Origin of the sequence: Enterococcus sp. AZ126, from assembly GCF_051714545.1 — a bacterium.
Taxonomy (GTDB): Bacteria; Bacillota; Bacilli; order Lactobacillales; family Enterococcaceae; genus Enterococcus_L.
Genome location: NZ_JBIOSB010000001.1, coordinates 57,672 through 115,342 on the forward strand (window position 1 = coordinate 57,672; position 57,671 = coordinate 115,342).

Annotated in this window: 53 protein-coding genes and 1 other annotated feature (2 of these 54 cut by a window edge); of the genes, 48 read left to right on the forward strand and 5 right to left on the reverse strand. The window is 36.2% G+C overall.

Translation table 11 applies throughout. From position 1 onward, the window contains the following. The 5 genes from guaD to IGI43_RS00300 all read left to right on the forward strand — a co-directional run. Positions 1-1,318, forward strand: partial view of a guanine deaminase gene (guaD, locus tag IGI43_RS00280; RefSeq protein WP_438755800.1) — the 3' portion only. It extends 53 nt beyond the left edge of the window; 1,318 of the gene's 1,371 nt are visible here — the last part of the coding sequence; the start codon falls outside the window, past its left edge; it ends in the stop codon at positions 1,316-1,318. A gap of 7 nt (positions 1,319-1,325) precedes the next feature. Continuing rightward, a complete protein-coding gene (locus IGI43_RS00285; RefSeq protein WP_438755801.1) occupies positions 1,326-2,696 on the forward strand; it encodes a uracil-xanthine permease family protein in 1,371 nt (456 codons plus the stop codon). A 192-nt stretch (positions 2,697-2,888) separates the two neighbouring features. Then, positions 2,889-3,866: a GMP reductase gene (gene guaC, locus IGI43_RS00290; protein ID WP_438755802.1), complete on the forward strand. Its 978-nt coding sequence runs from the start codon at positions 2,889-2,891 to the stop codon at positions 3,864-3,866. Positions 3,867-4,077: 211 nt separating this feature from the next. Beyond that, positions 4,078-4,407, forward strand: coding sequence for a PadR family transcriptional regulator (locus IGI43_RS00295; RefSeq protein ID WP_438755803.1), 330 nt, complete (start codon positions 4,078-4,080; stop codon positions 4,405-4,407). Further along, the gene (locus IGI43_RS00300) at positions 4,407-5,390 is read left to right on the forward strand and encodes a permease prefix domain 1-containing protein (protein ID WP_438755804.1); all 984 of its coding nucleotides are present in this window, start codon (positions 4,407-4,409) and stop codon (positions 5,388-5,390) included. Before IGI43_RS00295 ends, IGI43_RS00300 begins: the two co-directional genes overlap by 1 nt. Before the next feature lie 59 nt (positions 5,391-5,449). Here the strand turns inward: IGI43_RS00300 and IGI43_RS00305 are convergent, their stop codons facing one another. Together IGI43_RS00305 and thiD are read right to left on the reverse strand one after the other, a co-directional pair. After that, the gene (locus tag IGI43_RS00305) at positions 5,450-5,998 is read right to left on the reverse strand and encodes an ECF transporter S component (protein WP_438755805.1); all 549 of its coding nucleotides are present in this window, start codon (positions 5,996-5,998) and stop codon (positions 5,450-5,452) included. A gap of 11 nt (positions 5,999-6,009) precedes the next feature. Beyond that, complete coding sequence (thiD, locus tag IGI43_RS00310) at positions 6,010-6,834, reverse strand: bifunctional hydroxymethylpyrimidine kinase/phosphomethylpyrimidine kinase (RefSeq protein WP_438755806.1); 825 nt, start codon at positions 6,832-6,834, stop codon at positions 6,010-6,012. 399 nt (positions 6,835-7,233) lie between these two features. Here thiD and IGI43_RS00315 point away from each other — a divergent pair, with 399 nt between their 5' ends. The 8 genes from IGI43_RS00315 (at position 7,234) to thrB (ending at position 15,894) form a co-directional block, all read left to right on the forward strand. Further along, positions 7,234-8,676 carry a PLP-dependent aminotransferase family protein gene (locus IGI43_RS00315; protein ID WP_438755807.1) on the forward strand — a complete coding sequence of 481 codons (1,443 nt, stop codon included), beginning with the start codon at positions 7,234-7,236 and terminating at the stop codon, positions 8,674-8,676. A 29-nt stretch (positions 8,677-8,705) separates the two neighbouring features. Further along, positions 8,706-9,431: a nitroreductase family protein gene (locus tag IGI43_RS00320; protein WP_438755808.1), complete on the forward strand. Its 726-nt coding sequence runs from the start codon at positions 8,706-8,708 to the stop codon at positions 9,429-9,431. A gap of 116 nt (positions 9,432-9,547) precedes the next feature. After that, a complete protein-coding gene (locus tag IGI43_RS00325) occupies positions 9,548-11,272 on the forward strand; it encodes a phospho-sugar mutase (RefSeq protein WP_438755809.1) in 1,725 nt (574 codons plus the stop codon). Positions 11,273-11,348: 76 nt separating this feature from the next. Further along, entirely contained in the window at positions 11,349-12,125 is a 777-nt protein-coding gene (gene proC / locus IGI43_RS00330; RefSeq protein ID WP_438755810.1) for a pyrroline-5-carboxylate reductase, read from the forward strand. Between the two features lie 136 nt (positions 12,126-12,261). Next, positions 12,262-12,549 carry an ArsR/SmtB family transcription factor gene (locus IGI43_RS00335; RefSeq protein WP_438755811.1) on the forward strand — a complete coding sequence of 96 codons (288 nt, stop codon included), beginning with the start codon at positions 12,262-12,264 and terminating at the stop codon, positions 12,547-12,549. A gap of 133 nt (positions 12,550-12,682) precedes the next feature. Continuing rightward, the gene (locus tag IGI43_RS00340) at positions 12,683-13,972 is read left to right on the forward strand and encodes a homoserine dehydrogenase (RefSeq protein WP_438755813.1); all 1,290 of its coding nucleotides are present in this window, start codon (positions 12,683-12,685) and stop codon (positions 13,970-13,972) included. A gap of 3 nt (positions 13,973-13,975) precedes the next feature. Further along, on the forward strand, positions 13,976-15,034 hold the full coding sequence (thrC, locus tag IGI43_RS00345; protein WP_438755814.1) for a threonine synthase: 1,059 nt from the start codon (positions 13,976-13,978) through the stop codon (positions 15,032-15,034). After that, positions 15,031-15,894 (forward strand): homoserine kinase, encoded by an 864-nt coding sequence (thrB, locus tag IGI43_RS00350; protein ID WP_438755815.1) that lies wholly within the window; start codon positions 15,031-15,033, stop codon positions 15,892-15,894. The genes thrC and thrB overlap by 4 nt, the downstream gene beginning before the upstream one ends. Positions 15,895-15,956: 62 nt before the next feature. Here the strand turns inward: thrB and IGI43_RS00355 are convergent, their stop codons facing one another. Continuing rightward, positions 15,957-16,814 carry a pyruvate, water dikinase regulatory protein gene (locus IGI43_RS00355; protein WP_438755816.1) on the reverse strand — a complete coding sequence of 286 codons (858 nt, stop codon included), beginning with the start codon at positions 16,812-16,814 and terminating at the stop codon, positions 15,957-15,959. 99 nt (positions 16,815-16,913) lie between these two features. On the opposite strand from IGI43_RS00355, the gene IGI43_RS00360 reads away from it, so the two are divergent. The 17 genes from IGI43_RS00360 to IGI43_RS00440 all read left to right on the forward strand — a co-directional run bounded on the left by IGI43_RS00360 (position 16,914) and on the right by IGI43_RS00440 (position 32,799). Then, positions 16,914-17,342, forward strand: coding sequence for a Fur family transcriptional regulator (locus IGI43_RS00360; protein WP_438755817.1), 429 nt, complete (start codon positions 16,914-16,916; stop codon positions 17,340-17,342). A 208-nt stretch (positions 17,343-17,550) separates the two neighbouring features. Next, positions 17,551-17,727, forward strand: coding sequence for a 30S ribosomal protein S21 (rpsU, locus tag IGI43_RS00365; protein ID WP_002356740.1), 177 nt, complete (start codon positions 17,551-17,553; stop codon positions 17,725-17,727). Between the two features lie 25 nt (positions 17,728-17,752). After that, entirely contained in the window at positions 17,753-18,202 is a 450-nt protein-coding gene (locus IGI43_RS00370; RefSeq protein ID WP_438755818.1) for a GatB/YqeY domain-containing protein, read from the forward strand. Positions 18,203-18,384: 182 nt separating this feature from the next. Then, complete coding sequence (locus IGI43_RS00375; RefSeq protein ID WP_438755819.1) at positions 18,385-19,353, forward strand: PhoH family protein; 969 nt, start codon at positions 18,385-18,387, stop codon at positions 19,351-19,353. A gap of 32 nt (positions 19,354-19,385) precedes the next feature. Next, the gene (locus IGI43_RS00380) at positions 19,386-21,584 is read left to right on the forward strand and encodes an HD family phosphohydrolase (protein WP_438755820.1); all 2,199 of its coding nucleotides are present in this window, start codon (positions 19,386-19,388) and stop codon (positions 21,582-21,584) included. Further along, complete coding sequence (gene ybeY / locus IGI43_RS00385; RefSeq protein ID WP_438755821.1) at positions 21,584-22,060, forward strand: rRNA maturation RNase YbeY; 477 nt, start codon at positions 21,584-21,586, stop codon at positions 22,058-22,060. Before IGI43_RS00380 ends, ybeY begins: the two co-directional genes overlap by 1 nt. Further along, positions 22,038-22,445 carry a diacylglycerol kinase family protein gene (locus tag IGI43_RS00390; RefSeq protein ID WP_438755822.1) on the forward strand — a complete coding sequence of 136 codons (408 nt, stop codon included), beginning with the start codon at positions 22,038-22,040 and terminating at the stop codon, positions 22,443-22,445. Before ybeY ends, IGI43_RS00390 begins: the two co-directional genes overlap by 23 nt. 12 nt (positions 22,446-22,457) lie before the next feature. Continuing rightward, complete coding sequence (era, locus tag IGI43_RS00395) at positions 22,458-23,360, forward strand: GTPase Era (protein WP_438755823.1); 903 nt, start codon at positions 22,458-22,460, stop codon at positions 23,358-23,360. 94 nt (positions 23,361-23,454) lie between these two features. Next, on the forward strand, positions 23,455-24,264 hold the full coding sequence (gene recO, locus IGI43_RS00400; protein ID WP_438755825.1) for a DNA repair protein RecO: 810 nt from the start codon (positions 23,455-23,457) through the stop codon (positions 24,262-24,264). A 265-nt stretch (positions 24,265-24,529) separates the two neighbouring features. Further along, positions 24,530-24,697 (forward strand) — a binding site (T-box leader). Between the two features lie 133 nt (positions 24,698-24,830). Continuing rightward, positions 24,831-25,073 (forward strand): hypothetical protein, encoded by a 243-nt coding sequence (locus IGI43_RS00405; protein ID WP_438755826.1) that lies wholly within the window; start codon positions 24,831-24,833, stop codon positions 25,071-25,073. 126 nt (positions 25,074-25,199) lie between these two features. Next, positions 25,200-26,108 carry a glycine--tRNA ligase subunit alpha gene (glyQ, locus tag IGI43_RS00410; protein WP_438755827.1) on the forward strand — a complete coding sequence of 303 codons (909 nt, stop codon included), beginning with the start codon at positions 25,200-25,202 and terminating at the stop codon, positions 26,106-26,108. Between the two features lies 1 nt (position 26,109). Next, positions 26,110-28,191, forward strand: a complete 2,082-nt coding sequence (gene glyS / locus IGI43_RS00415; RefSeq protein WP_438755828.1) for a glycine--tRNA ligase subunit beta — start codon at positions 26,110-26,112, stop codon at positions 28,189-28,191. 156 nt (positions 28,192-28,347) lie between these two features. Further along, complete coding sequence (locus tag IGI43_RS00420; RefSeq protein WP_438755830.1) at positions 28,348-28,752, forward strand: DUF2177 family protein; 405 nt, start codon at positions 28,348-28,350, stop codon at positions 28,750-28,752. Positions 28,753-28,760: 8 nt separating this feature from the next. Continuing rightward, positions 28,761-30,569, forward strand: coding sequence for a DegV family protein (locus tag IGI43_RS00425; protein WP_438755831.1), 1,809 nt, complete (start codon positions 28,761-28,763; stop codon positions 30,567-30,569). 1 nt (position 30,570) lies between these two features. After that, positions 30,571-31,344, forward strand: a complete 774-nt coding sequence (locus tag IGI43_RS00430; RefSeq protein ID WP_438755832.1) for a DUF1295 domain-containing protein — start codon at positions 30,571-30,573, stop codon at positions 31,342-31,344. Positions 31,345-31,357: 13 nt separating this feature from the next. Continuing rightward, positions 31,358-32,164 carry a tryptophan-rich sensory protein gene (locus IGI43_RS00435; RefSeq protein ID WP_438755834.1) on the forward strand — a complete coding sequence of 269 codons (807 nt, stop codon included), beginning with the start codon at positions 31,358-31,360 and terminating at the stop codon, positions 32,162-32,164. A gap of 62 nt (positions 32,165-32,226) precedes the next feature. Continuing rightward, positions 32,227-32,799 (forward strand): TetR/AcrR family transcriptional regulator, encoded by a 573-nt coding sequence (locus IGI43_RS00440; protein ID WP_438755835.1) that lies wholly within the window; start codon positions 32,227-32,229, stop codon positions 32,797-32,799. A 45-nt stretch (positions 32,800-32,844) separates the two neighbouring features. On the opposite strand, the gene yidC is transcribed toward IGI43_RS00440, so the two are convergent. Continuing rightward, positions 32,845-33,774, reverse strand: coding sequence for a membrane protein insertase YidC (yidC, locus tag IGI43_RS00445; RefSeq protein ID WP_438755836.1), 930 nt, complete (start codon positions 33,772-33,774; stop codon positions 32,845-32,847). Between the two features lie 122 nt (positions 33,775-33,896). Beyond that, the gene (locus IGI43_RS00450; protein WP_438755837.1) at positions 33,897-34,172 is read right to left on the reverse strand and encodes an acylphosphatase; all 276 of its coding nucleotides are present in this window, start codon (positions 34,170-34,172) and stop codon (positions 33,897-33,899) included. 119 nt (positions 34,173-34,291) lie between these two features. Here IGI43_RS00450 and IGI43_RS00455 point away from each other — a divergent pair, with 119 nt between their 5' ends. The 18 genes from IGI43_RS00455 to trxA all read left to right on the forward strand — a co-directional run. Next, on the forward strand, positions 34,292-35,065 hold the full coding sequence (locus IGI43_RS00455) for a TrmH family RNA methyltransferase (protein ID WP_438755838.1): 774 nt from the start codon (positions 34,292-34,294) through the stop codon (positions 35,063-35,065). Between the two features lie 338 nt (positions 35,066-35,403). Continuing rightward, entirely contained in the window at positions 35,404-36,192 is a 789-nt protein-coding gene (gene rpsB, locus IGI43_RS00460) for a 30S ribosomal protein S2 (protein WP_438755839.1), read from the forward strand. Positions 36,193-36,543: 351 nt separating this feature from the next. Continuing rightward, a complete protein-coding gene (gene tsf / locus IGI43_RS00465) occupies positions 36,544-37,425 on the forward strand; it encodes a translation elongation factor Ts (protein WP_438755840.1) in 882 nt (293 codons plus the stop codon). A gap of 135 nt (positions 37,426-37,560) precedes the next feature. Continuing rightward, complete coding sequence (gene pyrH, locus IGI43_RS00470) at positions 37,561-38,283, forward strand: UMP kinase (protein ID WP_438755841.1); 723 nt, start codon at positions 37,561-37,563, stop codon at positions 38,281-38,283. 3 nt (positions 38,284-38,286) lie between these two features. Beyond that, positions 38,287-38,844, forward strand: a complete 558-nt coding sequence (gene frr / locus IGI43_RS00475; protein ID WP_438755842.1) for a ribosome recycling factor — start codon at positions 38,287-38,289, stop codon at positions 38,842-38,844. A 223-nt stretch (positions 38,845-39,067) separates the two neighbouring features. Further along, positions 39,068-40,534, forward strand: coding sequence for an FtsX-like permease family protein (locus tag IGI43_RS00480; RefSeq protein ID WP_438755843.1), 1,467 nt, complete (start codon positions 39,068-39,070; stop codon positions 40,532-40,534). 12 nt (positions 40,535-40,546) lie between these two features. After that, positions 40,547-41,221 (forward strand): ABC transporter ATP-binding protein, encoded by a 675-nt coding sequence (locus IGI43_RS00485; RefSeq protein WP_438755844.1) that lies wholly within the window; start codon positions 40,547-40,549, stop codon positions 41,219-41,221. Then, a complete protein-coding gene (locus tag IGI43_RS00490; protein WP_438755845.1) occupies positions 41,214-42,749 on the forward strand; it encodes a PASTA domain-containing protein in 1,536 nt (511 codons plus the stop codon). Before IGI43_RS00485 ends, IGI43_RS00490 begins: the two co-directional genes overlap by 8 nt. A gap of 281 nt (positions 42,750-43,030) precedes the next feature. Beyond that, positions 43,031-43,834, forward strand: coding sequence for an isoprenyl transferase (locus tag IGI43_RS00495; protein ID WP_438755846.1), 804 nt, complete (start codon positions 43,031-43,033; stop codon positions 43,832-43,834). Then, complete coding sequence (locus tag IGI43_RS00500) at positions 43,831-44,631, forward strand: phosphatidate cytidylyltransferase (protein WP_438755847.1); 801 nt, start codon at positions 43,831-43,833, stop codon at positions 44,629-44,631. The genes IGI43_RS00495 and IGI43_RS00500 overlap by 4 nt, the downstream gene beginning before the upstream one ends. Positions 44,632-44,689: 58 nt before the next feature. Next, positions 44,690-45,850, forward strand: coding sequence for a 1-deoxy-D-xylulose-5-phosphate reductoisomerase (locus IGI43_RS00505; RefSeq protein ID WP_438755848.1), 1,161 nt, complete (start codon positions 44,690-44,692; stop codon positions 45,848-45,850). Continuing rightward, a complete protein-coding gene (gene rseP, locus IGI43_RS00510; protein WP_438755849.1) occupies positions 45,847-47,115 on the forward strand; it encodes an RIP metalloprotease RseP in 1,269 nt (422 codons plus the stop codon). Before IGI43_RS00505 ends, rseP begins: the two co-directional genes overlap by 4 nt. A gap of 71 nt (positions 47,116-47,186) precedes the next feature. Next, positions 47,187-48,899, forward strand: coding sequence for a proline--tRNA ligase (locus tag IGI43_RS00515; protein ID WP_438755850.1), 1,713 nt, complete (start codon positions 47,187-47,189; stop codon positions 48,897-48,899). Positions 48,900-49,372: 473 nt separating this feature from the next. Further along, positions 49,373-53,725, forward strand: a complete 4,353-nt coding sequence (locus IGI43_RS00520; protein WP_438755851.1) for a PolC-type DNA polymerase III — start codon at positions 49,373-49,375, stop codon at positions 53,723-53,725. 315 nt (positions 53,726-54,040) lie between these two features. After that, a complete protein-coding gene (gene zapA / locus IGI43_RS00525; protein WP_438755852.1) occupies positions 54,041-54,484 on the forward strand; it encodes a cell division protein ZapA in 444 nt (147 codons plus the stop codon). Between the two features lie 17 nt (positions 54,485-54,501). Further along, positions 54,502-55,050, forward strand: coding sequence for a CvpA family protein (locus IGI43_RS00530; protein WP_438755853.1), 549 nt, complete (start codon positions 54,502-54,504; stop codon positions 55,048-55,050). A gap of 31 nt (positions 55,051-55,081) precedes the next feature. Then, positions 55,082-57,448: an endonuclease MutS2 gene (locus IGI43_RS00535; RefSeq protein WP_438755854.1), complete on the forward strand. Its 2,367-nt coding sequence runs from the start codon at positions 55,082-55,084 to the stop codon at positions 57,446-57,448. A gap of 209 nt (positions 57,449-57,657) precedes the next feature. Beyond that, positions 57,658-57,671, forward strand: the start of a protein-coding gene (gene trxA, locus IGI43_RS00540) for a thioredoxin (RefSeq protein WP_438755855.1). 301 nt of this gene lie beyond the right edge of the window; the window shows 14 of its 315 coding nt (coding positions 1-14); its start codon is at positions 57,658-57,660; its stop codon lies beyond the right edge, outside the window.

The following is a 57,671-nucleotide window of genomic DNA, read 5'->3' on the forward strand; positions in this document are numbered from 1 at the left end:
TGTGACAGTTCTAGAGGATTCTCTGTTTTGTATCTCAGAATCAGGTAGGATCAGTGCTATTATTTCGCCAAAAGAAAAAGAATATGAATTCATTATTCAAGAGTATTCCCAAAAAAATAAACTTCAAGAATTAGCTCAGGGTCAATATATTCTTCCAGGTTTTATTGATCTTCACATCCACGCACCTCAATGGGCGCAAGCTGGAACAGCACTTGATCTGCCTTTATATGAATGGCTCAATACGTATACTTTTCCACTGGAAGCAAAATTTTGTGACCTACAATTTGCGGAAAAAGTTTATTCAGACTTAGTTTCACAATTAATAAAAAATGGAACAACAACAGCTTTGTATTTTGCAACAGTTCATCGGAAGTCTAGTCTACGATTAGCAGAAATATGCAGCGAAAAAGGGCAGAGAGGTTTAGTTGGTAAAGTTGTAATGGACGATCACGAACAAAACCCTAACTATTATCGAGATGCTACAACTGATATAGCGCTGAATGAAACTGAATTATTTATTCAGGAAGTATTAGAATTGAATCAAAAAACACCTCAAGGGGTCTATCCAGTTGTAACACCTCGTTTTATTCCAAGTTGTACGGACGATTCTTTAAAAGGCTTAGGCACTTTAGCAGCTAAGTATGATATTCATATCCAATCTCATTGCAGTGAAAGCGATTGGGCTCACTCTTTTGTTCAAAATAGGTTTGGTAAAAACGATGCCTTTGCTTTAAATGATTTTGGACTACTTACAGAAAAATCAATAATGGCGCATTGCGGATTTTTATCAGATGAAGATATGACGTTATTTGCCGAAAAAGGAACGGCAGTTGCACATTGTCCGATTTCTAACACATATTTTGGTAACGCTGTAACGCCGATTGCAAAACTATTAAACGAATATCAAGTAGAAATAGGGCTAGGGAGTGATATTTCTGGTGGTTTCTCTCCTAGTTTGTTCGATAATATCAGGCAAGCTGTTATATCATCTCGGATGTTGGAAGATGGTGTTGACAAAGATTGCTGTAGTGGAAAAAGAGGTGTTTCGGGGTCGAGTATCACTTTAAACGAAGCGTTTTATCTAGCAACTGCAGGTGGTGGAGAGTCTTTGAGTTTACCGATTGGGAAATTAGCTGTTGACTACGCATGGGATATTCAAATTATTGATAGTAAAGAGTTGCCGATTTTTTCTGAGAACGAACCATTGATGGAAATTTTTCAAAAATTACTTTATTTATCACGTCCTGAAATGATCACTGAGGTATGGATCCAAGGAAGAAAAGTTCACGATAAAACTATGAATTTGCAGGGAGTGTAAGTATAAAATGACAGATACACAAATGAAAAATTCAAAATTGACGGTAGGACCAAATGATGATCTATCAATTGGTCAATCTGCTCTTTTAGGAATTCAACACGTTTTAGCGATGGATGTGTATGTAGTACCATTTATTATTGCATCAATTATTGGATTGACAACGAAAGAATCTTCAGCGCTGATCCAGTCGACTTTTATTGCAGCAGGTATCGCTACAATCATTCAGTCTCATTTTTGTATGAAATTGCCTGTTGCCCAAGGCCCATCCTTTATTCCTATTGGGGCTGTTGCAGGTATTTATTTTGCAAATAATCACAATGGTAACGGCTGGGGAGCTGTTTTAGGCGCCAGTTTGGTTGGCGCAATTTTAGTTATTGTTTTAGGCTTAACGGGTATTTTCAATCGATTGATCAAAGCTTTTGTCCCACCAATTGTAGGTGGTACGATCATTTTTATTGTGGGCTTATCATTGATGCCGGTTGCACTCAATGACAATGTTTTTAATGCTTCAGGAGATTTAGGACAAAATATTCTGCTAGCAGTGATTTCAGCTGTAACACTGATCTTATTTGCGATGATCGGTTCACGATTTCCTAGAAAAGGCCGTATTTTTAGAATATCTTCTGTTATTTTAGCCTTAGTCATTGGAAGCTTAGCGGCAAAATTTATGGGGATTCTTGATTTATCTCAGGTCAAAAATGCATCATTGATCAGCGTACCAAAATTACCATTTGTTGATCTTTCCTTTTCATTCGATTTGTCTTCAATTTTAACAATGATCATTATTTATGTTGTACTAATGGCTGAAACGACCGGTACTTGGTTTGCAGTTAGTAATGTCTGTGAGAAACCTTTAACAGATGAAAATATCAATAGAGGAGTTGTAGGTGAGGGAATTGGCTGCCTAATTTCGTCTTTGTTGGGGACAACACCTGTTACGGGGTATTCAACGAATGCAGGGATCATTTCTATTACAGGAGTTGCAAGTAAAAAGGTATTTGTGGCAGCTGGTGCTTGGTTTGTCGTTTTTGGTTTGTCAGGAAAACTATCAACGTTGATCTCTTCAATTCCTTCTCCTGTAATCGGCGGTATTTTTGTGATTGTTTGCGGAATTATTTCAATTAGCGGAATCAAAGTGATTAAAGAAGTTGAAATAAATGAAAAGGAAATGTATGTGATCGCAATTCCAATGATTCTAACGGTTGCATTGACATTGATTCCAGAAGCGTTTATTCAATCATTGCCGCAATTTTTACAGTATTTATTCGGTTCCTCTGTGGCAACGGCTTCGATCGCCGCGATTGTATTGAATTATGTATTACCTGTTGAAAAAATAGAAGAGCAAATAGTTGAACACAAGAAAATAAAAACTGTATAAACACGCAAGATAACAATTGTTCTTTCAAAACACGAACTATTGTTTCTGGAATTGTAATTTTTCGTTATTTACCTTTGACTTTTGTATATGAATAGTGTAAATTAGCATAGGTGTTTGAAAATGCGAACTATTAGATGGAAAACGTTCGTGTTTTTGCGTGTTTTAATAGAACTTACTAGGAGGCAGTACAGTATGAAAGTTTTTGATTACGAAGATGTCCAGTTGATTCCAAATAAATGTATCGTGAGCAGTCGTTCACAATGTGATACAGTGGTGAAATTAGGGAAGCATACCTTTAAAATGCCTGTCGTACCTGCGAATATGCAAACGATTATTGATGAAGAAATTGCAGAATTTTTAGCTAAAAATGATTATTTTTATATCATGCATCGCTTTGATGAAAATGCTCGAATTCCATTTATTGAGAAAATGAATGCTAAAGGCTTGATCACGTCCATCAGTGTAGGGGTAAAAGAAGCTGAATATGGATTTGTAGAAGAATTAGCAGAACGTAATTTGATTCCCGATTATGTAACGATCGATATTGCACATGGTCATTCAAATGCAGTGATCAATATGATTCAACATCTAAAAAAACATTTACCAGATACCTTTGTTATTGCTGGAAATGTTGGAACGCCTGAAGCGGTCCGTGAATTAGAAAATGCTGGAGCGGATGCGACAAAAGTCGGAATCGGTCCTGGTAAAGTGTGTATCACAAAAATCAAAACTGGATTTGGAACTGGCGGCTGGCAACTAGCAGCATTACGCTGGTGTGCTAAAGCTGCAAGAAAACCAATAATTGCAGATGGTGGCATCCGGACACCGGGTGATGTTGCAAAATCAGTCCGTTTTGGTGCAACAATGGTCATGATTGGTTCACTATTTGCAGGTCATGAAGAATCCCCTGGTGAAACAAAAGTAGAAAACGGCGTAGTTTATAAAGAATATTTTGGTAGTGCATCAGAGTTTCAAAAAGGTGAAAAGAAAAATGTTGAAGGAAAGAAAATTTGGATTCAACATAAAGGAAGTTTAGCAGATACATTAGTAGAAATGCAGCAGGATCTACAATCTTCGATTTCTTATGCTGGCGGTCGAGATCTTGAAGCGATTCGTAAGGTAGATTATGTGATCGTAAAAAATTCTATTTTTAATGGGGATACAATTTAATTTAAGACGAAAGGTTCTTTTTCCCTTCAGTCCCCCAATAGTATATATCTTCAGTTTGACCATCAGTCGCTGTGAATTAAAATAAAAAAGGAGCGTATTTTACGTTTCTTTTTTATTTTGATTATTTTTACTTTACCTGTCGTAGTAATCGTGTTATGATTATTACAACGACAGACGTAGTACGTCAGGTGAAGTAATAGGAGGTGATTCAATGATCGGCAGTGATGCAATAAGAGGATATAATGACACATTCATTCTATCAGTACTACAAGAAGGTGATTCTTATGGTTACGCGATTTCCAAAAGAATCACAGAAATCTCCGAAAGCAATTATTCAATCAAAGAAACGACGTTATATTCAGCTTTTAACCGCTTGGAAAAAAATGGATTTATCGACTCTTTTCCTGGTCAGATAACGCATGGGAAAAAGAGGACATACTATAAAATCACTTCGGCAGGACACGCGTATTTAGAAGAAAAAATACAAGAATGGAATCTTACAAAAAAAGTCGTTGAACGCTTTATAAAGGAGGAAAAATAATGAAAACGATCCAGGAATATATCGACAGTTTATTTTTAGGAATAGCTGAAACAAGTCAAACAAAACAATTAAAAGAAGATCTGTTAGCAGGTGCTGAGGATCGCTATGAGGATTTAAAAAAACAAGGAAAATCCGAAAATGAAGCAATTGGTGGTGTCATTTCAGAATTTGGATCAATTGATGAGTTAGTAGAAGAAATGAACATAAAACAAGAATTTATTGATGAAAAGGGATTTGAAATGGATGAAATCACTTTAGCTGATTCAATTGATTTTCTAGCTGTTCGACGTAAAGGAGCAACACTGATTGGATTTGGTGTTATGACGATTATGATAGGTGCGGCAACTTTATTCACGTCTATGGGATTAGCTAGTGGAAATTATGGGATAGGTTTTGGGCTACTATTTTTGTTTGTCGGTACCGCTATTGGAGTTCCATTATTTATCATCGCAGGAATAAGTATAGTCAATTCGAATAAAAAATTGGATGATCGTTTTATTCCTATGCAAGTAAAACATGAAATGAAAAAAAGAAAAGAAAACTTTCAGCGTTCGTTTGTTTTTTGCATGGTGGCCGGAGTAGTGTTGAGTATTCTCTCATTGATTCCTGTATCCTTATACGCTTTAATAGATTCATCACAAGAAAATGTAATGTTTGGTGCTGGGTGTATGTTTTTAGTCGCATCTTTTGGTGTTTTCTTCTTTATATTCGGAGGAGTGATCATGGGAAGTTTTACTAAAATGCTAGAGCAAACGTATTTCATTTCTGATGAAGGAGAATTAGGACCACGCGCTAAAGCAGAACGAGATAGCCAAAAGCCATCCTGGCTGCAAACCCTTGAAAAAATTTATTGGCCAATCGTTGTTGCAATCTTTTTAGGACAAGGATTTTTATTAGGAAATTGGGGATCAAACTGGATCATTTTTCCTGTAGCTGGAATTGCTTTTGGTGTATTAGAAAATATTTTTAGCAAAAATGATTAAAGAAAACTCCGCTTATTGTTGGAATACCCAAGATAAGCGGAGTTTCTTTATATAAAAAATCAAAAGGATTGCCTTGAAAAAATGATACTCATTGCCTTTTTCAATGGAAAATAAACAAGTGTCACAATAACAATAGTTGTAGCCACATTAATAAATGTTGCTGGTAGTTTGGATAAGGCACTTGCAAAAGATACACTAAAATCTGCACCTGCAATAAGTCCCATCACAGTGTTTTTTATTTGCGTCATGATTATCTTAACAATTCCTGTTACGACAGCAACTACAATGACTTTCCAAATGACATCAATATTTTGATGGAAAAATAAGATGACCAACGCCGCCGCACCACCGACAATAAAACTTTCCAAAATAAAGTATGGCGCTTCGGCAGCAAAGCCATTTAAAACATCAAAAATAGCAAAACCTAACCCTCCAGCCAAAGCCCCTTTTTTATAACCAATCAAAAGTACAGCTAATAATAAAACTGAGTTACCTAAATGAGCAAAGGCACCAGTTGGCATAGGAATTTTGATCATTGTTCCAAGAACGGTCAATGCAGCAAACAATCCAACCAATACAATGGATGTCGTTGAGCTTTTTTTATTCATTCAAACACTCCTTATTTTTCTATCATTCGATCTTGGGCATGATTATATGCTCCATGCCACACATGGCCAAGAAAAGGATTGATTTTTTGACCGTTTTCAATCGCCGCGGCTACAAATTTCTTTGCTAAGGAGACAGCATCAACGACGGAGTAACCTTTTGCAAGACCCGCAGTGAGAGCTGCAGCAAAGGTACAGCCAGCTCCGTGGTTATAATCGGTTGGAAATAGTTCACTTTCAAAGAGAGTGAAATTCGTTCCATCATAGAATAGATCGATCGCTTTATCAGATTTTAAACGGTGACCCCCTTTAATCACAACATTTTTAGGGCCTAAATCAATAATATTTTTTGCTGCTTCTTTCATCTGTTCAATAGAAGTTAAATCTCCCATTCCAGACAAAATTCCTGCTTCTACTAAGTTTGGTGTTGTTACAGTTGCTTTAGGCAAAAGCAAACGAGTCATTGCAGCAACATTTTCTGGTTGGAGTAATTCACTTGTACCTTTACATGCCATGACGGGATCGATCACGATATTTTTCATATTAAACGTATCGATATAAAGTCTAGTTATTTCGATAGCTTCAATAGATCCAAGCATTCCTGTTTTCATAGCGTCAAGTGCTCCGCCTGCAAATATAGTTTTTAATTGTTTTTCCACTAAATCAGGTTCGATCGGAGTAACTGCGTGACTCCAACCTTCATCTGGATCCATCGTCACAATACTAGTTAAAGCTGAAAATCCAAATGTTCCATATTCTTCAAACGTCTTTAAATCCGCTTGAATACCTGCCCCGCCACTAGAATCAGAACCAGCGACTGTTAAAACTTTTTTGATCATAGTCTAACCCCTATTCAGATAAATTTTGATATATATAGTGTAAAACAAACATAAGTTGACAAAAACAGCCAATTGGGTTATTTTCAGGTCATCCAATTGCTGCGAATCACGGAGAACGTAGTGATCCGATGATGAGCAGTACAAGCCGACTGAAAGGAGAGTTGATCCTTGATTTTGAATCACGGAGAACGAAGTGATCCGATGATGAGCAGTACAAGCCGACTGGAAGGAGAGTTGATCCTTGATTTTGAATCACGGAGAACGAAGTGATCCGATGATGAGCAGTACAAGCCGACTGAAAGGCGAGTTGATCCTTCAAAATAATAATCAAACTTAGTCAATTATAAAATATCCAACTAAAAATAACAAAAAAATCAATCCAATAACGGAGGCTAAAAAATGTGGTCACTAAAAAAAGAAAAAGGGGTTCCAGTATATGTCAGTATCATCGAACTAATTTTGTCTTACATTAAAAATGGCGATCTTCTACCAGGTGAACGTTTACCCTCAGAAAGAAAGTTAGCAAATTATTTTCAAGTGAATCGTTCTACTGTCGTTCATGCATTAGACGAGCTTGTATCTTTAGGCTGGATTATCAGAAAACAAGGTAGTGGAACCATTGTTAATGAAGGGAAATGGGGAATCAGCACTACACCAAGAACAGATTGGCGGCGCTATTTGGAACAAAATGCTTTTGCTAAGGTTGATCCTTTTACTGAAGAGATCGAACGATTGATCAAGCAATCGAATGAGCATATTTTAGATTTGTATACAGGAGAATTGCCAATGGATTTGATTCCCAGTTTCTCATTTCCACCATTGACATGGAAACATTTTTTAGAGCAGGAACAACAAGACGACTTAGGTTATTTACCATTAAGGCAATCAATCAGTCTTGAAACTAAAAAAGAGTATGGTTTTTCGCTTCCACCAGAAAGTCTTCTTATTACATCAGGTGCGCAGCAAGCGTTATTTTTGATTTTACAAGTATTGCTTCAATCAGGAGATAGTGTAGCAATTGAAGATCCGTCTTTTCTGTATGCATTACCGATATTTCAAGCTGCTGGTATTCGTCTTTATGGCGTAAAAATGGATCAAGAAGGTATCCATCTAGAATCGCTAGAAAAAATGATGCGCCAACATCGAGTAAAAATGGTCATGGTCAATCCTTCATTTCAAAATCCTACTGGAAAAACGATGTCGATGAAACGCAGAAAAGCACTAGTCGAGTTATGTCAAAAGTATCAAATTCCCATATTAGAAGATGATGTGTTTGCCAAACTAAATTTTGTTCCGTCAGATCAAATTCAGCCGTTAAAAAAATTAGACCCGGAAAATGTCCTCTACATCGGTTCTCTTTCAAAAATTCTTGGCTCAACAACCAAAATTGGTTGGCTAAGTGCACCGACATCAGTCAATCAGCAGTTAGCGGAAGCAAGAAAAATGATGGATTTTTCTATCAGTATTTTCCCACAACTATTGGCGAATTTGGCCTTAACAGATAGAGGTTTTACAGATAAAATTTCTGATCTAAAAGAAACGGTAGAACAAAGAGCCACAGCGGTATTTGAGGTGCTAGCTAAAATGGACGAATGGGAAGTAAGTATGCCTAAGGGAGGCTTTTATATTTGGGCAAAATGGAAACAAGGAAAGCTTAGGGGAAAGGATTGGTCTGTATTTTTACAGGAAGGGTTGTTAATTGCGCCAAGTTTCTCTTTTAGTGAAAATCAAGATAGTATTCGGATTAATTTTACCAGAATAGACATGGAAACCTTACCGATTTTTAAAGAAAAATTGCTAAAAATCACAAAAATAATTACGCTTGATTCTAAAATAGTATGATAAAATAAACATAAATGGAGGAAAATGATATGAATAAAACGCTTGATATTTTGAAAAATAGACGTAGCTATCGTGATTTTGACGAGAAACATGATCTAACTAAAGACGAACTGCAAGAGATTTTAGATGCAGCTCGCCAAGCACCAAGCTGGATGAATGGACAGTTTTACAGCATTATCGTAATTCAGGACAAAAAGCTTCGTGAACAATTAGTCAATTGGAATCCAGGCAATCCCCATATTTTGAAAAGTTCTATCTTTTTACTATTTGTCGGTGATTTGTATCGTACAAAAATGGTCAGCGAAGCGCATGAAAGTGTGTATTCTATTGATGAAAGTATTGAACCAATTATTCTAGCAACGACTGATGCAGCTTTGGCGCTTGAAAATGCAGTCATTGCAGTTGAGAGTTTAGGCTTAGGTTCGGTAGTTGTTGGAAGCATACGTAAGCATGGAAAAGAAATTAGTAAATTATTAGAGCTGCCAGAGTACACTTTTCCATTATTTGGTTTAAGCATCGGAAAGCCCATCGTTGAAATGGAGGTCAAACCACGATTGCCAGAGGCTGCGGTAGTTCATTATGATCGATATAAACCATATACTTACACATTGATCGAACAATATAATCAGATAATGGAAGAATTCGGTGAAGCTCGAGAAACGAAACATTGGAGTCGAAAATTTTCAGATTTTTTTGCATCGGAGCCAACAATGCTTACCGATCGATTATTAAAACTTCAACATCTATTAAAGTAAATATGTAGAGCCGATTTGAGGAGGGTGTTTTTTTTTATAGTCATCACTTTATTCTAAAGCTCTGCAATGATATACTTACTAGTGAGAAAAAACAAATGAAAAAAAGAGGTGCTAACATGTCTTGGGAACAAGTATATGAACAGTGGATAAATGAAGAAAACGTACCAGAATATTTAAAAAAAGAATTAAACGATTTAAAAGAAGACCCTGAAAAATGCGAAGATGCGTTTTATGCACCTTTAGAATTTGGAACAGCGGGTATGCGGGGTATTTTAGGTGCTGGTATCAATCGGATGAATATTTTTACGATTCGTCAAGCAACGGAAGGATTGGCCCGTTTTATGGATGCTGAAGGAGCTGAGGTAAAACAACGCGGTGTTGCAATCGCTTATGATTCTCGCCACATGTCTCCAGAATTCGCGATGGAAGCAGCAAAAACATTAGCGCAACATGACATTCCTGCTTTTGTATTTAAAAGTTTAAGACCAACCCCTGAGCTATCTTTTGCGGTTCGTTATTTGAATGCATTTTCAGGGATCATGATCACGGCATCCCACAATCCGGCAGCCTACAATGGCTACAAAGTTTATGGTGCAGATGGTGGACAAATGCCGCCAGCGGATGCGGATGCATTAACGAAATACGTTCGTGAAGTTGAAAATCCATTAAAAGTTGACGTTCTAGCAGATGATCAAGCAAAAGAGAGCGAATTGATCACGATCATTGGTGAAGAAGTTGATGCCGCTTATCTAAAAGAAGTGAAGGCTGTTACAATCAATCAAGAATTGATCAATGAAATGGGTAAAGAGTTGAAACTTGTTTATACACCATTACATGGCACAGGAAAGATGCTAGGTGAAAAAGCGTTGCAACAAGCTGGATTCGAAAAATTTGTTCTTGTTCCAGAACAGGCAATTGCTGATCCTGATTTCACAACAGTTAAATCGCCAAATCCAGAAGAACATTCTGCCTTTGAATATGCTATTCGTCTAGGTGAAAAAGAAGGTGCGGATTTATTGATCGCAACAGATCCTGATGCCGATCGTTTAGGTGCAGCAGTTCGCTTACCAGATGGAAATTATCAAGTTCTAACAGGTAACCAATTAGGCTCAATCATGATTCAATATATTTTAGAAGCGCATAAACAAGCTGGGACTTTACCAGAAAACGCAGTTGTTTTGAAATCAATCGTGTCTAGCGAGTTAGCGACTGCGATCACAGCGAAATACAATACAAAAATGGTAGATGTCTTGACAGGTTTTAAATTTATTGCAGAAAAAATCGAGCAATATGAAGAAGATCATTCACAAACATTTATGTTTGGTTTTGAAGAAAGTTATGGCTATTTAGTAAAATCTTTTGTACGTGATAAAGATGCCATTCAAGCATTAGTTTTATTGGCGGAAGTTGCAGCTTTCTACAAAAAGCAAGGAAAAACTCTGTACGATGGCTTACAAGATATTTTCAATGAATATGGATATTTTGAAGAAAAAACAATTTCAGTCACGTTAAGTGGAATTGAAGGTAGCGAAAAAATTAAAGCCTTGATGAAAAAATTCCGTGAACAAGCGCCTAAGTCTTTTGCTGATATCAACGTAACGCAAACAGAAGATTTCAAACAATTAACAAGAACTTTCTCTTCGGGAACAGTTGAAGCATTGACAACTCCACCATCCGATGTACTAAAATACTTCTTGGAAGATGGTAGTTGGATTGCTATTCGTCCATCTGGAACTGAGCCTAAGATCAAGTTTTATTTGGCAACTAAAGCATCTTCACAAACAGAAGCTGACCAAAAAATAAAGAATTTCGAACAAGCGGTTAATGCATTAACAAATTAAAATGAAAGGACTGAAAAAACTGGACAATAGGTTTATTTCAGTCTTTTTATTTGTAAAATTATAAGGAGTGGTAAAAATGAAGATTGGATTTATTGGAGCAGGACATATGGGCAGTGCGATGATCGAAGGGTTGCTAAAAGCAAAAATAATAGCACCTGAAAATTTATTTGTAAAAGGTGGTTCAAGTGGTACTGCTGAAGCACTGCAAAAGAAACTTGGATTTAAATTGATCAAAGAGTATGACGCTTTGAAAGAGTGCCAAGTGATTTTCATTGCTACAGGTGCTAAAATTGTCTTAGAGATATTGACACAAGCAGCCCCGAACATAAGTAAAAATACTATTCTTATTTCGGTGGCGACAGGACATACAGTAAAAGAAGCTCAAGCTGTGTTAGGGGAAGAGATTCATGTTGTACATGCTATTCCAAACACTCCTGTAAGTGTGAATGCTGGAATGATCGGCACTGTTTTTGCAGATCAGATGCCTAGTGAATCAAAAGCAGAAGCAACTCGCATCTTGGAATCATTAGGAAAGGTAGAAGAGGTCAGCGAGGATCTTTTGGGAACGTTTGGTACAGTTGCAGGATGCAGCCCAGCATTTGTAGATATTTTTATGGAAGCATTAGCAGATGGTGCGGTGTTAGAAGGTATGCCTCGTGCGCTTTCATATGAGATAGTTGCCCAAATGATGTTAGGATCTGCTAAACTCGCAATCGAAACAAAAAAACATCCAGGAGAATTAAAGGATGGTGTCACTTCACCTGGAGGCAGTACCATAAAAGGTGTTACTGCTCTAGAAAAAAATGGATTTAGATATGCTGTGATCGATGCAGTCAAGCAAGCAAATAGCTAAGAACGATACTTTACAAGAGGCAAATGGGAGAGCTATTTAAATCCTAGTTGCCTTTTTAGCATCCAAGAAGAATTTTATCGTCTTTTGAGAAAAGTTTGCTATAATATATAATAGAATAATGAAAGGAAGCTCAGCGATGAAAGAAATAGAAGAAATCCAAAAAGTAAGCCAGTTATATAAAGTGTTGAGCGATCCAACAAGATTGCGAATTTTACTTTTGTTAAAAAAAGGAGAATTGAATGTAACGGCGATCGGAGAACAGCTTTCAATGGAACAATCGGCCGTTTCTCATCAATTAAAACTATTACGAGATAATCATGTAGTAAGATCCAGACGTGAAGGAAAAACGATCTATTATACATTGGACGATCATCATGTCATCGACATTCTTAACCAAACATTTGAACATATCAAACACCAATAACTCACCTTTTCTAGGATTCCCATGGGAAAATCAAAGAAAAGGGTAGTTTTTTTTACGTCAGTTGGGTATACTAGAAACATGTTTTATTAGAAGAAAATGAAATGTTTCTAATTTTATAGTTGGAGGAAGAAGAATGAAGGAAAAATTGAAAGTTGGGTTACTTGGACTAGGTACAGTTGGCTCTGGTGTACCAACAATTTTACAAGAACATCAAGAGAAAATTTCGCAAGTGACAGGAATGGAGATCTCGATTTCAAAAGCGTTAGTACGGGATGAAGAAGAAAAAAAACGTCTAGCTGAGAAATTTGATATCCAACTCACAACAAGTATTGAGGATATTATCAATGATGATGAAATCAAAATAATTGTAGAATTGATCGGAAAAGTAGAGCCCGCAAAAACCTTCATTACTAAAGCACTAGAAAATGGCAAACATATCGTGACAGCAAATAAAGATCTTTTGGCCCAACATGGGAGTGAATTGGTATCATTAGCGCAAAAAAATAATTGTGATCTCTATTATGAAGCAAGCGTCGCAGGTGGTATTCCTATTTTGCGGACGATTGCCAATAGTTTAGCTGCGGACAATATCCAGAAGGTATTAGGAATAGTTAATGGAACGACAAACTACATGCTGACTCAAATGGTTTCAGAGAAAAAAACGTATAGTCAGGCGTTAAAAGAAGCCCAAGAATTAGGTTTTGCTGAATCTGATCCGACGAATGATGTGGACGGTATTGATGCAGCTTATAAAATGGTGATCTTAAGTCAGTTTGCTTTCGGAATGAATATTCGCTTGGATCAAGTTGATGCACGTGGTATTAGGGGACTATCTTTAGATGATGTTGAAATGGCTGCTCAATTGGGGTATGAAGTGAAATTGATTGGTTCCTCAGAGAATCAAGAAGGCAGTATTGCAGTTGAAGTCGGACCGATGCTTGTCGCAAAATCACACCCGATCGCTTCCGTTCGTAATGAATTTAATGCTGTATTTATCGAAAGTTCAGGTGTTGGGGAATCTATGTATTACGGACCTGGCGCTGGTGCAAAACCAACTGCTACAAGTGTGGTCAGCGATATCATTACGATTGCCAAAAATATTCGCTTAGGAACGACAGGGCATATGTTTAATGCCTATCAACATGATACAAAATTGGCAGCAGATGATACGATTTCTGGAAAATATTATTTCTCAATCGAAGTGCCAGATCGACAAGGTCAAATATTAAAATTAACACAGATAATGACTGAAGCAAATGTTAGTTTTGATCAACTCGTTCAACAAAAGTCTGATGGTACTAGAGCTCGAATCGTAGCAATTACACATACAATTACAAAAGAACAGATGAAACAAGTCGCCAAAAAAATCGAATTGACAGAAGAATTCGAACTATTAAATACATTTAAAGTATTGGAGGATTAATCGATGTACGAAGGGTTATTAACACAATATAAGGAATATTTACCGATCACAGATAAAACGCCAATGATTTCATTAGCAGAAGGAAATACACCATTGATTCCATTGCATAGTTTATCAAAGGAATTGGGAATTAATCTATATGGAAAATATGAAGGATTAAACCCGACCGGTTCATTTAAAGACCGCGGAATGGTCATGGCCGTTGCTAAAGCAGTTGAAGAAGGCGCAAAAGCAATTGTTTGTGCTTCAACCGGTAATACGAGCGCAGCAGCTGCTGCATATGCTACAAGAGCAGGGGTTAAAGCGTATGTTGTTATTCCAGATGGCAAAATCGCAATGGGCAAGCTAGCTCAAGCAATCATATATGGTGCAGATATCATTTCAATTCCAGGAAACTTTGATGAAGCACTAAAAGCAGTCCGTGATATTGCCAAAACAGAAGCAGTGGCATTAGTAAATTCAGTGAATCCATATCGATTAGAAGGCCAAAAAACAGCCGCCTTTGAAGTCTGCGAACAACTTGGGCAAGCGCCAGATGTACTTGCAATCCCTGTTGGAAATGCTGGTAATATTTCGGCATACTGGAAAGGATTCAAAGAATGGCATGATAAAAAAGGAACACTATTACCAAGAATGCATGGTTTTGAAGCAGAGGGAGCCGCAGCTATCGTAAAAGGTGAAGTAATCGAACAACCTGAAACAATCGCGACAGCGATCCGCATTGGGAATCCTGCTAGCTGGACATTGGCAGAAGCTGCTCGTGATGAATCAAAGGGATACATTGATTCTGTTACAGATGAAGAGATTCTAAATGCCTACCGCAAAGTAGCTGCGCAAGATGGCGTGTTCGTTGAACCAGGATCTGCAGCATCGTTAGCAGGAATCATTCAACATGTGAAAAGTGGAAAAATAAAACAAGGTGAAACAGTAGTCGCTGTTTTCACAGGAAATGGATTGAAAGATCCTGATACAGCAATTAATGCAACTGAAGTCAAAATTTCTAAAATGAGTGATTTAGAAGAGATGAGACTGCATTTGCGTAACGGAGTGTCAGAACTATGAAAATAAGAATTCCCGCAACCAGTGCAAATCTAGGTCCGGGGTTTGACTCATGTGGTATCGCCGTGTCACAATACCTTAATATCGAAGTATTGGAAAACGCGAAAGAATGGCAAATTATCCATTCTTTAGGAAGTGATATCCCCTCAGATGCAACAAATTTATTGATTCAAACAGCACTAAAATTAGCACCAGACCTTGCTCCTAAAGTGTTGAAAATGACATCGGATATTCCGTTAGCAAGAGGTTTAGGTAGTAGTTCTAGTGTAATAGTTGGCGGAATTGAACTTGCTAATCGTTTAGGAAATTTGCAGTTATCTCAAAAAGATAAAGTACAGATTGCGACTGAGATCGAAGGACATCCAGACAACGTTGCCCCAGCCATATGTGGAGATTTTGTTGTGGCGAGTTACGTTGACGGACAAGTCCATTCTGTGAAACATCATTTTCCAATGTGTGATGTGATTGCTTATATCCCTGATGTTCATCTATTGACATCTGAAAGCCGCAGTGTACTTCCAACTTCTATTCCGTATAAAGAAGCTGTCCAGGCAAGCTCGATCGCAAATGTAATGATTGCGGCAATTTTAAATGGAAACTTGCCATTGGCTGGTGTAATGATGGAAAAAGATCGTTGGCATGAAGCGTACCGCAAGAAATTGGTGCCTCATTTAGAAGAAATCCGAGCGTTAGGTCATAAAATAGGTGTCTATGGCGCATTTTTAAGTGGAGCTGGACCAACTGTTTTGGTTTTATCACCTGAAGAAAAAACAGATCAAATGGTTCAAGAATTGGAGAAATTACCTGATTCAGCAGCTATCAATGTGCTATCAATAGACCAAGAAGGAATTCAAGTATTTTAAGAAAAAAAACTAAGAGCAGTGAGTTTTTAATCAACTCATTCTTATGCTCTTAGTTTTTTTTATTACGCTTCAGGTGATTCAGTTGCATAATAGCTATGATCTTCCAGATTTAACGCATTTAAAATCATCGAAGCTGTTTCTTCGATTGAAAGTGAGGCAACATTAATAACGACACATCCCAGTTTTTCATATAAATCATTGGCAAAAGTCAATTCTTTTCTGATTTTTTCAATATCTGAGTAAGAAGTATTAGCAGGTAATCCATAAGTTCTCATTCTTTCTTTTCGGATGCCATTCAAAATATCTGGATCATTTGTCAAGCCCACAATTTTTTTAGGGTTTGTTTCCCACAATTGTTTTGGTAAATGAGCCTCTGGAATCAAAGGCAAATTTGCTACTTTTAAATTTTTATTCGCTAAAAATAAACTAAGTGGCGTTTTCGAAGTTCTAGAAACACCTAATAAAAGCACATCGGCCTCCAAGAAACCGCGAGGATCTTTTCCGTCATCATATTTAACAGCAAATTCCATAGCTTCGATCCGTTTAAAATAATTTTCATTCAAATGATGCAGTGCTCCAGGTTCTCTTGTAGGTGCAATCCCAGTCAATCGCTCGATTTCAGCTACTGGAGGTGTGAGTATATCAAAGTGATATAGATTATGTTCTTCGAAGAAATCATTCGCAATTTTGACTAAACGATCACTTACAATCGTATGTAAAACCATAGCATTTTCACGTTTGGCATCTTCAAGTGCTTTTCTAAGTTTACCTTCTTCTTTTGCAAATGTTCGTCTAAATAAAGAAAAATCGATCGTTGGATATTGTGCCATAGAAGCTGCTGCCAATTTTGAAGCTGTTTCGCCAGCTGAATCGGAAATAACGAAAATCGTTACGCATTTTTTAGGTTCATTTGTTGTCATGATAGGATTCCTCTCTTGCTTTTTTTTTAGATTTATTATACCATACCTTCATGAATCTTATCCGTAATGATTCTGATTTGAAAAACTGGAGGTTGTCAAATGGCACAGTCAAATTCAAAAGTAGAGCAGTCATTAGCAGTGATGAAAAAGCATGGCTTAAAGTATACAAAAAAAAGAGAAGCCATGATTACTTATCTAATTCGAAGAAATCGTTATATTTCTGCAAGAGAAGTCTATGAATTTATGAATCAAGAATATAAAGGTGTAAGTTATGACACTATTTATCGCAACTTACACGATTTTGAAACATTTGACCTGTTAGAAACAACAGATTTGAACGGAGAAAAAAAATTCCGGTTCCATTGTTGCCAAGAAGTAGGCCATCATCATCATTTCATTTGCACGGTTTGTGGAAAAACAAAAGAAATTCACATGTGTCCAATGGATTTTTTTGAAGAGCAATTAAGTGGATGTGAAATTGAAGGACATCGATTTGAAATTTTTGGACGATGTGAGGAGTGTAAATGATTGTTTTTTTAGAGGAAAAATGATGAATAATACATGTGTGTGTAAAAATTTACTCATTTTGGGACTTTTTTATGCATTTTTTCAATACAAAGGTTGACGTTAAAATAACCATTCGATATAATGTAACAAGAACGGTATTTTATTTATGTCTAATAATTCATAAATATAAAAAACGGTTACTTTTTAAGCTCGGAGGGAGGGAATTAACATGTCAAAAACTGTCGTTCGTAAAAACGAATCTCTTGACGATGCTCTTCGTCGCTTCAAACGTTCCGTTTCAAAAGCGGGTACTTTACAAGAATCTCGTAAACGTGAATTCTACGAAAAACCAAGTGTAAAGCGTAAGAAAAAATCTGAAGCAGCTAGAAAACGTAAAAAATTCTAGTTTTCGATGAATTGGAGTCGGTTGTATGTCATTACTAACAACATTGAATGACGACATCAAAACTGCAATGAAGTCAAAAGATAAAGATACTTTATCGGTACTTCGCATGTTGAAAGCAGCCATTCAAAATGAGCAGATTAAAGCTGGCCGTGATTTGGACGGAGAAGAAGAGTTGACAGTGTTATCTCGTGAGATGAAACAACGCAGAGACTCTTTATCAGAGTTTGAAAAAGCGGGACGTGACGATCTTGCTGACAAAGTAAAAATCGAAATCACAATTGTTGAAACATATATGCCAAAACAACTTTCAGAAGAAGAAATTCGTCAGATCGTTCAAAAGGCAATTGATCAGACTGGAGCCGCTTCGCCAAAAGAATTTGGTAAAGTAATGAGCGCTGTAATGCCTGAAGTCAAAGGCAAAGCAGATGGCAATAAGGTCAATGCAATTGTAAAAGAATTACTACAAGAGAATTAGTCAAAATGAAATGGCCAACGGAAACCCGTTGGTCTTTTTGTTCTAAAAAAATGAAGACAGAAAATGGGAAAACAAAGAGGAATCACTAAAAACAAGTATCTAGTTTAGCCCACTCTCTTTTTAATAAATAAATAATATGGTATGATTATAAAGAATGAAAAAATAAAGGAGATGGGCGTTTTTTGACAGAAAATCAGTCAATATCGTTGGAATTAAAATTAAATGATTCTGATGATGTGAGTATGCTTTTAGGAACCCATGATAAACATATAAAATATTTAGAAGAAAATACAGAAGTAACCATCAACACAAGGGGAGAAATGATCCAATTACTTGGTGAAGAATCCGAAGTTCAATTAATTGCTTCAGTTTTGCGAACTTTGCAGGTGTTGATTCAGCGCGGTATTAAAGTTAGTACACCAGATGTTGTTTCTGCTTTAAAAATGGCAAAAAGTAATGATTTAGATTCTTTTGTAGCAATGTATGAAGAAGAGATTTTAAAAGATCATCACGGCAGAGCCATTCGAATAAAAAATATTGGTCAAAAAAGATATGTGGATGCGGTAAGAAAACGTGATATTACTTTTGGAATTGGACCGGCAGGAACAGGGAAAACCTTTTTAGCAGTCGTTATGGCTGTTTCGGCATTAAAAAAAGGTGAAGTCCAAAAAATTATTTTGACTCGTCCAGCTGTTGAGGCAGGAGAAAGTCTGGGTTTTTTACCTGGTGATCTAAAAGAAAAAGTTGATCCTTATCTACGACCTGTATATGATGCGTTGTATCAAATTTTTGGTATGGATCATACAAATCGTTTGATGGAACGTGGTGTGATTGAGATTGCACCATTAGCCTATATGAGAGGTCGAACTTTAGATGATGCTTTCGTTATACTAGATGAAGCTCAAAATACGACAATCGCTCAATTGAAAATGTTTTTGACAAGATTAGGATTTAACTCCAAAATGATCGTCAATGGTGATACAAGTCAGATTGATTTGCCTAAAGGCGTAGGCAGCGGTTTGATCCACGCAGAAAAAACATTACAATCGATAGATAAAATTGCGTTTGTTCATTTTGATGCTGGAGATGTTGTAAGACACCCAGTAGTTGCTCAAATTATACGAGCATATGAAAAAGAAGATCAAAAATAGGCTTAAGTCTGCGGAAAGGAGTGAAAATTCCGTTGAAATACTCATTACTAAAATTACGAGATAAATTAGGGAAAGCGTATATCCCGATACTTCTATTAGTTTTTTCATGTTTTTTATTTATCATTATGTTTGGTAGTGTCCACCAAAAAAGAGTAGAAATCAAAGAAGGTCAATTGGCTGAAAATACCATTCGAGCGAATAAAAACGTTGAGAACACGTACGAGACTGCCCAAAAGAAGAAGCTGGCTGCTGAAGCTGTTACACCAGAGTACATTTATCAGGAAGACACAGCGGATGTTCAGCATAAACGAATAGAAAAACTATTTAAGTTGATTATTACCGCAAATGAAAAGACGGATAAAGACTATGAAGAAAAAAAAGCGAAGGCAAAAAAAGACGAAACGATTCCGAAACCGACTACAGAAGAGAGAATCGCGAATCTAAAAGCTCAATTTGAATCGTTGGATCAAGATGAAGTTGCCTTTTACCAAAAGTTTCCAAACGTGTTTTATGAGAATATATTTTCATTAGACGAAAATCAAATTCAGCAAGTTAAAACGGAAAGTTTAAAAATTGTAGATGAAAAGATGAAAGATCATGTTCGTGAGGCTGATTTGGATAATATTCGTCAAAGTGCAATTGAAAAAATCCAATTTCTTGATGTCACGAATACCATGCAACAAGAAATTCGCTATATTGTAAATCAAGGTATTGTAGCAAATGATTTTGCTAACGATAAAAAGACTAAAGAGATGCGTCAAAATGCAATGGATGCTGTTCCACTTGCAATGATCTATCAAGGTGAGATCATCGTTCGTGAAGGAACTCAGATCGATAGTAAAGCGATGGAAAAACTTGAATTATTAGGTATGACAAATCAAAATACCTCACTATTTCCAATGGCAGCATTGGCTTTAGCAATAGTATTGCAAGTGTTCGTTTTATTATTTTTTACAAAGCAAGTAGCTGAAGAAGGCAAGCGTAGACATTTTATTTTGTTTTATGTAGGTGCAATGTCACTAAGCGTTGTATTGATGAAGTTTTTCCAAATTTTCCAATCTGAACAAATGATGTATATTTCTTTGTTTTTCCCAGCAGCATTTACACCACTTGTATTAAATTATTTTGTAAGCCGGCGAGCAGGTGTTTTAGCAGCTGTTTTCCAAGTGATATTTTCGCTATTCGTATTTTATAATTCTATAGGAACAAACTCATTGACCATTATTTTGGTGAGCTACATGTTTTCTGGATTATTAGCTACAGTCGTTAAACGAACTAGAATTGCTGAACAAGGATTAGTGGCAGTTTTTTGGGTGATTATTTTCCCTGTCAGTTTAGAGTTTATTTTGATGGTATATCAAGGTATGAGCTTTTTTGACGGTAAATCATGGACGATGATGATTTGTGCTTTGGCAGGAACCGTCTTGTCTTTTCTTGCGACGATGGGACTTCACCCGTATATCGAATTGCTTGTAACAGATGACAGTGTAATCGTCTTAAATGAACTCAGCAACCCAAATCATCCGTTGTTGAAACAATTACTTGAAGAAGCACCTGGAACGTATCACCATAGTATGATGGTGGCAAGCTTGAGTGCAAATGCAGTAGCTGAAATCGGTGGACGTTCATTATTGACACGAGTTGCTTGTTATTATCATGATATTGGTAAAATCAAGCATGCAAATTTCTTCGTTGAAAACTTGCCGGCAGGAGCTGAAAATCCACATAATTTCTTATTACCTGAAGATAGCAAACAAATTATTTTCGGACATGTCATTGATGGGGCTAAAATATTAGAAGACTATCATATGCCTGAAATGGTGATTGATATTTGCCGTCAACATCATGGAACGACTTTAATGAAGTTTTTCTATGTAAAAGCAAAAGAACGAAATTCTGAGATTTCTGAATCAGATTTTAGATATCCTGGTCCTAAACCTCAAACAAGAGAAGCTGGAATCGTTAGTATTGCAGATACGTGTGAGGCTGCTGTTCGTGCGATGGATCATCCAACAAACGAGAAGATACAGGCATTTGTTCATAATGTTATTCAAGATCGGATTTCAGATGGACAACTAGATGATTGTGGCTTAACAATGAAAGAAATTCGTATTATAGAGAAGTCTTTAGTTAATGGTTTATGTAGCACTTTCCATTCTAGAATCAAGTATCCAAAAATGAAATCAGAAGCGGAAGAAATGAAAGTCGAACAAGAAAAGAGAGATGACTAATGGATATTTCATTCATTGATGAAACAAAGAATTTATCAAAAGAAAATCTAGAAGAAGTAGAAAATCTGTTGCAGTTTGCAGCGGATTTTCTGAAAATAGCTGAAGATACTGAAATGTCTGTATCATTTATGGATAATGCAGGTATTCAGGTGATAAACAGAGAGTATCGAGGAAAAGATGTCCCCACAGATGTTATAAGTTTTGCTTTGGAAGAAGAAGGACAAGACGAAATGCCAATTATATTTGAAGATGCAACGGAAGCTTTTCCAAGAAATCTTGGCGATATTATGATATCGACTGAACGTGCTGCAGAACAAGCGGTGGAGTATGGTCATTCTTTTGAACGCGAATTAGGCTTTTTGGCTGTCCACGGTTTTTTACATTTAAATGGTTACGATCATATGGAACCTGAGGATGAGAAGGAAATGTTTGGTTTACAGAAAGAGATCTTAGATGCCTATGGACTCAAAAGATAAGCGGACAGCAAAGAATAAACATTTTATAGCCTCATTAGAGTTTGCTCTTCAAGGAATCAAAACAGTATTCAAGGAAGAGCGCAATATGCGGACACATTTTATTATGGGTGTTCTAGCGATTATTATCGGTTTTGTGTTTCGACTGGCCATTTCAGAATGGTTATGGCTATTACTTGCGATTTTTCTTGTATTAGTAATGGAAATCATTAATACGGTATTTGAAAATGTAGTGGATATGGTGACCGATTTTCATTTTCATCCAATTGGTAAAAAAATCAAAGATATGGCTGCGGGCGCAGTTCTTTTGACGACGGGATTTGCTGTTGTTGTTGGAGTGCTGTTGTTTGTCCCAAAATTTTGGCAGATACTACAAGGTTTTTTATAAAGGAGAGAAACAATGACAGAAGCACATAAATCCGGATTTGTAGCGATTGTAGGAAGACCAAATGTTGGTAAATCTACTTTGCTGAACCGAATTGTCGGACAAAAAATTGCGATCATGAGTGACAAAGCTCAAACGACTAGAAATAAGATACAAGGAATTTATACTGTTCCAGAAGCACAGATCGTTTTTATTGATACACCAGGTATTCACAAACCAAAACATCGTTTAGGTGATTTTATGGTTGAAACAGCTTATAGTGCGTTACGTGAAGTGGATGCAACGCTATTCATGATCAGTGCAGATCAAAAAAGAGGTAAAGGGGATGACTTCATTATTGAGCGTCTTAAAACAATGACCAGTCCTGTTTATCTTGTCATCAATAAAATAGATACGGTTCATCCAGATCAACTTTTGGGTATCATTGAAGACTATTCAAGCCAAATGGAATTTGCAGAAGTTGTGCCGATTTCAGCTACAGAAGGGAATAATGTGGATCGGTTGATGGCTGTTTTGGTTGATCAAATGCCGGAAGGTCCTCAGTATTTTCCAGATGATCAAATCACGGACCATCCAGAATATTTTATTGTTTCTGAATTAGTTCGTGAGAAAGTGCTATTGCTTACAAGAGATGAAATTCCTCATTCAGTTGCTGTTGTAGTTGACTCTATGAAACGTGATGAGAATGATAAAGTACGTATTCAAGCAACGATTATCGTTGAACGTGACAGTCAAAAAGGGATCATTATCGGCAAAGGCGGTAAGATGCTTAAACAAATTGGAACCAAAGCCAGACAAGATATTGAATATTTACTTGATGATAAAGTTTACTTGGAACTTTGGGTAAAAGTACAAAAGGACTGGCGTGACAAAAAAGTTCATTTACAAGACTTTGGTTATCGTAAAGATGACTATTAATGAGAACAAAAGGAACAATTCTGTATTATTACGGAATTGTTCTTTTACTTGTATCTCTGCTAAAATAGGGAAGAGTGGATAGGAGGCGAAAAAAATGACTTTAGGGGAAACAAAAGGAATTATTTTATTTACCAAAGACTACAAAGAAAAAGACAAACTAGTCAAAATTTTTACGGAATCTTTTGGTAAATTGATGTTTTTTGTCAAAGGAGCACATCGCAAAAATAATCCGATCGGTCCTGCAATTTTGCCTTTTACTGAAGCTGTATACATCGGTAATTTTAGAGAAGATGGGTTGTCATTTTTAAATGGTAGTAAAGACGTCCAACCATTTCGAATGATTCAGAGTGATATTTTTATAAATGCCTATGCAACCTATATTTTGAATTTGGTCGATGCGGCAATCGATGATCGGACTTACGATCCGAACTTGTATCATTTTGTTCAGCAAGCGTTGGGTCTATTGAATGAAGGTAAAGATGCCGAGATTATCACAAATATCTTTGAAATCCAATTATTAAGTCGTTTCGGTATTACACCCGAATGGACGCATTGTACGGTCTGCCAAGAGACACGTGGAAAGTTTGATTATTCGTCAAAATATAGTGGGGTTCTTTGTGAACGTCATTGGCATCTTGACAATCACCGTTACCATGCTGATCCTAGAGCAATCCATTTCATTCGCCTTTTTTCTGGGATCTCTTATGACAAGGTTCAAGATATCAATGTGAAATTGGAGACGAAAAATGCGATTAGACAAACGATTGATGAATTATACGATGAGTATGTTGGAATTCAACTGAAGAGTAAGAAATTTATTGATCAAATGAAAAGTTGGGAAGATACTTTGAAAATGCCGAAACGAAAAAATAAAGATGAAGAGGACGACAAAACGATATCTTAAAATCAATTTCGATTTAATTTGTCCATTTTAACCGATTTAGATCAACTTATTTTGAGATGCTCGTTCTTTTTTTGACTGGTGAGAGTAGTTTTGGAAAATCAACGATTATAGAAACGATAGCTGGGCCAATGGATTTAAATCATGAAGGTGGATCAAAAAATATTTTTTTTGTTTCATATGAAGAACATTTTTACCAAAGATTGTTTGAATCTTGAAAAATAATTTGACATCTCATCAAGCAACGATTATCATAAAGAAGAAATAAATAAATACGTTGAAAAAGAAGAGTAGAAAGAACTGCTGTCATAGCGAATCTGGGAAGGTGCAAGCCAGATACAAGCAACTTTTGAAGGGCGCTTTTGAGTATGTTTAAACGAAGCTGCCGATAGTCGATATCGGAAGTAGGGTGGAACCGCGATTATTCGTCCCTATGTCTCTTTGAGGCATAGGGACTTTTTGTTGTAGTACGATGCCTGCAATACTATTGTAAAAAGCTTGTCTCTTATGTATCCAAAGAGAACAACACTTTAGTGCTATTTTTAAAATCATCGAAAAGGAGGTACAGCATGCAATTTAATGCAACATTTTTTCCTGCTGATTTTACAGAGAACAAGTTAAACGTTTTATCTCTTGTGAGACTATTGGTTCAGGTAAAGGAGAATGATGGTACAGAAATCGAAGAATTTGAAACGGACCCTAGCGAAAAGTTATATAAAATCGATACAGAATTGACAGAAACAATGAAAGTTGAAGTGTCTGTTGTTCAAGGTGAAGTAATTGAGTTTTACCCAGTTGTTACTGCGTTATGAAAAATAGCTTGGTTTTGAATGAAGAAGATAAGAAGGGAATGCGACAAAAAGTGTCACACGCATTTTTTTCTATTTTCCAGTCGAGGCTGACTAAGCTCTTTTAGCTTTTAAATTAGGAGGATCACAATGGAAAAGAAACTTACTGTGCAAGATATGATTTTAACGTTACAAAAATTTTGGTCATCAAATGGTTGTATGCTGATGCAAGCATATGATACTGAAAAAGGTGCGGGGACAATGAGTCCATATACTTTTTTACGAGCAATCGGACCTGAGCCTTGGAATGCTGCGTATGTAGAGCCATCAAGAAGACCAGCAGATGGACGTTACGGAGAAAATCCTAACCGTTTATATCAACATCATCAATTTCAAGTTGTGATGAAACCTTCGCCTGAAAATATTCAAGAGTTATATTTAGAAAGTTTAGAATTATTAGGGATCGATCCATTAGCTCATGATATTCGATTTGTTGAAGATAATTGGGAAAATCCTTCTATGGGATGCGCAGGTCTAGGCTGGGAAGTTTGGCTTGACGGTATGGAGATCACTCAGTTTACCTATTTCCAACAAGTAGGAGGACTAGCTTGTCATCCAGTCACCTCAGAAATTACTTATGGAATCGAACGACTTGCGTCTTATATTCAAGAAGTAGAAAGTGTTTACGATCTAGAATGGACTGATGGCGTGAAATACGGAGAAATTTTCAATCAGCCAGAGTATGAACATTCGAAATATTCGTTTGAAATCAGCGATCAAGAAATGCTATTGGAAAACTTTGATAAATTTGAAAAAGAAGCGAAACGTTGTATTGATGAAAGTTTAGTGCATCCAGCGTATGATTATATTTTGAAATGTAGCCATACATTTAATTTATTGGACGCTCGTGGTGCTGTATCTGTAACGGAGCGCGCTGGTTATCTAGCACGCATTAGAAACTTGGCGAAAGCTGTGGCGAAAATTTTTGTCGCAGAGCGTGAAAAATTAGGATTTCCACTTTTAAACAAAGAAAATAAAACGACTAAGGAGGCAAAATAACATGGCCAAAGACCTATTACTTGAAATCGGATTAGAAGAAATACCAGCTCATATTGTCAGCCCAAGTCGTTTACAATTGGAAAATAAAATTGTGAAATTCTTAGACGAAAATAATCTAACGTATGAAACCGTTCAAAGCTTCTCGACCCCTCGTCGTCTAGCTGTTCGTGTGACACAATTGCCAGAGCAACAAGAAGATACACAAGAAGAAGTTAAAGGTCCTGCTAAAAAAATAGCTCAAGATGCTGAAGGGAATTGGAGTAAGGCCGCTGAAGGTTTTGTTCGAGGGCAAGGGCTGACGACTGATGCAATCACCTATAAAGAACTGAATGGTGTGGAATATGTCTATGTGACAAAGCATAATCAAGGACAAAAAACGGTCGATGTCTTAACTGGATTGAAAGACGTTATTACAAGTTTGACTTTTCCAGTCACGATGCATTGGGCTGATTATGACTTTGAATATATACGTCCGATTCATTGGATCGTTGCTCTGTTAGATGATGAAGTGATTCCACTTACTGTTCTTGATGTAGCGACAGGAAGAAATTCTCGTGGACACCGTTTCTTAGGAGATGACGTGACGCTCAATCACTCAAATGAGTATGAAGAAAAGATGAAACAACAATTTGTTATCGTTGATCCTAATGAAAGAAAAACGATGATTATCGAACAAGCAAATCACTTAGCCAAGAAAAACAATTGGAAGTTAGATCTAGATGAGAAACTATTGGAAGAAGTCAATAATTTAGTTGAATACCCAACAGCTTTTGTGGGTGCTTTTGATGAAAAATATCTTTCTGTTCCAGATGAAGTATTAGTAACGTCAATGAAAGAACACCAACGTTATTTTGATGTACGTAATGATCAAGGATTATTACTGCCGCATTTTATTTCCGTAAGAAACGGAGACAGTGTGCATATTGAAAATGTGATCAAAGGAAATGAAAAAGTTTTGATCGCTCGTTTAGAGGATGCTGAATTTTTCTATAGCGAAGACAAAAAACTATCAATCGAAGAATGCGTTGAAAAGCTAAAAAATGTCACTTTCCATGAAAAAATCGGCACGATTTATGAAAAAATGCAGCGAGTGGGCATTATTGGACAAATCATTGGAAAAGAAGTAGGTTTGTCGGAAGATGAACTGACTGATTTGAAACGTGCTTCTGAAATTTATAAATTTGATTTAGTCACAAATATGGTTGGTGAATTCCCAGAATTACAAGGAATCATGGGCGAAAAATATGCATTGCTTCAAGGTGAAAAACCCGCTGTAGCTCAAGCGATTCGTGAGCATTATTTGCCGACATCAAGTGAAGGAGAACTGCCTATTTCTGCTATTGGAGCGGTACTAGCGATCGCTGATAAATTAGATAGCGTATTATCATTCTTTGCAGTGGGTATGATTCCTAGCGGTTCTAATGATCCTTACGCGCTGCGTCGCCAAACGTACGGTGTAATCCGAATTGTTGAAAATAAAGACTGGCAGTTCCCGTTAGTTCAATTGCAGAAGGATATCGATGCAGCTGTCAATTCAGACAGCCAAAAATATGGCATTCAATTAACTAGCGGACAAGAAGAAGTTATTGACTTTGTAAAAGCGCGTCTGCGTCAGTTATTAACAACGAAAGATATGCGCCATGATGTAATCGATGCAGTCATTTCATCTGAGCAAAAAGACTTAACAAAACTATTTTCATCTGCGACGATTTTAAAAAATCATCTGCTGGATAAAGACTTTAAACCTTCAGTTGAGGCTTTGACACGAGTGATCAACTTAGCTAAAAAAGGGCACGAAATATTAAGCCATGAAGGAAAAGTTGACGCAGCTTTATTTGAAAATGATGCGGAAAAAGCTTTACATCAAGCAGTAAATAAAATTGAAGAGAAATTCAATCAAAATACAATGTCTGAAAATTATCAAGCATTGGTAGACTTACGACCGTTGATCGAACAGTATTTTGATGAAACGATGGTCATGGTAGATGATGAGAAGGTGAAAGCAAATCGTTTGAAAGAACTCAATCGAATTGCTAAAATGTCATTATCATTAGCTAGTCTTGATTTACTTGTCGTTAAATAAGAATAAAGTGAAAAAGGTGAGGAGACTAATTAAGTTTTACTCACCTTTTTTATAGAAGCAAAATTTTTTCATAAATGAATTTAACGTGGTACGATAACCTTATCATTTGATAAGGCTATCGTACCTATTTTTTTATTAACCTGAGGAGGATCTAAAATGAATCATTTTGTAAAATTATTTAGTATTGCAGCAGTGGGGTTTTTAGTACTAGATTTTATATGGTTACTTTTCATTGCGAAAAAAATCTATCAAGAATATTTAGGTTATCTATTAGGGCCCACTAAAATACTTCCAGCAGCTATTTTTTATGTATTGTATCTTATTGGAATCTTATTTTTCGTCATTTATCCTGCAATTGAAAAGGATAGTTTGATCTATGCTATTTCTGCTGGAGCATTACTTGGAGTGCTCTGTTATGGGACGTATGATTTAACCAATTTATCTACAATCAAGGACTGGCCAGTTTTTGTAACCGTTATTGATTTGATATGGGGAGGATTTGTCACTGCAGCTACTTGTGGTATAACCGTCTTTATAGCGCAGCATTTTAATTGGAGGTAAGAAGAATCATGAAAAGTCAGTCTATTGATTCCAAAGAGTTGTTATTTGCATTTCAACAAGGTGCGATTCAACTGATCAATGAGAAACAAGAGTTGAACCACATTAACGTTTTTCCTGTTTCAGATGGTGATACAGGTAGTAATTTGGCCTCATTAATGCAAACGATCCTTGAGGAAACAAAAGATGAAACAAGTTCCGTCATTGATGTTTTTGAAAAGATTGCAGAAGCTTCTTTAGTAGGAGCTAGAGGGAACTCAGGTATTATCTTTGCCCAATATTTTAATGGTATCTATAATAATTTATTGCTTCAGGACGAAAAAAATTCTGTCACTAGTTTTGTAAAAAGTGTAAAATCTGCAATCAGTGAAGCCTATCAAGCTATTGCAAATCCTGTTGAAGGTACGATTATTACAGTCATTCGCTCGTGGGCAGAAGCTTTGGATGAAAATGACCAACTAACTAGTTTAGAAGAGCTGTTACCAAATGCTCTTGTTAGAGCTGGAGAAGCACTTGAGAACACAACGAGACAACTAAAAGTCTTGCAGAGAAATCAAGTTGTTGATGCAGGTGCAAAAGGTTTTTATGTCTTTATAGAAGGGTTTACTCAAGCTTTTATCAACAAAGAGAACGTGGTTAAAACAAATATCAATGTAGACGATTCGATAAAGATGGCTCTCTCTGAATCCTTGCATCAAAATACATCTGAACCGCGATACAGATACTGCACTGAAGTTTTGTTAGATCAAGTGACACAATCAAAAAATAATATGCAAGAAAAGTTAAGTCCTTTTGGTGATTCCTTAATCGTTGCCATGAATCGAAAAAAAGCAAGAATTCATATCCATTCTAATCAACCTGATCAAGTATTGCGCTATTTAAGCACTGTTGGACAGCCAATTCAGCAAAAAGCTGATGATATATTATTACAGTATCAAGTAAACACAAAACCAAAGGCATCCATTGCACTAGTAACGGATTCGATCGCTGATTTACCCGCTGATTATGTACTGAATAACCAAATTCATGTATTACCAATGAATATTTTGATAGGAAATACTAGTTATATCGACAAAATAACGATTCAAAGTAATCAATTTTTTGAAATAAATAAAAATCAAGCGGAACGAGCTACTAGCTCACAACCAACGTTGAAAGCAGTAGAAAATCTTTTTTCATTTTTAGAGACTAAATATGAAGCAATTTTAGTTATTACAGTGGCTAAGAAATTAAGTGGCACGTTTCATACCGTAAAAGAAGCTGCTAAGCATCTGGCATCAACAACCACTAAAATTGATGTAATCGACTCTAAACAAAATTCTGCAGCTCAAGGGTTACTTGTAATGAGCGCAAATGAGTGGATTCAAGAAGGGTTATCTTTTGAGGAAATTGTTGAACGAACAAAAAATAAACGGAGCCAGCTTAAAATACTCGTTAGTGTCGATGATCTAGATCCTATGGTAGAATCCGGGAGAATTCCTCAATTCGCTGGAAAAATAGCAAAGAAAATCAATTTGAAGCCTATTGTCAGTTTAAATAATGAAGGGGAAGGAACATTGAGTGAATTTGCCTTTAGTTTGGAAGGGAACGAAAGAAAAATTATTAAACAACTCAAAAAATGGCACGAGAAAAACAAAATACAACGCTATGCCATCATCCATGCCAATTCGCCAGAGCGAGCATTGCGATGGGAAAAAAACTTAATTGAACAACTTGGTTTTCAGCCGAGCTATAAAATGGATATCTCGACGGTGGTTGCTATGAGTGCGGGACAAGGAAGCGTTGCGGTTGCTGTTGAATTAGAAGAAGGAGGAAGTTAGTATGACGATTTGGATTATTAGTTTGGTACTGTTTATTTATTTTACTGCATTATTCTTTTGGGCACAATATCTTCATAATAATTCTATTGTTGACTTAGCTTGGGGAATTGGTTTTGTTATTGTCGCCGTTACTGGTTATTTAGTCATGCCAGATAAAACGAAAATCAGTACGATCATTTTACTATTGGTAAGCATTTGGGGACTGCGTTTGTTTTTCCACTTAGCAAAGAGAAATATCGGGAAACCTGAAGATTATCGTTATGTGAACATGCGGAAACGATGGGGGAAACATTGGGCAAAATTAAAAGCTTATGTAAATGTATTTGTTTTACAAGGCGTCCTTTTGTTGATCGTTTCAATGCCGATTCTATTCGCTATGACAAGCTCAGTCAATTCATTTTATTGGTGGAACGGATTAGGTATCTTGATTTGGCTTATAGGATTTGGCTATGAAACGATTGGTGATTATGAGTTGACAAAATTTAAAAGAGAAAGTCACAATCATGGAAAACTCTTAACAACTGGATTATGGTCAACGACAAGGCATCCCAATTATTTTGGAGAAGCACTTAGTTGGTGGGGAATTTTTCTTATAAGTTTGAACGAAACACGAAATATTTGGGGCATTATTGGTCCCTTAACGATCACGTTGTTACTTTTATTTGTTTCAGGAGTGCCTTTACTTGAAAAGAAATACAAAGATCGTCCAGACTTTATTACATATGCACAGGAAACGCCAAAATTTTTACCATTTATTGGAAAAAAAGGATTGTAAAGGAGGAATTAGAATGAACAAAAATAAATTTATAGGAGCGAAGATAGTTGTAACAATCATTTATATTGTAATGATAGCAACGAATGCTGCTGCGGTGTTATTGCCTTTAAACGGGATGACAACTCAAGAAGTTTCAGATTCATACCCTAATTTATTTGCTCCGGCAGGACTAACGTTTGCAATTTGGTCAGTTATTTACTTATTATTAGCTGGTTTCGTTGTTTATCAATGGTTTAAACCAACAAATCAATCTATATTGGCTAAAGAGCAGCTAAGCAAAAAGTTAAGAGCTCTATTTATTGTCTCTTCTATACTAAATAGTGTTTGGTTATTTGCTTGGCAATATCTTTTAATCAATTTATCTGTTGTAATCATGTTAGCCTTGCTAGCCGTGTTGGTCTATATCAATCAGCTATTAGCAAACGCAACCTTGACTAAAAAAGATTATATTTTTGTAAGACTGCCATTTAGCATTTATTTTGGTTGGATCACAATAGCTACGATCGCTAATATCACAGCTTTCTTGGTAGATAAAAACAGTGCGTTTCTGCAAAATAATCAAGTGTTATGGACAGTTGTTATATTGATCGTCGGTTTGCTAATCATAAGCGCAACTATTATTCGTAATCGTGATATTCCTTATGGATTAGCAGCATTATGGGCTTATTATGGTATTTTGAATAAACATCAAGCAGTAGATGGTTGGAATGGCGCTTATCCAGCCGTTATCGTTACGGTTATCATCAGTTTAGTTATATTAGCAATCGTCTGTATTTATGAATTAGTTGTAGGAATTAAAAGAAAAAAGAATGTCATTTAGCATAGGTTTCTTTGTTTGTTTCTGTTAAAATAGTAAGGAAATCAACTATAGGTGGCTAAGTAATGGATAAAGAAACGAGAAATACACGAGCTAAAATTATTCAAGTAGCAACGCGTCTATTTATGGATAACGGATATCAAAGTACATCTACAAGGCAAATCGCGCAGTTGGCTGAGGTGACCCAGCCTAATTTATACCATCATTTTAGAAATAAAGAAGAAGTTTATGTCGGTGTGATCGAAAATCTATTAAGTGATGTAAACGAAGAATTAGTGGAAATCGTTGAAGATCGAACTCTTGAAACCATTAGCAAATTACAAAAATTTGCTGAATGTTTGAAAACAAAACATCCCTTTGATTTTGATTTGATGATGCTTGACTTTAGGACGAAATTGACAGATGAGACTCAGATGAAATTATTTACTCTATGGAATCAGTCCTATAAAGAACCTTTATTGAATCTTTTTAAAGAAAGTGATTTTACCATACGAACTGGATTGTCGCCAGAAATCGCAACAACACATTTTCTTAATACATTGTCTCCATATATAAAAACAGACCAAAATAGCTCATCGCTAAGTATTGCTCAGGTTGTTGATCTTTTCGTTTTTGGCGTTTCAGCAGACAAAAAATAAAACAAGAACCAACTGCAATCATTATATCGCGTTGGTTCTTGTTTTTTAATTTCTATTTTGTTTTCCGGCATTTCTACCAGTTTTAGAAGCATTCTTTGGCGTTATAGCTTTTTGCATCGTTTTTTCTTCTGTTGGTGTGACATCTTTACGAGGCACAATAACTTGTTTTGGTGGATTTTGTTTTAATTCCTCAGCTACTTGTGCTTTGATTCTTGGTTTTAAGAATTGATTTGTGATCAATGTTTGGATACTACTGAATATCCCTCCGACGACCCAATATAAAGTTACACCGGCAGGAGAGCTGATGGACATGAATACGATCATTAAAGGTGACACGATCAACATAGATTTCATTGTTTTCTTTTGCTCTTCAGGAATACCGACTGTTGAAAGATATCCTTGAAGTAAATAGGCAATACCAGCTAAAACAACAAATATGATGCTTGGTTGTCCGAGATTAACACCGAAAAATGATGCATCGGCAATTCCCTGTGTATAGCGAGCGGCAAAGAATAGCGCAGAAAAAATTGGCATTTGAATCAATAAAGGTAGGCAGCCGATACCGCCCATCATGCTCATATTGTTTTCTTTGTAGACTTGCTGCATTTCAGCTTGAGCCTGCATTTGTTCCTCGCGTGTCGTTGCTTCTTTTACTTTTGCTTGTGCAGCATCGATTTGAGGTTTGATAGCTTGCATTTTTTCTGTTTGGATCATGCTTTTTTTCGATTGGTTTAACCCTAAGGGCATAATCACAAGGCGAACAATGATCGTGATAAAAATGATTGCCCAACCGTAATTCCAATCGAAATTGTCCACAAGGTATGTAATGGCACTACTCATTGGTTTTACTAGTAAATTATAGATAATGCCTTCGCCAGTAGGCTGTCCGTCAGATCCTGTTTTTACACATCCAGATAAAAATAATACTAACGTGAATAGACCGGAACCAAGGAGCCACTTATTTAATTTTCGCATTTTATTCTTTCCTTTTCTTAAAAAAATTTGCACAAGATTAACTATACTTGAAAAAGCGTTTTTTTTCAATAAAAATTAGAAGAATCCGTCTCAAGACTGAGTATGATTCTTCCAAAATTAAATTAGTTTGTAACTTTGAAGCTAGTGTATTCTTCCATTAGAGGGTTTGTTTGAATATCTACATACGTCACGCGTCCAGCAGGACTAGGGGAATCTTTGATTTTTTGGATAAACTGATTCATTAGTTCATCATTGCCTAAGGCTTCGATTGTGACCGAGCCATCATCTTCATTACGAACAGTGCCGTAAATACCTAATTCATCAGCAACCATTTTCGTCATATAACGAAAGCCAACGCCTTGGACTCTGCCTTGCACATTCATGCGTACTTTTCTCATCGTTGTACACCTCGCTTTTTCTTAAATCAATGATAGCGATTTTTTGATCATCTGGCAAGTAAAGTCTTGACTGTTTGATTAAAAAAAATCATGTTATAATACTTCAGTGAGGTGGGGAAATGAAAGAAATTTTATCAACGAAAAATACAATGATCAAAGACTTTAAAAAATTACATAAAAAAAAGTATCGGGAAGAGAAGCAGCAATATATAATTGAAGGATTTCATCTAATTGAAGAAGCGGCTAATGCAAAGGCTCAGATCGATTGGATTATTTTTAATCAGCGAGGGCAGACAGAATGGTCAGATTGGTTGAAAGAACAGTTGGACGAACGATTGATTCTAGTTTCGGATGAGGTATTAGAATCTCTCTCGGAACTACCAACACCACAAGGAATGCTTGCGATTGTGAGGATGCCTGAATTAGAGGGAAATATACAATTTTCAGGTGGTTGGCTGCTTTTAGATAATATTCAAGATCCAGGTAATGTTGGAACGATGATCCGAACAGCTGATGCAGCAGGGCTTTCTGGTGTAGTTTTGGGAGAAGGTAGTGCGGATATATACAATACAAAAGTGCTAAGAGCGATGCAAGGAAGTAATTACCATTTACCTGTAATACGTACTCCTTTAGCTGGAATTATTGAAGGCTTCAAAAAAGCAAAGATTCCTGTCTATGGAACGGAATTAAATCCTGAGGCCGTTTCTTATCAAAAAATATTGAGAAGTAAAAATTATGCTTTAATTATGGGAAATGAAGGACAAGGTGTTTCAACTGAATTTTTAGCCCAAACGGATCAAAATATTTATATCCCAATTAAAGGGGCAGCTGAATCACTAAACGTAGCAATTGCAGCTGGTATTTTGATGTATCATTTGGAAAATGATAACTAAATAGACGATTTCTTAATATTGATGGAAAACAGGACTGCTATGTGTTGGTTTGCGGCAGATGATCTGATCTGTTTAATAAGGAAAGAAAATGAATGATCAAGCAAATAGAATTGTATTTATATGATTTCAAACAGAACTATTAATAGGTGGAAAATCTGTTGAAATTGTTTTAGTTATGTTGTATAATAACAAAGGTGTTATTTTCAGTAGGACTGAAAACTACATCAAATCCACATTTTCAATATATTTCTTGTGAGGTGCTGTAGGAATACAGTCCACAAGGGAGCTTAAAATTGAAAAGAGGGAACAAATAAAAACCAAATTGGAGGAAACAAAAAATGGCAGTAATTTCTATGAAACAATTACTAGAAGCCGGCGTACACTTTGGACACCAAACTCGTCGCTGGAACCCAAAAATGAAGAAATATATCTTCACAGAAAGAAACGGAATCTACATCATTGACTTGCAAAAAACAGTTAAATTAGTAGATGCTGCTTACGATTACATGAAAAATGTTGCTGAAGATGGCGGCGTTGCTCTTTTCGTAGGAACTAAAAAACAAGCACAAGAAGCGATCAAAGACGAAGCAATTCGTTCAGGTCAATACTTCGTAAACCACCGTTGGTTAGGTGGAACATTAACGAACTGGGATACAATCCAAAAACGTATCAAACGTTTGAAAGATATCAATAAAATGGAAGAAGACGGTACTTTCGATGTTCTTCCTAAAAAAGAAGTTGTTGGTTTGAACAAACAACGTGAACGTCTTGAAAAATTCTTAGGCGGTATCCAAGATATGCCTAGAATTCCAGATGTTATGTACATCGTTGATCCTCGTAAAGAGCGTATTGCTGTTCAAGAAGCACACAAATTGAACATCCCGATCGTTGCGATGGTTGATACAAACTGTGATCCAGATGAAATCGACGTAGTAATTCCATCAAATGATGATGCAATTCGCGCGGTTAAATTAATTACTGCTAAAATGGCTGACGCTTTTATCGAAGGAAACCAAGGTGAAGATCAAGCTGTAGAAGAAATCTTTGTTGAAGAAGCAACAGAAGCTGCAACTTCTATCGAAGAAATCGTTGATGTTGTTGAAGGCACAAACGATTCAGCAGAATAATTTTAAATAACGAAGCTGTCTCGAAGGCTAGGCGAAAAAAGCCTGTATCTCCTTTGAGATAGCTTTTTTAAAACGAATTTTATAATTAAATTATTTAGCTTCGTAGGCTGACCTTTCGGAAAAAAGATAAAACCTGATTTTGGCAAAAAGCACCAACCTCACGTTTTCCTATTTTTCTGTCAAGGTAAAACGAGCCTACTACGCTTTTAAAACTATCTAGCTTCGTAGGCTAACCTTTCGGAAAAAAGATAAAACCTGATTTTGGTAAAAAGCACCAACCTCATGTTTTCCTATTTTTCTGTCAAGGTAAAACGAGCCTACTACGCTTTTAAAACTAGGAGGAACAAAAAAATGGCAGATATTTCAGCAAAATTAGTTAAAGAACTACGCGACATGACTGGTGTCGGTATGATGGATGCAAAAAGAGCATTAGTAGAAGTAGAAGGTAACATGGAAGCGGCTGTTGATTACTTACGTGAAAAAGGGATGGCCAAAGCTGCTAAGAAAAATGACCGTGTAGCGGCAGAAGGTTTAGCAAACGTTTCTTCAAATGGTAATTTTGCAGCAATCGTTGAAGTAAACTCTGAAACAGACTTTGTTTCTAAAAATGAAATGTTCCAAGATTTAGTGAAAAAAATTGCAACTGAAATTGCGACAAATAAACCAGCAAACATGGAAGAAGCTTTAGCTCTTAAAACAGATAAAGGTACTTTAGAAACTGAATTGATCGAAGCAACAACTGTTATCGGTGAAAAAATCAACTTCCGTCGTTTTGAATTAGTAGAAAAAGATGATAATGCTGCGTTCGGAGCTTATTTACACATGGGCGGACGTATTGCAGTATTGACTGTATTAGAAGGAACAACTGACGAAGAAGTTGCAAAAGATATTGCAATGCACGTAGCAGCTATCAATCCTCGTTATGTGGATGAGTCTCAAATCCCTCAAGAAGAATTAGAACATGAAAAAGCGATTCTTTCTGAACAAGCTCTAAATGAAGGCAAACCAGCAAATATCGTTGATAAAATGGTTGTTGGACGCTTAAACAAATTTAAAGCTGAAATTTCTCTAGTGGATCAACCATTCGTTAAAGATCCAGATATGACAGTTGAAAAATACGTTGCTTCTAAAGGAGCAACAGTTAAATCATTCATCCGTTTTGAAGTTGGCGAAGGAATCGAAAAACGTGAAGATAATTTTGCAGATGAAGTAATGAGTCAAATAAAAAAATAAATCTGTTACCTGTGTAACAGTTGGGAACGCATTGAGATGCGCTCCCTTTTTTTAGGCAAATCAAATGAAATAGACTGGCAGAATATCTAGAGTATGTTAAAATGTTCTTAGACAAATGGTGGAGGGAAAACAAAAATGGTAAAACCTAAATATCAACGTGTTGTATTAAAGTTAAGTGGCGAAGCTTTGGCCGGAGAAGAAGGGTTTGGAATTAAACCTCCAACAATCAAAGAGATTGTAGAAGAAATTAAAGAAGTCCATGAATTAGGAATTGAGATGGCAATCGTTGTCGGTGGCGGAAATATCTGGCGTGGACAAATCGGTGCTCAAATGGGCATGGAGCGTGCGCAGGCTGATTACATGGGAATGTTGGCAACAGTAATGAACGCTTTGGCTTTACAAGATACATTAGAGAATATCGGTGTTCCGACACGTGTTCAAACATCTATCGAGATGCGTCAAATCGCAGAACCTTACATCCGTCGTCGTGCAGAACGTCATCTAGAAAAAGGTCGTATCGTTATCTTTGCGGGAGGAACAGGAAATCCGTATTTTTCAACTGATACAACTGCAGCTTTACGTGCAGCAGAAATAGATGCAGACGTTATTTTAATGGCTAAGAACAATGTTGATGGCGTGTATTCAGCTGATCCTAAATTAGATGCAAATGCTGTCAAATTTGAAGAACTAACACATTTAGATGTCATTTCAAAAGGTTTACAAGTAATGGATTCAACAGCAAGCTCACTAAGCATGGATAATGATATTCCATTAGTCGTTTTCAATTTAAATGAAACAGGTAATATTCGCCGTGCATGTCTTGGTGAAAATATTGGAACAACCGTAAGGGGGAAATAAAAAATGAGTGGAACAATTTTAGAAACTGCAAAAGAAAAAATGAGTAAAGCAGAACAAAGTTTACAACGAGAACTTGGTCAAATCCGTGCAGGACGAGCTAATGCAAGCCTTTTGGATCGGATTCAAGTAGATTATTATGGTGCGCTTACACCAGTGAATCAACTTGCTGGAATCAATATTCCGGAAGCACGCGTTTTAATGATCACACCTTTCGACAAAAATTCACTAGAAGATATTGAAAAAGCGATCCAAGCTAGTGACATAGGAATCAGCCCAACAAATGATGGTACAGTGATTCGATTAGTGATTCCTCAATTAACGGAAGAGCGTCGTAAAGAATTGGCAAAAGATGTAAAAAAAGCGGCTGAAAATGCAAAAATCGCAGTTCGCAATATTCGCCGAGATACTATGGATGAATTAAAAAAACAACAAAAAAGTAATGATATCACGGAAGATGAGTTACGTAATTTAGAAAAAGAAGCTCAAAAATTAACCGATGATAGCGTAAAAAATATTGATACTATTACTTCAGAAAAAGAAAAAGAACTTTTAGAAGTTTAATAAAATTAATATAAAACAACAAGAAATTACACTGTATTGTGTTATTTCTTGTTGTTTTTGCTTTTTTTTTATAATTGTTATTTTAAATAAACGAATATTTTATTAACACTCATAATGTACCAAAAGTAGAAGTTTGAACGAGTGATAAAAAATATCTTGTTAAACCCTTAGTGTTATGGAATAATAAAGTTAGATATGTTTTTTCTTAAAGGGAGATGAGAAAGTGAGTTTTATCAAGCGAGCATTATTTAGTGTTACTAGGAAAAAAGGGAAATCACTTATTCTATTTGCAGTGATATTTGTATTGGGAAATGTTATCGCGGGTTCAATCGCGATTCAGCAGTCTACACAAAATGTTGAAAAAAGTGTCAAAAAACAATTAGGTGGTATGGCGACGATACAGCTTGATTATGAAAACAATCAAGATGAGTTTGCAAAAGAAGACCTTAAAATCGAACAATTAAAAGTAGATTTGATGAAAAAAATAGGAGATTCTCCATATGTAAAATATTATGACTACAATGCTGAGACGATGGCACAAACAAAAGAACTAAAAAGTATTTCAGCAGAATCAGACCAGTCTGGCATGATGATGGAAGGATTCAGTCTAAAAGGTTCCAACTACGCTAAAGTCTTAGATGTGGAAGAAAAGAACATTAAAATAGTAGAAGGTAAAGTTTTTAGTCAAGAAGATATTGATAATGGCAAGAATGTTGGTTTGATCTCTTCAAAAGTTGCAGAAGAAAATGGCCTTTCTGTAGGAGATCAAATGGTGATGGATACTAGAAGTTATGATTATACCGAGAGCGGTGAAGAAAAAGAATTATTCAAGATAGATGTACCGATTCAAATAATTGGCATATTTGAACCCACAACGGTTGAAATGAAAGATAAAGAAGACAAAAAAAATGAAGATCAAAAGATGAATCAACAATATATGTCTTTACAACAACTCAATACAATTTATTTACCAAATAAAACTGTCTTGGAAATTAACAAAGACTATTTAGAAAAGTTAAAAAAAGTTGATTCAAACAGCCCATATCTATCTGAAGAAGATCCAGAAGAATACTACACACCAGTCTATATTTTAAAAAGCCCAGATGATGTAGAAGCATTCAAACAAGAAACACAACCACTATTACCAAAATTATATACGGTGAAAGCTTCAACAGATCAATACGAACAAATTGGTGGAAGTATGAAGAAAATGTCTCAAATTTCAGGGTACGTAGTTATGATTGCTGTAATAGCGACATTATTGATTATTTCACTTGTCGTTCTATTATTTATGCGAGATCGTAAGCATGAATTGGGAATATATCTATCTTTAGGTGATAAACGTAGTCATGTTATGGGACAAATCATCATTGAAATGTTGATCATAAGTGGTATTGCATTGATATTGTCACTGATTACAGGGAATTTCTTAGGAAAAATGGTCTCAGAATCTTTATTGAATAGTGACCTATTAAATAGCACAAGTAATCAAATGGATATGTTTATAGGATTTGACGGACTAGGTTCAACAGAACTCACAGCAGATGATATCATGAATGCTTATGAAGTGAAATTCTCTTTGGGGTATATCATCACTTACCTGGTCGTTGGGTTAGGGACGGTACTATTGGCAGCAGTATTACCATTATTGTACATCGTTCGTTTAAATCCAAAGAAAATTATGATGTAGGAGGTAAGAAAAATGGCGATTTTAGAAACGAAAGCGCTCAGTTATTTTTATCAAGATGGTGATCAGCGTCGGTTTATTTTAAAAAACACCAATGTTGCTTTTAAACAAGGAAAATTTTATACCATTTTGGGACAATCTGGTTCAGGAAAAACAACGTTCCTTTCTCTGATCAGTGCTTTAGATACACCAAAAGAAGGTCAAGTATTACTGCGTGGAAAAGATATCAAGACAATTGGTTATGAAAAGTATCGTCGTGATGATATCAGTATTATTTTTCAGAGTTATAATTTAGTTCCTTATCTGACTGCACTGGAGAATGTATTAGTGGCGATGTCTATTACGGATAATCAGTTACCTCCTAATCAAAAAGAAGTGGCCTATAATTTGTTAGACTACATTGGGATCACAAGTGAAAAAGCGGATCGACTTGTAAATCGGCTTTCTGGTGGAGAGCAGCAGCGTGTGGCTATTGCTCGTGCGTTAGCTACAAATGTAGATATCATTTTGGCTGATGAACCAACTGGAAATTTAGATGAAGGAATGGAACAAGAGATTGTCGATATTTTTCAAAATTTAGCGAAGGTTCATAATAAGTGTGTCATTGTTGTGACGCACTCTAATGATATCGCTGAGCAATCGGATGAGACCTATTACCTGAAAAAAGGTGTGTTAAAAAAATATGAGTGATTTTCTATCAAACTTCAGTGGTGATAACTACGAGAAAACCCGACAGCAAAAAAATGAGCAAAAAGATAAATTAGGCAATCAGGCAGAGACAAAAAAAATAAAATCAGGAAAAATGTCAGTAAAGAAAAAAAGATCTGTAGCAGAGAAACATGAGAACGATTCGGAAATGCTTTATGGACCACAAAATTCAAATAATACTAGACAAAATAAAACAAGTACTAAAGAAGTGACTCAACCAGAGAATCTTGAAGAGTTGATTTATACAAAAAAGCGTTCAAAAAAGAAAAAATCTGAACCAGTCACAACTAAAGAAGCAAGTGTTGTAACACCCGTTGAGCAGTCGCGCAATCCCGATGAAGTGATTGAAACTGATCCGACCTATAAAAAGAAAAAGATCAGAAAATTTATGTATATTGGTTTTGGGACCTTTGCGGCAGTTGCACTGTTGTATTTTGGCTATTATCAGATGACTCATGTAAAAGTTCCAGATTTTGAAGGCAAAGAACTGTCAGAAGTTCGTGAATGGACATCCGAAAATGGTGTGAAGCTCCAGGTAGAGCAAAAATATAATTTTGATAAAGAAGCTAATGTGATCATTCACCAAACAGTCAAAAACAAGCAAATCAAAAAAGGACAAGAATTAGGTGTAGATGCCAGCCTTGGAGCAGATCCGGAAGAACCGGTTTCACTACCTGACTTCAAATCAATGAAAATAAATGATGCAAAAAATTGGATCAGTGAACAAAAAGCTGATAATGTAGCTATCATTGAAGAATACAATGATAAAATACCAGCAGGCGATTATGTGAAATTTGAAATAACGAATAAAGATGTAAAAGCTGAAAACTACAAACGCAAAGACAAATCAAAGGTCTATTTTTCTAAAGGGAAAGAAGTTTTTGAAAAAGATATCGCAATGCTAGATTTTGCTGGTAAACCAAAAGAAGAAGCAACGGAATGGGCTAAAAAAAATGAGATTACACTCAAAGTAGATGAAGCAGATTCAGATACGGTCGAGAGTGGAAAAATCATTTCACAAAGTATCGGGAAAGACACTAAAGTTGCAAAAAAAGAATCAATGTCGATTATCGTTTCAACAGGTAAAGCATTGACTGTTCCAGACTTCTCACAATTTAAATCAGAAGAAGCGGAAGCAAAAGCAAATGGATTGCAAGTACAAGTCCAGCAAGTGTTTAGTGAGGAAGTTCCTTATGGACAATTTATTAGTCAATCGGTTGAAATTGGGAAGAAATATACAGAAAAAGAGCCCAAGCCATTGATCCAAGTAGTTTATTCAATCGGAAAGCCATATATCAAAGATTTACGTGACAATACTTTAGAGGGAGATCTTCAAAAAATATTCTATGACGAATATCAATCTAAAGGTGCAAATATCACGTATCGAGTTACTTATGTCGATTCGACTGTTACGAAAGGAACCGTTGTTAAAATGAGCCAGTATAATGAATTTATTCCAATCAATTCTGTGGTTCAAATTGGGATTAGTAAAGGGAATCTAAAACCATAGGGAAGTAAAACTTCCAATAAAGCAAAAATAAATTGATTAAAAAAATCATAGAAGGTGAAGCAAAGCAGCTTTAAGTTTTGTTTCCTTTCTTTTTTGAATTTAATGTAAATTATTGAAAGCTTTGCAGGTGAGTAGCAAAAAAATCACTTAATTTCTGATTGAATTGGAGAAATTTCTCAATAAATTTATTAAATAATGACGAAAATTTTTCATTTGCATAGGCATTTCCGAAAGATATTGCTATAATAGTCTAGACAGATTTTTGGAATGGAGGGAAAAATATGCTACGTTTTTTTCCACAAAAGAATAAATACATACAAAAAGAGAGTACATTTACTTTTGATAGCGAAGGTCCGATCCCTGGACACGTAGCGATAATCATGGATGGGAATGGACGATGGGCTCAAAATCGTCGTCTACCTAGAATTGCTGGACATAAAGAAGGTATGAATACTGTTAAAAAAGTTACGAAACACGCAAGTAAGCTAGGAATCAAGGTCTTGACATTATATGCATTTTCTACTGAAAACTGGAAACGTCCAACAGATGAAGTGAGTTTTTTAATGCAGCTGCCAGTAGATTTCTTTGATACATTTGTGCCAGAGTTGATCAAAGAAAATGTAAAAGTACAGGTGATGGGGTATAAAGAATTTTTACCAGCACACACTCAAGAAGCTGTTGAACGTGCGATTGAACAGACTAAAAATAATACTGGTATGATTTTGAATTTTGCTTTAAACTATGGGTCAAGAGCAGAAATTCTCACAGCAGTAAAAGAAATCGCTGAAAAAACAGCAAATAATGAACTTTCTCCTGATAATATTACTGAAACAACAATTGCGGATCATTTGATGACCGGTTTTTTAGCAGAAGATTTAAGAGATCCAGAATTATTGATTCGTACTAGTGGTGAAGAAAGAATCAGCAATTTTTTACTTTGGCAGATTGCTTACAGCGAATTGTTTTTTACAGATGCATTGTGGCCTGATTTTAAAGATGATTTGTTAGAACAAGCACTAGCATCGTTTCAAAATAGAAATCGCCGTTTTGGCGGCTTAAAGGAAACTGAGGAGGAAGATAAATGAGACAGCGCGTTATTACAGCGGTCGTAGCATTAGTGGTTTTTATACCGATCATTTGGTATGGAGGATTTGTGATTGAACTTGCGGCAGCATTATTAGCAGTCATAGGTGTATATGAGTTATTTAGAATGAAAGGGTTAGAAATTATAAGTTTTGAAGGTGTACTTTCTGCTTTAGGAGCAGTATTTTTGGTTCTGCCAAAAGACCGTTGGTTTTTCTTTTTACCAGAAAAAGCAGATAATTTTATTTTATTTTATCTAACAGTCATGATTTTATTAGGTGGCTTAGTTGCTTCAAAAAATATGTATACAATCTCTCAAGCTGGGTTTCCAGTGATTACAAGTTTATATGTAGGTGTTGGGTTCCAAAACTTTGTGAGCGCTAGACATACTGGATTTGTAGTTTTGCTTTATGCATTATTTGTTGTTTGGTCAACGGATATCGGTGCTTATTTTATTGGAAAGCGATTCGGAAAAAGAAAATTATGGCCCGAAGTCTCACCTAATAAAACAATTGAAGGTTCATTAGGTGGTATTCTTTGTGCAGTTGTTGTAGCTCTTTTATTTTTGACGCTTACACCTAACAAAGAGCTATTTATTTACAAGCTACCGATTATGTTGCTAATTACAGTTGTTTTTTCAATTGTTGGTCAATTTGGAGATTTAGTGGAATCTTCCATTAAGCGACATTATGATGTAAAAGATTCTGGTACTATTTTACCAGGACATGGCGGCATATTAGATCGTTTTGACAGCTTACTTTTTGTTTTTCCGATCATGCACTTATTCGGACTATTTTAATTTCTAAACAAGAAGGGAAGGTGAAAAACTCTGAATGTTCAGGGTTTTTCTTTTTACTATGAAAAAAATCGCATTATTAGGTGCTACTGGCTCTATTGGTACGAGTACGGTAGATGTTGCTACAGCTTATCCCAATTTATTCCGTATCATTTCGCTAACGTTCCATTCAAACAGTGAAAAAGGAGCGTCTTTGATCGAACAACTAAAACCGCAGTATGTAGGTGTTGGCTCAGAACAAATAAAACAAGAGTTAATGGAACGTTTTCCAGAAGTGGAATTTGGTGTAGGAGAGGCGGGACTTATAAAAGCAGCAACGCTTGAACAAGTGGATGTGGTATTGACGGCTGTAACTGGAAGTGTTGGACTGAATCCTACGATGGCAGCAATCGAAGCAGGAAAAGATATTGCATTAGCTAACAAAGAAACATTGGTGATGGCTGGTCAGTGGGTCATGGACGCCGCAAAAAAAAATAATGTCAGTATACTCCCTGTTGATAGTGAACACTCTGCAATTTTCCAATGTTTAGAAGGTCAAAAGGAAGGGAATTTAAAGGAGTTAGTTATCACAGCTTCTGGCGGCAGCTTTAGAGATTTGACGCGCGAAGAGCTAAAGTCTGTCACTTTGGAGCAAGCATTAAACCACCCAAATTGGTCAATGGGCAAGAAAATTACGATTGATTCATCGACAATGATGAATAAAGGGTTAGAAGTTATCGAAGCCCATTGGTTATTTGGTACAGATTATGATAAAATAAAAGTTGTTTTACATAAAGAAAGCATTGTTCATTCAATGATCGTTTTAAAAGATGGTGCATACTTGGCTCAACTTGGTCCAAGTGATATGCGTGAACCGATTCAATATGCATTGACGTATCCAAACCGTTTACCGATCCAAAATGAAAAGTCCTTTGATTTAACACAGATTGGTCAATTGAATTTTGGACTAATGGATTTTGATCGTTTCCCAATGCTAGCATTAGCATTTTATGTCGGAAAAAAAGGCGGAGCGTACCCAACTGTTTACAATGCAGCCAATGAAATTGCAGCCAATGCATTTATTGATGGAGAAATTTCATATAGTCAAATTGAAGAATTTGTCCAAAAAGCAGTGGAGAACTATTCAGAAACGAATGAAGTCACTTTTAACGAAGTGATCGCGATCGATAAACAAACAAGAACTATCGTAGAAAGATGGATAAAGGAAGAAGGTCGTTTATGAAAACAATTATTACATTTATTATTGTCTTTGGAATTCTTGTCTTAGTGCATGAGTTTGGACATTTTTTCTTCGCAAAGCGTTCTGGTATTTTAGTACGTGAATTTGCGATTGGCATGGGACCAAAGATTTTTGCACATCAAGGAAAAGATGGAACTGCTTATACGATTCGAATTTTACCTATAGGTGGCTATGTACGCATGGCTGGAATGGGAGAAGATGAGACTGAGCTAGCCCCTGGAATGACTCTTTCTGTTGAATTGAATGAACAAGAAGAAGTCGTAAAAATCAACACAAGTAAAAAAGTTCAGCTGACAAACAGTATTCCAATGGAAATGTTAGAAGCTGATCTAGAAAAAGAATTATTTATCAAAGGTTATGTCAATGGTGATGAATCTGAAGAAATCACATACAACGTAAATCATGATGCAACTATCATTGAACAAGACGGTACAGAAGTGAGAATCGCACCAATAGATGTACAGTTCCAATCAGCAAAACTTTGGCAACGAATGTTGACGAATTTTGCTGGACCGATGAACAATTTTATTTTAGCGTTTGTATTGTTTACAATTTACGTTTTTATGCAAGGTGGCGTAACGTATACGAATACGAATCTGATAGGCGGCATTCAACCGGATAGTCCAGCAGAAAAAGCTAGCTTGAAAGCAGACGATAGAATCGTATCGATTGATGGAAAATCAGTGAGTGATTGGAATGATTTTACAAAAATTATTCAAGATAGTCCGGATAAAGAACTAAATATGATGGTTGAGTCTGATGGAAAGACGAAAGAGGTCGATATTACACCTAAAAGTCAAAAATCAGGAGATAAAGAAATTGGCGTGATTGGAATATTACCACCTATGAGAACTGGTTTAGCTGATAAATTGGTTGGTGGTATTCAAACAACTTTAAGTAGTTCTATGCAAATATTCACAGCGCTTAAATCAATGTTTACTGGTTTTAGTTTAGATAAATTGGGTGGTCCAGTAATGATCTTCCAGATGTCTTCAGAAGCCTCAAAAGCAGGCTTAAGTACAGTGATTTGGCTAATGGCCATGTTATCAGTCAATCTTGGAATCATTAATTTACTTCCGATTCCGGCTTTAGATGGCGGTAAAATCGTTTTAAATATTTTTGAGGGAGTTAGAGGGAAACCTTTAAGTCAAGAAAAAGAAGGAATACTGACACTGATTGGTTTTGGGTTCATCATGTTATTGATGGTGTTAGTAACTTGGAATGATATTCAACGATTTTTCTTTTAATTAATTAATTGGATTTTATAACGAATCACTTGAGGAGTTTCAACAATTCGTTTAGACAAAGGAGAGTTCTAATGAAACAGTCAAAAATGTTAATCCCTACTTTACGTGAGGTGCCTAATGATGCAGAAGTATTAAGTCATCAAATGCTATTGAGAGCAGGTTATATCCGCCAAGTCTCAGCAGGGATTTACTCTTATTTACCATTAGCGAATCGAGTACTTGAGAAACTAAAAAAAATCATGAGAGAAGAATTCGATAAAATCGACGCAATTGAAATGTTGATGCCTGCATTATTACCAGCAGAATTATGGAAAGAATCAGGACGCTATGAAACATATGGTCCAAATCTTTATCGTTTGAAAGATCGTAATGAGCGTGATTATATTCTTGGTCCAACACATGAAGAGACATTTACAGAATTGATTCGTGACGAAATTAATTCATATAAGCGCTTGCCATTGAACCTTTATCAAATTCAAACAAAATACCGTGATGAAAAACGTCCTCGTTTTGGTTTATTACGTGGTCGAGAGTTTATTATGAAGGATGGTTATTCTTTCCATGCTGATGAAGAAAGTTTAGATCAATCTTACCGTGATTATGAGAAAGCTTACTCAGCTATTTTTGAGCGTTGCGGTTTAAATTTTAGAGCAATCATTGGTGATGGCGGCGCTATGGGTGGAAAAGATTCTAAAGAATTCATGGCAATTTCTGATATAGGTGAAGATACTATTTGTTTTTCAACAGATAGTGATTATGCAGCAAACCTGGAAATGGCAACAAGTCTTTATACTCCTAAAAAATCACACGAAACACAATTAGACATCGAAAAAATAGCTACGCCAAATGTTGGAACAATTGAACAAGTGGCTGCATTTTTCACTGTTGATCCACAACGTGTTATTAAGTCAGTTTTATTTATGGCGGATAGTGAACCTGTTTTAGTTTTAGTGCGTGGCGATCATGAAGTGAATGATGTTAAGCTGAAAAACTTCTTGGGTGTTGACTTTTTAGAGGAAGCAACAGATGAAGATGCACGAAAATATTTAGGTGGTGACTTTGGGTCTATCGGACCAGTTGAACTATCTGAAGAAGTGAAGTTATTTGCAGATTTACATGTCCAAGATTTAGCAAATGCAATAACTGGAGCAAATGAAACTGGATTTCATTATAATAACGTTAATCCAGGACGTGATTTTACGCCAATAAGTTATGAAGATTTACGTTTTGTACAAGAGGGCGATCCTTCTCCAGATGGAAATGGCGTTTTAGAATTTACTAAAGGTATTGAGATTGGTCATATCTTTAAACTTGGAACTCGTTACAGTGAAGCTATGGGCGCAACAGTTTTGGACGAGAATGGTAGAGAAAAACATGTCATCATGGGCTGTTACGGAATCGGTGTTAGCCGTTTGCTTTCAGCGATTGTTGAACAAAATATTGATGAGAATGGAATTAATTGGCCTGCAGGAATCTCACCATTCGATCTACATGTCGTTCAAATGAACATTAAAGACGACTATCAAACGAAACTTGCACAAGAAGTAGAAGAAGTGATGTCAGTTGCTGGATATGAGGTCTTAGTTGATGACCGTAATGAACGAGCAGGGGTGAAATTTGCAGATGCTGACTTGATCGGTTGTCCGATCCGTATCACAGTTGGTAAAAAAGCAGTTGATGGTGTAGTTGAAGTGAAAATCAAACGAACTGGAGAAATGGTCGAAGTTCGTAAAGAAGAGCTTGAAAGTACATTATCTATTTTATTGAATGCAGACAAAGAATAAATTTAACCTGTCTATGGAATCAATCACTAATCTGATTTCATAGACAGGTTTTCAGTTCCACAAGCAAATATAGTACAGGTAAATCGACTTGTATGAGTGTTCTTTACATTGTATTTCATCTAGAAAAATAGTATACTTAACTATGGCGAGGCACTTGGCAGAAATGTCTAAGGGCCTCTTTCTTATCAAGTTATCCAGTTGAAGACTGGTGAGTTTAAATTTATTTCGCTTTATGGACTGATTTTTTTGAAAAAAAGTGAAAATTAAATAAAAAACATCTTTATCCTATTTTCATGTTTTTGAGTCAGAGCTCAAACAGTCCATTTCGCTTTCATCTATCTAGCTATACAAGCTAGCCTTTTCAAAAAAAAGATAAACGATAATTGAGACAAAGAGCTCCCCAGTTATAGTTTCCTATTTTTCAGTTAAGGCTGAACGAGCTTGTTTCGCTTTTAATATAAGGAGGTTCATCAGTGGCAGACAAAGCACAAGAATTATTTGCAAAGTTGATTGATCAAATTCAATTAAATGAACAAGAGCGGCAACATCCGTTTATTCAGCAAGGAAGAATTGACAAAGTTGTTGTTCATCAACAAAGCCGCTTATGGGAATTCCATTTAGGATTCACTGAAATTTTACCGATAATGCTTTATCAATCGTTTATGCAGCAATTAGAATTAGCCTTCCAACAAATTGCAAGCGTATCTGTAAAAATTTCAACTGAAAAAAATGAATTCACTGAAGAACAATTGACCGATTATTGGCAATTAGCATTATTGAATAGTCAATGTGATACGCCTTTAGTTCAGCGCGTAATCAAGACGCAAACGCCAATTATCGAAGATAAAAAAATTATTCTACCAGTAGATAATGACGCAGTTATTCCTTATTTGAAACAACAATATTTACCGATAATTGAAGAGCTTTATATTAATTATGGATTTCAAAAATTTCATATTGAACCTAAAATGGATGAGCAGCAAGCAAAACGAGTATTGGCATTATTTGAAGAGCGCAAGCAAGAACAAAATGCAGCGTTCCAACAACAAGCAGCCGAATCACTTATCAAGCATGAACAAAAGAAAAAACAACAGCAGCAACAAGGACCAGCGCTTGAAGGACCGATTCGTCTTGGCCGTAATATACCAAATGATGAACCGATCATGCCAATGGGCAATATTTTAGAAGAAGAGCGTCGAGTGACGATCGAAGGATTTGTTTTTGATGTAGAAGTACGAGAATTACGTTCAAAACGAAAAATATTGATTTTAAAAATTACGGATTATACCTCATCATTTATCGTTAAAAAATTCTCAAATGGCGAAAAAGATGAACAAGTTTTTGATGCAATTCAAAAAAATAGCTGGATTCGAGTTCGGGGAAGTATTCAAGAAGATACCTTTATGCGTGATCTAGTGATGAACTGCCAAGATTTGATGGAGGTCAAACATGCGCCACGTAAGGACTATGCTCCAGAAGGTGATAAACGTGTAGAACTTCATTTACACAGTAATATGAGTACGATGGATGCAACAAACAACGTTGCTGATTATGTTGCTCAAGCTGGAAAATGGGGGCATAAAGCAATTGCTATCACTGATCATGGTGGAGCACAAGGATTTCCAGATGCTCATAGTGCTGGAAAAAAAGCAGGAGTCAAAATTTTATATGGCGTAGAAGCTAATGTTGTAGACGATGGCGTTCCAATTGCTTATAACGAAGCTCATATTGAACTAAGTGAAGCTACATATGTTGTCTTTGACGTGGAAACAACTGGACTATCAGCGGTCTATGATACGATTATTGAGCTTGCAGCTGTTAAAATGCACAAAGGGAATATCATTGATACGTTTGAACAATTTATCGATCCAGGCCATCCTTTATCCCAAACAACGATTAATTTAACTGGGATCACGGATGAAATGGTACGCGGCTCAAAATCGGAAGAGGAAGTCCTACGTTTATTTAAAGAGTTCTCAGAAGATACAATTCTTGTAGCCCACAATGCATCATTCGATATGGGTTTCTTAAATACAAGTAATGGCAAATATGGGATTCCAGAAGCTGAAAATCCAGTTATTGATACCTTGGAATTATCTCGCTATTTAAATCCGACATTTAAAAGCCATCGCTTAAATACATTATCTAAAAAATTCGGTGTCAATCTAGAACAACATCACCGTGCGATTTACGATTCTGAATCAACTGGACATTTATGCTGGATCTTTTTGAAAGATGCCAAAGAAAATCACGATATGAATTATCACGACGAACTGAATATGCATATTGGAGAAGGCGATTCATATAAACGTGCTAGACCTTTCCATGCAACGATTTTAGCAACGACTCAAGTTGGGTTGAAAAACCTTTTTAAATTAATTTCGATGTCGAATATCAATTACTTTTTCAGGATTCCACGAATTCCTCGCTCACAGTTGAGTAAATTACGGGAAGGCTTGATCATTGGTTCTGCCTGTTCCAATGGTGAAATCTTTGAAGCTATGATGCAAAAAGGGGTAGAAGAAGCCAAAAATCGTGCAAAGTTTTACGATTATATCGAAGTCATGCCCAAAGCTGTATATGCGCCACTGCTTGAACAAGAATTGGTGAAAAGTGAAGCTGACTTAGAAGAAATTATTACGAACTTAGTGAAAATTGGAGATGAATTAGAAAAACCCGTTGTAGCTACTGGAAATGTCCACTATCTTAATGAAGAAGACAGCATTTATCGAAAAATATTAGTTGGATCTATGGGTGGAGCTAATCCATTGAATCGTCATAGTTTACCAGCGGTTCACTTTAGAACGACCGATGAAATGTTGACTGCTTTTCAATTTTTAGGTGAAGAGACAGCTCATCGAATTGTTGTAGAAAATCCAAATGCAATTGCAGATATGTGTGATGAAATCACACCTGTCAAAGATGATCTATATACACCAAAGATTCCCGGATCTGAAGATGAGATCAGAAATTTAAGCTATACTCGTGCAAAAGAACTTTACGGGGATCCTTTGCCTGATATTGTTGAAAAACGGTTAAAAAAAGAATTAGATAGTATTATCGGAAATGGATTTTCAGTTATTTATTTGATTTCTCAAAAATTAGTGCATAAAAGTATGGAAGATGGTTACTTAGTGGGTTCTCGTGGATCGGTAGGTTCAAGTTTTGTAGCGACGATGACAGGGATTACGGAAGTTAATCCTCTGGCACCTCATTATCACTGTGTTAATTGTCAACATTCTGAATTTTTTGAAGACGGATCATATGGTTCTGGTTTTGATATGCCTGAGAAAAATTGTCCAAACTGCGGTCAACGTTTGTTTAAAGATGGTCATGATATTCCATTTGAAACTTTTTTAGGCTTCCATGGAGACAAAGTACCCGATATCGATTTGAACTTCTCAGGAGATTATCAAGCTGAAGCGCACAATTATACGAAAGTTTTATTTGGTGAAGAATACGTGTATCGAGCTGGAACTATCGGTACTGTTGCAGATAAGACAGCTTATGGATTTGTGAAAGGATATGAGCGTGACCATAATCTTCATTTTAGAGCAGCCGAAGTGGATCGTTTAGCGAAAGGTTCTACAGGGGTCAAACGAACAACAGGTCAACATCCAGGTGGTATCATCGTTATCCCGGATTATATGGATGTGTACGATTTCACGCCGATCCAGTTTCCTGCTGATGATCAAAACTCTGAATGGAAAACGACACATTTTGATTTCCATTCGATCCACGATAATATTTTAAAACTTGATATATTAGGGCATGATGATCCTACTGTTATTCGAATGCTGCAAGACCTATCTGGAATCGACCCTAAAACGATTCCGACAGACGATCCTGAAATGATGCGTATTTTCGCTGGTCCTGAAGTGTTAGGCGTAACACCGGAACAAATTTATTCTAAAACGGGTACTCTAGGAATACCAGAGTTTGGGACTCGATTTGTACGAGGAATGTTGGAAGAGACCCATCCATCCACTTTCGCAGAGCTACTTCAAATATCTGGTCTGTCTCACGGGACGGACGTTTGGTTAGGCAATGCTGAGGAATTGATTAGGCGAGGAGAAGCGACGCTGGCAGAAGTAATTGGTTGTCGTGATGATATCATGGTTTATTTGATCCATGCTGGACTAGATAGTGGGATGGCCTTCAAAATCATGGAGACTGTACGTAAAGGGCTTTGGAACAAAATTCCAGATGAACTAAGAGAAGAATATTTGACTGCGATGAAAGAAAACAATGTACCAGATTGGTATATCGATTCTTGTTCGAAAATCAAGTATATGTTCCCAAAAGCGCATGCTGCCGCCTACGTTTTGATGGCGTTGCGTGTTGCCTATTTTAAAGTCTACTTTCCAATCCTTTATTACTGTGCTTATTTTTCCGTTCGTGCAGATGATTTCGACTTAGTCTCAATGTCACAAGGAAAAGAGGCAGTGAAAGCAAGAATGAAAGAAATTCAAGATAAAGGACTAGAAGCATCTACAAAAGAAAAGAATCTATTAACTGTTTTAGAGCTTGCTAACGAAATGATCGAACGTGGGTTTAAATTTGGTATGATCGATTTATATAAATCAGATGCTGAGAATTTCGTGATTGATGGAGATACCTTGATTGCGCCATTTAGAGCGGTTCCTAGTTTGGGACTCAACGTAGCGAAATCGATTGTTGAAGCAAGAAATGAACCTTTCTTGTCTAAAGAAGACCTGGCGAGTAGAGGAAAAGTTTCGAAAACATTGATTGAATATATGACCGAAAATGGTGTATTAAAAGATTTGCCAGATGAAAATCAATTATCATTGTTTGATATGTTATAAACGATCATTAGGGTGTGAGACAAAAGTAAAATTCACTTTTGTTTCACACCCTAACTGCGAGTAAACGGTAAAAATAGAAATAATCTCTTCAAAAGTATGTTTCTGCTCCCACCATTTATTCGAATTCTTTATCTCCTAGCTTCTTTAGAAAAGTGTATTTCAATTAAAATCTAACGAAAGTTGTAATAATAAGACTAAACCTTTAATTTTTTAGTTCAGTAGCATATAATAAGAAAGGGTTTATTTGAGAACACACAATGCTAACTTTCATGGTACAATAACATGTAATGGATCACTACAGGAGGGAACACTATCATGGTCAAAGAAAAAACAAGATATAAAGCTGTGATTGCAGAGCATACGTATACAATCATCGGACAAGAAAGCAAACAACATATGGATTTAGTGACAAAGCTAGTGAATGAGCAACTAGCTGAAATCAAACATATTTCACCACAAACCAATGATGAACAAGCATCAGTACTATTAGCAATCAATGCAATTTCTGATCAGTTAAAAAAACAAGAAAAAGTACTTCACTTAGAACAAGAAGTAGCTGAGTTAAAAAAACGTACCATTCGATTAGCAGAACTGGAAAATCGAATCAAACGTATTGAAGCGATTGAAGAAGAGGCAAGAGGTGTGCTGAAAAAAAACGGTCAAGATGATGTAGAAATCCATAATCATATGGAAGCACAGCAAATCTTAAATGAAAATAGAAAACAGCAAATTCAAAGCAAAAGCACTCAAGACCAATAATCTGAGAGGATGACAGGATGTTAACATTACTTATATTACTATTTTTCGCCATTGGATTTTATACAGGAGCGAGACGAGGACTGATTTTGCAAGCTCTCTATACATTTGGCTATCTTTGTTCTTATTTTATCGCCAAAACGTATTATAAGAGTTTAGCCTCTCATCTGGAATTGTTCATCCCGTATCCGTCACCAACAGCTGAGACTAAATTGGTTTTTTTCAAACAAGATATTACACTTGATTTAGATCAAGCGTTTTACGGTGCGGTAGCCTTTTTACTTATCTTAGCAGCAGGTTGGTTAGTTGTGAGACTATTGGCTGTTTTAGCTCATGGCTTAGTTTTTGTACCTGTATTAAAACAAGCGAATTGGTTAGCTGGCGGTTTTATAAGTTTGATCGTCGTCTATATTGGAGTGTTTTTAGTTTTAAGTACAGCATCGATGCTACCTATTGATTCAGTCCAAAATCAATTTAAAAACAGTGGGCTAGCACGATATATCATAAAAGATACACCAATTTTCTCTAAACAAATCTATCATCTTTGGATCGAGCAGATGATTAAATAAAAAAAGTATTACAAGAACAGAAGGTGAAAAAATGAATACACGAATTTTAACAACTTTAGGATTTGATAAGGTGAAACAGCTAATTTCTCAGTACGTTGTTACAGCACAAGGTTTAGAAGAAATCGAGCACCTACTTCCTGTAAATGATGGATCCAGTATTCAATCTTGGCTAGAAGAAACCGAAGATGGATTGAAGATCCAACGTTTACGCGGTGGTATTCCAATTCCTAAATTAGAGAATATTCGTCCACATATGAAACGAATCGAAATAGGAGCTGATTTGAACGGAGTCGAATTAGCCCATATAGGACGTGTGTTGTCTACGACTTCCGAAGTTATACGGTTTTTTAATGATTTACAAGATAGCGAAATCGATTTACTCAGACTTTACGCTTGGATTGATCAATTGATCGTTTTACCAGAACTGAGTCGTAGATTGAAAGAATCTATCGACGAAGATGGACGAGTGACCGATGAAGCATCACCTGAGTTAAAAAATATTCGAAATAGTATACGGAGAAGTGAACAGACGATTCGCGAACAGCTGGATGGTATCGTCAGAGGGAAAAACGCCAAGTATTTAAGCGATGCAATCGTAACAATGAGAAATGAACGCTATGTTATTCCAGTTAAACAAGAATATAAAAGTGTTTTTGGTGGAGTAGTCCATGATCAAAGTGCTTCAGGCCAAACGCTATTTGTAGAGCCAAAGCAGATCGTTGATCTGAACAACCGTTTACGCCAACATCAAATTGCAGAACGCAATGAAATCGAGCGAATTTTATCTGAGCTATCCGCTGAATTAGTTCCGCATCGAAATGATATTATGCATAATGCTTATGTGATCGGTAAGTTAGATTTTGTAAATGCCAAAGCTCGTTTTGGTAAAGAACTGAATGCTGTAGTTCCTGAAATCAGTGAAGAAAATCATATTTACTTTAAACAAGCAAGACATCCATTATTGGATCAAGAAAAGGCTGTTCCTAATGACATTACAATCGGAAAAGATTATCAGGCGATTGTGATTACTGGACCAAATACGGGTGGTAAGACGATCACACTGAAAACATTAGGATTACTTCAATTGATGGGGCAATCTGGTTTGCCAATTCCAGTGGGTGAAGAAAGCCGAATGGGTATTTTTGATGAAATTTTTGCCGATATTGGTGATGAACAATCGATCGAGCAAAGTTTAAGTACATTCTCTTCTCATATGACGAATATCGTTGATGTGTTGAAAAAAGTAGATAGTCATAGTTTAGTGTTATTCGATGAGCTAGGTGCAGGAACTGATCCTCAAGAAGGGGCAGCGCTAGCGATTTCCATCTTAGATGCATTAGGGAGTAAAAGTGCCTATGTGATGGCAACAACCCATTATCCTGAGCTAAAAGTCTATGGTTATAATCGCGCAGGGACCATTAATGCCAGTATGGAATTTGATGTGGATACGTTGAGCCCGACCTATCGTTTATTGATCGGTGTTCCAGGACGAAGTAATGCATTTGAAATTTCAAAACGTCTTGGCTTAGATACAGCGATCATTGATGAAGCAAAACATATCATGGACGGTGAAAGCCAAGATTTAAATGAAATGATCGCTGATTTAGAGAATCGTCGTAAAATGGCCGAAACTGAATATCTAGAAGTTCGTCATTATGTAGATGAGGCTGAACGGTTGCATCACGAGTTGAAAGAAGCCTACAGTTACTTTTTTGATGAACGAGAAAAAGAAATGATAAAAGCCCGCCAAAAAGCGAATGAACTCGTGTCACAAGCAGAAGAAGAGGCAGCAGGCATTATTTCAGATATTCGTAAAATGCAGCTAAGTGGTAGCAATCAAGGCGGTATCAAAGAGCACCAATTAATCGATGCAAAATCTAAACTTTCTCAATTACATCAAGAAGAAGCAAAACTTGAAAAAAATAAAGTTCTGAAAAAAGCTAAAGAACAAAAGAAACTAAAAACAGGTGATGAAGTAATCGTTAATACATTTGGGCAACGAGGAACGCTGATTCGTAAGTCTAGCGACCATGAATGGCAAGTACAATTGGGAATCTTAAAAATGTCAGTGAACGAAAGTGACATGACTCCTGTTGCACCAGAAAAAGAAGTGACGCAAAGAGTAACAGCTGTTCGATCAAGTGAAAGCAGTCATGTAGCGAACCAACTAGATTTACGCGGGAAGCGTTATGAAGAAGCATTAGCTGAAGTAGATCAATACCTGGATGCAGCAATTTTGGCAGGTTATTCTCAAGTTACGATCGTGCATGGTAAGGGGACGGGAGCTTTACGTACAGGTATTACGGATTACCTTAAAAATCATCACAGTGTGAGTAGTTTTGAATTTGCTCCTGGAAACCAAGGCGGTAATGGAGCGACAATCGTAAAATTCAAATAAGATGCTTACCTTTAGTAAGCAGAAAATTAGTCGAATGAACAAACCAGTGCTATAATTAATTCAGAAACCAATATCTAGCTTTACAGGCTAACCTTTTTGAAAAAAGATAGAAATAGAATGAGATAAAAAAATCTCAGTCAATTTTTATTATTATTCTGTTAATACTAGGTGAAACTTGTTTAGCTTTAATAAATGGGAGGGCTTATAATATGACACAAGTAAT

What these genes read in the sequence shown, in the direction of transcription:
- rpsU (WP_002356740.1), top strand. Translation starts at nt 17,551, where the DNA reads ATGTCAAAAACTGTCGTTCGTAAAAACGAATCTCTTGACGATGCTCTT.
- IGI43_RS00505 (WP_438755848.1), top strand. Translation starts at nt 44,690, where the DNA reads ATGAAAAAAATCGCATTATTAGGTGCTACTGGCTCTATTGGTACGAGT.
- rseP (WP_438755849.1), top strand. Translation starts at nt 45,847, where the DNA reads ATGAAAACAATTATTACATTTATTATTGTCTTTGGAATTCTTGTCTTA.
- IGI43_RS00305 (WP_438755805.1), bottom strand. Translation starts at nt 5,998, where the DNA reads ATGAATAAAAAAAGCTCAACGACATCCATTGTATTGGTTGGATTGTTT.
- IGI43_RS00335 (WP_438755811.1), top strand. Translation starts at nt 12,262, where the DNA reads ATGAAAGAAATAGAAGAAATCCAAAAAGTAAGCCAGTTATATAAAGTG.
- IGI43_RS00360 (WP_438755817.1), top strand. Translation starts at nt 16,914, where the DNA reads ATGGCACAGTCAAATTCAAAAGTAGAGCAGTCATTAGCAGTGATGAAA.
- IGI43_RS00295 (WP_438755803.1), top strand. Translation starts at nt 4,078, where the DNA reads ATGATCGGCAGTGATGCAATAAGAGGATATAATGACACATTCATTCTA.
- IGI43_RS00300 (WP_438755804.1), top strand. Translation starts at nt 4,407, where the DNA reads ATGAAAACGATCCAGGAATATATCGACAGTTTATTTTTAGGAATAGCT.
- IGI43_RS00495 (WP_438755846.1), top strand. Translation starts at nt 43,031, where the DNA reads ATGCTACGTTTTTTTCCACAAAAGAATAAATACATACAAAAAGAGAGT.
- IGI43_RS00320 (WP_438755808.1), top strand. Translation starts at nt 8,706, where the DNA reads ATGAATAAAACGCTTGATATTTTGAAAAATAGACGTAGCTATCGTGAT.
- IGI43_RS00355 (WP_438755816.1), bottom strand. Translation starts at nt 16,814, where the DNA reads ATGACAACAAATGAACCTAAAAAATGCGTAACGATTTTCGTTATTTCC.
- glyQ (WP_438755827.1), top strand. Translation starts at nt 25,200, where the DNA reads ATGGAAAAGAAACTTACTGTGCAAGATATGATTTTAACGTTACAAAAA.
- guaC (WP_438755802.1), top strand. Translation starts at nt 2,889, where the DNA reads ATGAAAGTTTTTGATTACGAAGATGTCCAGTTGATTCCAAATAAATGT.
- IGI43_RS00430 (WP_438755832.1), top strand. Translation starts at nt 30,571, where the DNA reads ATGACGATTTGGATTATTAGTTTGGTACTGTTTATTTATTTTACTGCA.
- IGI43_RS00455 (WP_438755838.1), top strand. Translation starts at nt 34,292, where the DNA reads ATGAAAGAAATTTTATCAACGAAAAATACAATGATCAAAGACTTTAAA.
- glyS (WP_438755828.1), top strand. Translation starts at nt 26,110, where the DNA reads ATGGCCAAAGACCTATTACTTGAAATCGGATTAGAAGAAATACCAGCT.
- IGI43_RS00490 (WP_438755845.1), top strand. Translation starts at nt 41,214, where the DNA reads ATGAGTGATTTTCTATCAAACTTCAGTGGTGATAACTACGAGAAAACC.
- proC (WP_438755810.1), top strand. Translation starts at nt 11,349, where the DNA reads ATGAAGATTGGATTTATTGGAGCAGGACATATGGGCAGTGCGATGATC.
- thrB (WP_438755815.1), top strand. Translation starts at nt 15,031, where the DNA reads ATGAAAATAAGAATTCCCGCAACCAGTGCAAATCTAGGTCCGGGGTTT.
- yidC (WP_438755836.1), bottom strand. Translation starts at nt 33,774, where the DNA reads ATGCGAAAATTAAATAAGTGGCTCCTTGGTTCCGGTCTATTCACGTTA.
- tsf (WP_438755840.1), top strand. Translation starts at nt 36,544, where the DNA reads ATGGCAGATATTTCAGCAAAATTAGTTAAAGAACTACGCGACATGACT.
- era (WP_438755823.1), top strand. Translation starts at nt 22,458, where the DNA reads ATGACAGAAGCACATAAATCCGGATTTGTAGCGATTGTAGGAAGACCA.
- pyrH (WP_438755841.1), top strand. Translation starts at nt 37,561, where the DNA reads ATGGTAAAACCTAAATATCAACGTGTTGTATTAAAGTTAAGTGGCGAA.
- IGI43_RS00500 (WP_438755847.1), top strand. Translation starts at nt 43,831, where the DNA reads ATGAGACAGCGCGTTATTACAGCGGTCGTAGCATTAGTGGTTTTTATA.
- IGI43_RS00285 (WP_438755801.1), top strand. Translation starts at nt 1,326, where the DNA reads ATGACAGATACACAAATGAAAAATTCAAAATTGACGGTAGGACCAAAT.
- ybeY (WP_438755821.1), top strand. Translation starts at nt 21,584, where the DNA reads ATGGATATTTCATTCATTGATGAAACAAAGAATTTATCAAAAGAAAAT.
- IGI43_RS00485 (WP_438755844.1), top strand. Translation starts at nt 40,547, where the DNA reads ATGGCGATTTTAGAAACGAAAGCGCTCAGTTATTTTTATCAAGATGGT.
- IGI43_RS00440 (WP_438755835.1), top strand. Translation starts at nt 32,227, where the DNA reads ATGGATAAAGAAACGAGAAATACACGAGCTAAAATTATTCAAGTAGCA.
- IGI43_RS00530 (WP_438755853.1), top strand. Translation starts at nt 54,502, where the DNA reads ATGTTAACATTACTTATATTACTATTTTTCGCCATTGGATTTTATACA.
- IGI43_RS00340 (WP_438755813.1), top strand. Translation starts at nt 12,683, where the DNA reads ATGAAGGAAAAATTGAAAGTTGGGTTACTTGGACTAGGTACAGTTGGC.
- IGI43_RS00515 (WP_438755850.1), top strand. Translation starts at nt 47,187, where the DNA reads ATGAAACAGTCAAAAATGTTAATCCCTACTTTACGTGAGGTGCCTAAT.
- thrC (WP_438755814.1), top strand. Translation starts at nt 13,976, where the DNA reads ATGTACGAAGGGTTATTAACACAATATAAGGAATATTTACCGATCACA.
- zapA (WP_438755852.1), top strand. Translation starts at nt 54,041, where the DNA reads ATGGTCAAAGAAAAAACAAGATATAAAGCTGTGATTGCAGAGCATACG.
- frr (WP_438755842.1), top strand. Translation starts at nt 38,287, where the DNA reads ATGAGTGGAACAATTTTAGAAACTGCAAAAGAAAAAATGAGTAAAGCA.
- IGI43_RS00435 (WP_438755834.1), top strand. Translation starts at nt 31,358, where the DNA reads ATGAACAAAAATAAATTTATAGGAGCGAAGATAGTTGTAACAATCATT.
- IGI43_RS00425 (WP_438755831.1), top strand. Translation starts at nt 28,761, where the DNA reads ATGAAAAGTCAGTCTATTGATTCCAAAGAGTTGTTATTTGCATTTCAA.
- thiD (WP_438755806.1), bottom strand. Translation starts at nt 6,834, where the DNA reads ATGATCAAAAAAGTTTTAACAGTCGCTGGTTCTGATTCTAGTGGCGGG.
- recO (WP_438755825.1), top strand. Translation starts at nt 23,455, where the DNA reads ATGACTTTAGGGGAAACAAAAGGAATTATTTTATTTACCAAAGACTAC.
- IGI43_RS00450 (WP_438755837.1), bottom strand. Translation starts at nt 34,172, where the DNA reads ATGAGAAAAGTACGCATGAATGTGCAAGGCAGAGTCCAAGGCGTTGGC.
- IGI43_RS00325 (WP_438755809.1), top strand. Translation starts at nt 9,548, where the DNA reads ATGTCTTGGGAACAAGTATATGAACAGTGGATAAATGAAGAAAACGTA.
- IGI43_RS00315 (WP_438755807.1), top strand. Translation starts at nt 7,234, where the DNA reads ATGTGGTCACTAAAAAAAGAAAAAGGGGTTCCAGTATATGTCAGTATC.
- IGI43_RS00420 (WP_438755830.1), top strand. Translation starts at nt 28,348, where the DNA reads ATGAATCATTTTGTAAAATTATTTAGTATTGCAGCAGTGGGGTTTTTA.
- IGI43_RS00405 (WP_438755826.1), top strand. Translation starts at nt 24,831, where the DNA reads ATGCAATTTAATGCAACATTTTTTCCTGCTGATTTTACAGAGAACAAG.
- IGI43_RS00535 (WP_438755854.1), top strand. Translation starts at nt 55,082, where the DNA reads ATGAATACACGAATTTTAACAACTTTAGGATTTGATAAGGTGAAACAG.
- IGI43_RS00370 (WP_438755818.1), top strand. Translation starts at nt 17,753, where the DNA reads ATGTCATTACTAACAACATTGAATGACGACATCAAAACTGCAATGAAG.
- IGI43_RS00390 (WP_438755822.1), top strand. Translation starts at nt 22,038, where the DNA reads ATGCCTATGGACTCAAAAGATAAGCGGACAGCAAAGAATAAACATTTT.
- rpsB (WP_438755839.1), top strand. Translation starts at nt 35,404, where the DNA reads ATGGCAGTAATTTCTATGAAACAATTACTAGAAGCCGGCGTACACTTT.